This is a genomic window from Nonomuraea sp. NPDC049624 (assembly GCF_040675255.1).
Classification (GTDB): Bacteria; Actinomycetota; Actinomycetes; order Streptosporangiales; family Streptosporangiaceae; genus Nonomuraea.
In genome coordinates this window covers 609,832-667,137 of the sequence record NZ_JBFAOR010000004.1, presented here as the reverse complement: position 1 = coordinate 667,137, position 57,306 = coordinate 609,832, and the positions used below count along the sequence as shown (strand labels likewise).

Annotated in this window: 50 protein-coding genes (2 of these 50 cut by a window edge); 22 read left to right on the top strand and 28 right to left on the bottom strand. The window is 73.0% G+C overall.

Going from position 1 to position 57,306, the window contains the following annotated elements; translation table 11 throughout:
* From AB0J76_RS19435 to AB0J76_RS19420, 4 genes are all read right to left on the bottom strand, one after another.
* Positions 1-888 carry the 5' portion of a hypothetical protein gene (locus AB0J76_RS19435; RefSeq protein ID WP_352324457.1) on the bottom strand. 504 nt of this gene lie to the left of the window's left edge, so 888 of the gene's 1,392 nt are visible here — the first part of the coding sequence; it begins with the start codon at positions 886-888; its stop codon lies beyond the left edge, outside the window.
* Positions 889-1,126: 238 nt separating this feature from the next.
* Positions 1,127-2,746: a cation acetate symporter gene (locus AB0J76_RS19430; protein ID WP_352324470.1), complete on the bottom strand. Its 1,620-nt coding sequence runs from the start codon at positions 2,744-2,746 to the stop codon at positions 1,127-1,129.
* A gap of 17 nt (positions 2,747-2,763) precedes the next feature.
* Positions 2,764-3,093, bottom strand: a complete 330-nt coding sequence (locus AB0J76_RS19425) for a DUF485 domain-containing protein (protein ID WP_352324458.1) — start codon at positions 3,091-3,093, stop codon at positions 2,764-2,766.
* Between the two features lie 165 nt (positions 3,094-3,258).
* Positions 3,259-4,437: an aminotransferase class I/II-fold pyridoxal phosphate-dependent enzyme gene (locus AB0J76_RS19420; RefSeq protein ID WP_352324459.1), complete on the bottom strand. Its 1,179-nt coding sequence runs from the start codon at positions 4,435-4,437 to the stop codon at positions 3,259-3,261.
* 11 nt (positions 4,438-4,448) lie between these two features.
* Between AB0J76_RS19420 and AB0J76_RS19415 the strand changes: the two genes are divergently transcribed.
* Positions 4,449-5,444 carry a LacI family DNA-binding transcriptional regulator gene (locus AB0J76_RS19415; RefSeq protein WP_352324460.1) on the top strand — a complete coding sequence of 332 codons (996 nt, stop codon included), beginning with the start codon at positions 4,449-4,451 and terminating at the stop codon, positions 5,442-5,444.
* 73 nt (positions 5,445-5,517) lie between these two features.
* Positions 5,518-6,987, top strand: a complete 1,470-nt coding sequence (locus AB0J76_RS19410; RefSeq protein ID WP_352324461.1) for a hypothetical protein — start codon at positions 5,518-5,520, stop codon at positions 6,985-6,987.
* Positions 6,988-7,156: 169 nt separating this feature from the next.
* Here AB0J76_RS19410 and AB0J76_RS19405 read toward each other — a convergent pair whose 3' ends face one another.
* From AB0J76_RS19405 to AB0J76_RS19380, 6 genes are all read right to left on the bottom strand, one after another.
* Entirely contained in the window at positions 7,157-8,644 is a 1,488-nt protein-coding gene (locus AB0J76_RS19405) for a cation acetate symporter (protein WP_352324462.1), read from the bottom strand.
* A 19-nt stretch (positions 8,645-8,663) separates the two neighbouring features.
* A complete protein-coding gene (locus AB0J76_RS19400) occupies positions 8,664-9,170 on the bottom strand; it encodes a hypothetical protein (protein ID WP_352324463.1) in 507 nt (168 codons plus the stop codon).
* Positions 9,167-9,916: a LytTR family DNA-binding domain-containing protein gene (locus tag AB0J76_RS19395; protein ID WP_352324464.1), complete on the bottom strand. Its 750-nt coding sequence runs from the start codon at positions 9,914-9,916 to the stop codon at positions 9,167-9,169. Before AB0J76_RS19395 ends, AB0J76_RS19400 begins: the two co-directional genes overlap by 4 nt.
* Positions 9,917-10,031: 115 nt before the next feature.
* The gene (locus AB0J76_RS19390) at positions 10,032-11,210 is read right to left on the bottom strand and encodes a histidine kinase (RefSeq protein ID WP_352324465.1); all 1,179 of its coding nucleotides are present in this window, start codon (positions 11,208-11,210) and stop codon (positions 10,032-10,034) included.
* A 76-nt stretch (positions 11,211-11,286) separates the two neighbouring features.
* Positions 11,287-11,700, bottom strand: coding sequence for an HIT domain-containing protein (locus tag AB0J76_RS19385; RefSeq protein WP_352324466.1), 414 nt, complete (start codon positions 11,698-11,700; stop codon positions 11,287-11,289).
* Positions 11,697-12,404 carry a DUF1838 family protein gene (locus tag AB0J76_RS19380; protein WP_352324467.1) on the bottom strand — a complete coding sequence of 236 codons (708 nt, stop codon included), beginning with the start codon at positions 12,402-12,404 and terminating at the stop codon, positions 11,697-11,699. Before AB0J76_RS19380 ends, AB0J76_RS19385 begins: the two co-directional genes overlap by 4 nt.
* Before the next feature lie 52 nt (positions 12,405-12,456).
* Here AB0J76_RS19380 and AB0J76_RS19375 point away from each other — a divergent pair, with 52 nt between their 5' ends.
* Positions 12,457-14,013 (top strand): MFS transporter, encoded by a 1,557-nt coding sequence (locus AB0J76_RS19375; RefSeq protein ID WP_364390024.1) that lies wholly within the window; start codon positions 12,457-12,459, stop codon positions 14,011-14,013.
* Positions 14,014-14,018: 5 nt separating this feature from the next.
* Complete coding sequence (locus tag AB0J76_RS19370) at positions 14,019-14,615, top strand: helix-turn-helix domain-containing protein (protein WP_352328836.1); 597 nt, start codon at positions 14,019-14,021, stop codon at positions 14,613-14,615.
* Here the strand turns inward: AB0J76_RS19370 and AB0J76_RS19365 are convergent.
* From AB0J76_RS19365 to AB0J76_RS19350, 4 genes are read right to left on the bottom strand one after another with little or no spacing between them, the layout of a single operon-like run.
* Positions 14,602-15,039 carry a protease inhibitor I42 family protein gene (locus AB0J76_RS19365; RefSeq protein WP_352328834.1) on the bottom strand — a complete coding sequence of 146 codons (438 nt, stop codon included), beginning with the start codon at positions 15,037-15,039 and terminating at the stop codon, positions 14,602-14,604. The genes AB0J76_RS19370 and AB0J76_RS19365 overlap by 14 nt on opposite strands.
* Positions 15,036-15,923 carry a YihY/virulence factor BrkB family protein gene (locus tag AB0J76_RS19360; protein ID WP_352328832.1) on the bottom strand — a complete coding sequence of 296 codons (888 nt, stop codon included), beginning with the start codon at positions 15,921-15,923 and terminating at the stop codon, positions 15,036-15,038. Before AB0J76_RS19360 ends, AB0J76_RS19365 begins: the two co-directional genes overlap by 4 nt.
* 53 nt (positions 15,924-15,976) lie before the next feature.
* Entirely contained in the window at positions 15,977-16,615 is a 639-nt protein-coding gene (locus AB0J76_RS19355; RefSeq protein WP_352328831.1) for a DUF3618 domain-containing protein, read from the bottom strand.
* Positions 16,612-16,992 (bottom strand): phage holin family protein, encoded by a 381-nt coding sequence (locus tag AB0J76_RS19350; protein ID WP_352328829.1) that lies wholly within the window; start codon positions 16,990-16,992, stop codon positions 16,612-16,614. Before AB0J76_RS19350 ends, AB0J76_RS19355 begins: the two co-directional genes overlap by 4 nt.
* A 295-nt stretch (positions 16,993-17,287) precedes the next feature.
* On the opposite strand from AB0J76_RS19350, the gene AB0J76_RS19345 reads away from it, so the two are divergent.
* On the top strand, positions 17,288-20,233 hold the full coding sequence (locus AB0J76_RS19345) for a DEAD/DEAH box helicase (RefSeq protein WP_352328827.1): 2,946 nt from the start codon (positions 17,288-17,290) through the stop codon (positions 20,231-20,233).
* 2 nt (positions 20,234-20,235) lie between these two features.
* Positions 20,236-21,009 carry an SWIM zinc finger family protein gene (locus AB0J76_RS19340; RefSeq protein WP_352328826.1) on the top strand — a complete coding sequence of 258 codons (774 nt, stop codon included), beginning with the start codon at positions 20,236-20,238 and terminating at the stop codon, positions 21,007-21,009.
* Between the two features lie 2 nt (positions 21,010-21,011).
* Here the strand turns inward: AB0J76_RS19340 and AB0J76_RS19335 are convergent, their stop codons facing one another.
* From AB0J76_RS19335 to ctaD, 3 genes are all read right to left on the bottom strand, one after another.
* Positions 21,012-21,950: a diacylglycerol kinase family protein gene (locus AB0J76_RS19335; RefSeq protein ID WP_358285242.1), complete on the bottom strand. Its 939-nt coding sequence runs from the start codon at positions 21,948-21,950 to the stop codon at positions 21,012-21,014.
* A gap of 79 nt (positions 21,951-22,029) precedes the next feature.
* Positions 22,030-24,780, bottom strand: coding sequence for an immune inhibitor A domain-containing protein (locus AB0J76_RS19330; RefSeq protein WP_352320230.1), 2,751 nt, complete (start codon positions 24,778-24,780; stop codon positions 22,030-22,032).
* 213 nt (positions 24,781-24,993) lie between these two features.
* Positions 24,994-26,691, bottom strand: coding sequence for a cytochrome c oxidase subunit I (gene ctaD / locus AB0J76_RS19325; RefSeq protein WP_352320232.1), 1,698 nt, complete (start codon positions 26,689-26,691; stop codon positions 24,994-24,996).
* A gap of 184 nt (positions 26,692-26,875) precedes the next feature.
* Between ctaD and AB0J76_RS19320 the strand changes: the two genes are divergently transcribed.
* The gene (locus tag AB0J76_RS19320; protein ID WP_352320234.1) at positions 26,876-28,081 is read left to right on the top strand and encodes an aminotransferase class I/II-fold pyridoxal phosphate-dependent enzyme; all 1,206 of its coding nucleotides are present in this window, start codon (positions 26,876-26,878) and stop codon (positions 28,079-28,081) included.
* On the opposite strand, the gene AB0J76_RS19315 is transcribed toward AB0J76_RS19320, so the two are convergent.
* Entirely contained in the window at positions 28,078-28,650 is a 573-nt protein-coding gene (locus AB0J76_RS19315; RefSeq protein WP_352320236.1) for a hypothetical protein, read from the bottom strand. The two genes, AB0J76_RS19320 and AB0J76_RS19315, sit on opposite strands and share 4 nt — an antisense overlap.
* A gap of 52 nt (positions 28,651-28,702) precedes the next feature.
* On the opposite strand from AB0J76_RS19315, the gene AB0J76_RS19310 reads away from it, so the two are divergent.
* From AB0J76_RS19310 to AB0J76_RS19280, 7 genes are all read left to right on the top strand, one after another.
* Entirely contained in the window at positions 28,703-30,064 is a 1,362-nt protein-coding gene (locus tag AB0J76_RS19310; RefSeq protein WP_352320238.1) for an FAD-linked oxidase C-terminal domain-containing protein, read from the top strand.
* 162 nt (positions 30,065-30,226) lie between these two features.
* Positions 30,227-32,632, top strand: coding sequence for a protein kinase (locus AB0J76_RS19305; protein WP_352320240.1), 2,406 nt, complete (start codon positions 30,227-30,229; stop codon positions 32,630-32,632).
* Positions 32,633-32,693: 61 nt separating this feature from the next.
* Positions 32,694-33,323, top strand: coding sequence for a TetR/AcrR family transcriptional regulator (locus AB0J76_RS19300; protein ID WP_352320242.1), 630 nt, complete (start codon positions 32,694-32,696; stop codon positions 33,321-33,323).
* A gap of 53 nt (positions 33,324-33,376) precedes the next feature.
* Positions 33,377-34,909: an acyl-CoA carboxylase subunit beta gene (locus tag AB0J76_RS19295; protein WP_352320329.1), complete on the top strand. Its 1,533-nt coding sequence runs from the start codon at positions 33,377-33,379 to the stop codon at positions 34,907-34,909.
* Complete coding sequence (locus AB0J76_RS19290; protein WP_352320244.1) at positions 34,906-36,786, top strand: biotin carboxylase N-terminal domain-containing protein; 1,881 nt, start codon at positions 34,906-34,908, stop codon at positions 36,784-36,786. The genes AB0J76_RS19295 and AB0J76_RS19290 overlap by 4 nt, the downstream gene beginning before the upstream one ends.
* On the top strand, positions 36,783-37,544 hold the full coding sequence (locus tag AB0J76_RS19285) for an enoyl-CoA hydratase-related protein (RefSeq protein WP_352320246.1): 762 nt from the start codon (positions 36,783-36,785) through the stop codon (positions 37,542-37,544). The genes AB0J76_RS19290 and AB0J76_RS19285 overlap by 4 nt, the downstream gene beginning before the upstream one ends.
* Positions 37,544-39,289, top strand: coding sequence for an acyclic terpene utilization AtuA family protein (locus AB0J76_RS19280; RefSeq protein WP_352320331.1), 1,746 nt, complete (start codon positions 37,544-37,546; stop codon positions 39,287-39,289). The genes AB0J76_RS19285 and AB0J76_RS19280 overlap by 1 nt, the downstream gene beginning before the upstream one ends.
* Here AB0J76_RS19280 and AB0J76_RS19275 read toward each other — a convergent pair.
* Positions 39,215-40,081: an ROK family protein gene (locus AB0J76_RS19275; RefSeq protein WP_352320248.1), complete on the bottom strand. Its 867-nt coding sequence runs from the start codon at positions 40,079-40,081 to the stop codon at positions 39,215-39,217. The two genes, AB0J76_RS19280 and AB0J76_RS19275, sit on opposite strands and share 75 nt — an antisense overlap.
* A gap of 216 nt (positions 40,082-40,297) precedes the next feature.
* On the opposite strand from AB0J76_RS19275, the gene AB0J76_RS19270 reads away from it, so the two are divergent.
* The 4 genes from AB0J76_RS19270 (at position 40,298) to AB0J76_RS19255 (ending at position 42,905) form a co-directional block, all read left to right on the top strand.
* Positions 40,298-41,311 carry a phosphotransferase family protein gene (locus AB0J76_RS19270; protein ID WP_352320250.1) on the top strand — a complete coding sequence of 338 codons (1,014 nt, stop codon included), beginning with the start codon at positions 40,298-40,300 and terminating at the stop codon, positions 41,309-41,311.
* Positions 41,312-41,397: 86 nt separating this feature from the next.
* Positions 41,398-41,658, top strand: coding sequence for a hypothetical protein (locus tag AB0J76_RS19265; protein ID WP_352320252.1), 261 nt, complete (start codon positions 41,398-41,400; stop codon positions 41,656-41,658).
* Between the two features lie 59 nt (positions 41,659-41,717).
* Positions 41,718-42,569: a helix-turn-helix transcriptional regulator gene (locus tag AB0J76_RS19260; protein ID WP_352320254.1), complete on the top strand. Its 852-nt coding sequence runs from the start codon at positions 41,718-41,720 to the stop codon at positions 42,567-42,569.
* A 69-nt stretch (positions 42,570-42,638) separates the two neighbouring features.
* Positions 42,639-42,905, top strand: coding sequence for a hypothetical protein (locus tag AB0J76_RS19255; RefSeq protein WP_352320256.1), 267 nt, complete (start codon positions 42,639-42,641; stop codon positions 42,903-42,905).
* A gap of 50 nt (positions 42,906-42,955) precedes the next feature.
* Here the strand turns inward: AB0J76_RS19255 and AB0J76_RS19250 are convergent, their stop codons facing one another.
* The 8 genes from AB0J76_RS19250 to AB0J76_RS19215 all read right to left on the bottom strand — a co-directional run bounded on the left by AB0J76_RS19250 (position 42,956) and on the right by AB0J76_RS19215 (position 51,905).
* A complete protein-coding gene (locus AB0J76_RS19250; protein WP_352320258.1) occupies positions 42,956-43,573 on the bottom strand; it encodes a TetR family transcriptional regulator C-terminal domain-containing protein in 618 nt (205 codons plus the stop codon).
* 58 nt (positions 43,574-43,631) lie between these two features.
* Positions 43,632-45,647 carry a glycosyltransferase family 39 protein gene (locus tag AB0J76_RS19245; RefSeq protein ID WP_352320260.1) on the bottom strand — a complete coding sequence of 672 codons (2,016 nt, stop codon included), beginning with the start codon at positions 45,645-45,647 and terminating at the stop codon, positions 43,632-43,634.
* Positions 45,644-46,819, bottom strand: coding sequence for a bifunctional glycosyltransferase family 2/GtrA family protein (locus tag AB0J76_RS19240; protein WP_352320262.1), 1,176 nt, complete (start codon positions 46,817-46,819; stop codon positions 45,644-45,646). Before AB0J76_RS19240 ends, AB0J76_RS19245 begins: the two co-directional genes overlap by 4 nt.
* A gap of 24 nt (positions 46,820-46,843) precedes the next feature.
* Positions 46,844-48,193: a HAMP domain-containing sensor histidine kinase gene (locus tag AB0J76_RS19235; RefSeq protein ID WP_352320264.1), complete on the bottom strand. Its 1,350-nt coding sequence runs from the start codon at positions 48,191-48,193 to the stop codon at positions 46,844-46,846.
* Entirely contained in the window at positions 48,190-48,888 is a 699-nt protein-coding gene (locus tag AB0J76_RS19230) for a response regulator transcription factor (protein ID WP_352320266.1), read from the bottom strand. Before AB0J76_RS19230 ends, AB0J76_RS19235 begins: the two co-directional genes overlap by 4 nt.
* 93 nt (positions 48,889-48,981) lie before the next feature.
* Positions 48,982-50,487 (bottom strand): NAD(P)/FAD-dependent oxidoreductase, encoded by a 1,506-nt coding sequence (locus AB0J76_RS19225; RefSeq protein WP_352320268.1) that lies wholly within the window; start codon positions 50,485-50,487, stop codon positions 48,982-48,984.
* 112 nt (positions 50,488-50,599) lie between these two features.
* Positions 50,600-50,902, bottom strand: a complete 303-nt coding sequence (locus AB0J76_RS19220) for a hypothetical protein (RefSeq protein ID WP_352320270.1) — start codon at positions 50,900-50,902, stop codon at positions 50,600-50,602.
* A 112-nt stretch (positions 50,903-51,014) separates the two neighbouring features.
* Positions 51,015-51,905, bottom strand: a complete 891-nt coding sequence (locus tag AB0J76_RS19215) for a LysR substrate-binding domain-containing protein (protein WP_352320272.1) — start codon at positions 51,903-51,905, stop codon at positions 51,015-51,017.
* 70 nt (positions 51,906-51,975) lie between these two features.
* Between AB0J76_RS19215 and AB0J76_RS19210 the strand changes: the two genes are divergently transcribed.
* From AB0J76_RS19210 to AB0J76_RS19195, 4 genes are all read left to right on the top strand, one after another.
* Entirely contained in the window at positions 51,976-53,085 is a 1,110-nt protein-coding gene (locus AB0J76_RS19210; protein WP_352320274.1) for a putative sulfate exporter family transporter, read from the top strand.
* A gap of 120 nt (positions 53,086-53,205) precedes the next feature.
* Positions 53,206-54,132, top strand: coding sequence for a pseudouridine-5'-phosphate glycosidase (locus AB0J76_RS19205; protein ID WP_352320276.1), 927 nt, complete (start codon positions 53,206-53,208; stop codon positions 54,130-54,132).
* Positions 54,129-55,058 carry a PfkB family carbohydrate kinase gene (locus tag AB0J76_RS19200; protein WP_352320278.1) on the top strand — a complete coding sequence of 310 codons (930 nt, stop codon included), beginning with the start codon at positions 54,129-54,131 and terminating at the stop codon, positions 55,056-55,058. Before AB0J76_RS19205 ends, AB0J76_RS19200 begins: the two co-directional genes overlap by 4 nt.
* A gap of 82 nt (positions 55,059-55,140) precedes the next feature.
* Complete coding sequence (locus AB0J76_RS19195) at positions 55,141-57,231, top strand: hypothetical protein (RefSeq protein ID WP_352320280.1); 2,091 nt, start codon at positions 55,141-55,143, stop codon at positions 57,229-57,231.
* Positions 57,232-57,244: 13 nt separating this feature from the next.
* Here AB0J76_RS19195 and AB0J76_RS19190 read toward each other — a convergent pair whose 3' ends face one another.
* Positions 57,245-57,306: the 3' end of an AAA family ATPase gene (locus AB0J76_RS19190; protein ID WP_352320282.1), read on the bottom strand. Its footprint extends 2,851 nt past the window's final position; 62 of the gene's 2,913 nt are visible here — the last part of the coding sequence; its start codon lies beyond the right edge, outside the window; its stop codon occupies positions 57,245-57,247.

Below are 57,306 nucleotides of genomic sequence, written 5' to 3'. Positions count from 1 at the left end.
GTCGTTGAGCACGTTGACGTACCACTGCTCCATGGGCATCGCCCCGAGCCCGTGCTCGGCGAACTGGTTGCCCTTGCCGAAGAAGTCGGCCGCGTCGCGCACCGCCTTGACCTTGGCGAAGCCGCCCTGCGCGGCGTAGATCCCGACGGCGAACTCCAGCGCCTGGACCACCTGCGGGCTGTTGAGCCGCGCGGTGCGCCCGTCGGGCGACAGCAGGTCGGCGCCGTTGGCCTTGGCCCACAAGGGCAGGAACTCGGGCAGCTTGCTGTCGAAGCCGATCACCCGGAGTTTGCCGCCCGGCGCCTTGACCAGCTTCTTCGTCGCCTCGGTGATCTTCTTCCAGTCGGAGCCGTTGACGTCGGCGACGGTGAGCCCCGCCTCCTTGAGCAGGCCGGCGTCGGCCATGACGATCTGGACCTGGTTGAACTCCGGGACGGCCCAGACCTCGCCGCCGAACGTCACCTGGGCCAGGGCGTTCCTGTCGTACATCGAGGTGTCGATCCGCTCGCCCTTGACGCAGGCGGTGAGCGGGACGATCGCACCGCGGGAGGCGAAGGTGCCGATCTGGTCGCGATTGGCGTAGACGAGGTCGGGCGGGTCGCCGGCCGCCACCGAGGACAGGAACTGCTGGATGTCGAGGTCGCCCTCGACGAGCTTGACGTCCGCCCCGCCGAGCGCGGCCTTGGCCTTGTCCAAGCGGGTGGCGCCGATCTCGTCGCCGGCGCCGAACCCCATGACGGTCAGGGTGCCCGTGAACGTGGCGGCCGGGTCGTACCGGCTCGGTTGCTGGGCGGCGGCCGTCCCGCCCCCGGTCCCCCTGGCGCACCCGGCGAGGGCCAGAGCCAGGGAGAGGGTGAGCGCCGGCCAGCGGACGACGGGGGATCTCATGGGGGATCTCATGGGTTTCGCCCTCCACACTGTCAAGGCGGCGCGGGGCGGTGTGGCCGCGTTCGTCTGCCTGAGAACGCACCGGTGTCGCCGAGATCGCGTCGACCACTCATGTCACTGGGTTCTCGCTGCCGGTCAGGGGTGACAGCGGAGCCCGGGACCGCTTCCCCTGCCGGGCACCCGTAAACGGGGCCCGGCCTGTGGCAGGCCGGGCCCCGTCACGCAGGGAGAGCGAGGGTCAGTGCTCGGCGGCCTTCTCGGCGCCCACGCCGGTCAGCGAGCGCACCTCGATCTCGGCGTACTTGGCGGCGTTGTACTCCTTGCTGAGGATCGTGCCCAGCCAGCCGAACAGGAAGCCGAGCGGGATGGAGACGATGCCGGGGTTGCTCAGCGGGAACCAGTGGAAGTCCACGCCGTGGATCAGCGCGGTCACCGCGGCGCCGGGGGGCGGCGGCGGGGCCGAGACCACCGGCGAGAAGATCACCAGGATCAGCGCCGAGCCGAGGCCGCCGTAGATGGCCGCGACCGCGCCCGCCGTGTTGAACCTCTTCCAGAACAGGCTGTAGAGGATCGCCGGCAGGTTGCCCGAGGCCGCGATGGCGAAGGCCAGGGCGACCAGGAACGCGACGTTCTGGCCCTGGGCGAGGATGCCGAGGCCGATCGCGATGGCGCCGATCACCAGGGCCGAGACGCGGGCCACCACGACCTCCTGCCGCTCGCTGGCGCCGCCGCGCTTGAAGACGTGCGCGTACAGGTCGTGGGCGAAGCTGGAGGAGGAGGCGAGGGTCAGGCCGGCGACGACGGCCAGGATCGTGGCGAAGGCCACGGCGCCGATGAGCGCGAGCAGGATCGTGCCGCCGACGTCGCCGAAGATCTGCGCGCCGATCCGCTCGGCGAGCAGCGGGGCGGCGGTGTTGGCCGCCTTGTCGGCCTTGAGGATGTCGGTCTTGCCGACGATGGCCGCCGCGCCGAAGCCGAGCACCAGGGTCAGCAGGTAGAACACGCCGATGATGCCGATGCCCCACAGGACCGACTTGCGGGCGTCCTTGGCGGTGGGGACGGTGTAGAAGCGGATGAGGATGTGCGGCAGGCCCGCCGTGCCGAGCACCAGCGCGAGACCGAGGCTGATCAGGTCGATCTTGCCCGCGAGCCCCTGGGCGTCGGTGCCGTACTTCAGGCCGGGGATGAGGAAGTTGCCGGGATTGGCCTTCGGGCCGCTGGTGGCGGCGGCCTGGCCGAGCAGGGACGACAGGTTGAAGCCGTACTTGCCCAGCACCAGTAGCGTCACCAGCGCGGCGCCGGTCATCAGCAGCACGGCCTTGACGATCTGGACCCAGGTGGTGCCCTTCATGCCGCCGAACACCACGTAGACGATCATCAGCGCGCCGACGCCGATGATCGTCCAGACCTTGCCGGCCTCGCTGGTGATGCCGAGCAGCAGGCCGACCAGCGCACCCGCGCCGACCATCTGGGCCAGCAGGTAGAAGATGCTGACCACGATCGTGGACACGCCCGCCGCCGTGCGCACCGGGCGCGGGCTCATCCGGAACGCCAGCACGTCGGCCATGGTGAACTTGCCGGAGTTCCGCATCAGCTCGGCCACCAGCAGCAACGCCACCAGCCAGGCGACCAGGAACCCGATGGAGTACAGGAACCCGTCGTAGCCGGAGACGGCGATGATGCCGGCGATGCCGAGGAAGGAGGCGGCCGACATGTAGTCGCCGCCGATCGCCAGGCCGTTCTGGACGCCGCTGAAGGACCGGCCGCCCGCGTAGTAGTCGGCGGCGGTCTTGGTCTGGCGGCTGGCCCAGAACGTGATGGCCAGGGTGCCGGCGACGAAGGTGAGGAAGAGGATCATCCCCAGCGTCGTGGAACTCACTGCGTCTTCTCCTCGACCTCGTGACGGAGCTTGTCGGCGATCGGGTCGAGCTTCTTCTCGGCGTGCCGCGCGTACGCCCACGCGATGAGGAACGTCGAGACGAACTGCAGCAACCCGAAGATCAGCCCGACGTTGATGTCGCCGAACAACTTGATGCCCATGAAGCCGCGGGCCCAGCCGGACAGCACCACGTACAGCAGGTACCACACCAGGAAGGCCACCGTCATGGGGAAGGTCCAGCGGCGGAAACGCCGCTTCAACTCCTGGAACTCACTGCTCTCCTGCACCTGTTCATAGACGGACGCGTCATGTTCTCTGGTCGTCACGAGACCTCCACTGTGATGCGGATCACGCTCAACGTAAGAGCGCAACCTACCCGTCGTGGAGAGCCGTGGGGGTGCTGTTCGGCGAGCCGCTCGCGTACCGCGATTAGTTGGGGATGGCCTGCGGTGAAAGGTCTGTTCGGCGCGATGAGCGGTCGGGTATTCCGTTCACCCCGATATCGGACGAGGCGGGCCGGGCAGGGCGCCCAGCGCCTGGTCCAGGTCCTCGATGAGGGTCGCGGCGGGCTCCAGGCCGATCGACAGGCGGGCCAGGCCGACGGGGATGCCCATGGTGGCCCGTACGCTCTCCTCGACGGTCAGGGCGGGGGCGTTGACCAGGCTCTCGAAGCCACCCCAGGACACCCCGATCCTGAAATGTCGCAATTTATCGAGGAAAAGTGCGGCCTGTTGGCGATCGTCCGTGGCGAGCTCGATGCTGAACAGGCTGGAGAAGCCGGACATCTGCCGCAACGCGGTCGCATGGCCCGGATGCGAGGGCAACCCCGGGTGGTTCACCGCCCGTACGGCGGGATGCCCCTCCAGGAACGCCGCCACCGCGAGCCCCCGCTCCTGGTGGGCGGCCATGCGCACGGGCAGCGTGCGCAGCCCCTTGATCACCTTGGCCGCGTCGTGCGGCGACATGGCCGCGCCGTAGAGCTGGTACTCCGTCAGCGCCAGCGGCCGGATCAGCCGCGCCGGGCCGACCACCACGCCGCCGACCAGGTCGCTGTGCCCGCCGACGTATTTGGAGAGCGAGTGCACGACCAGGTCCACGCCCAGCGTCAGCGGTTTCTGGAACAGCGGCGTGGACCAGGTGTTGTCCATCACCGTGACGAGCCCGCGCCCGCGCGCCCAGGCCGCCACCTCGGCGATGTCCACGATCGCGTACGCCATGTAGGAGGGCGACTCGAAGTAGAGTAGGCGGGTACTCGCCCTGATAGCGCTGTCACATCCCGCGAGGTCGTCGACGTGCGTATGCGTGACGCCGTACTTCTCCAGGTAGCGCAGGAACTGCGTGGTCGGCCCGTACACCGCGCCGAGCACCAGCACGTGGTCGCCGGCCGAGACGAGCGAGGAGATCGTCGCCGAGATGGCGCCCATCCCCGAGCCGAAGCACTTGGCCCGCTCACCGCGCTCCAGCGCGGCCAGCTTGCGCTGCGCCACGTCGACGGTCGGGTTGGTGCCGCGGCCGTAGACGTACCGCTCGTCCTCGTCCCGGATCGCGGCGCCGAGCTCGGCCGCCGTCCCGAAGGTGAACAACGAGTTCTCGAACACCGGCGGGTTCACCGCGCCCAGCGTCCACGGCTCGTCCTCGCCCATCCGGCCGCAGATCCATTCATCCTCCATGGGGGCAGACTATGACAACGCGTAAGCCCACCATGGCGGACGTGGCCCGGCACGCGGGCGTCAGCCTGAAGACGGTGTCCCGCGTGGTCAACCAGGAGCCGCACGTCCGGGCCTCGCTGCAGCAGCGGGTGCACGACTCGATCAGCGCGCTCGGCTTCCGCCGCAACGAGGCCGCCGCCCGGCTGGCCCGCGGCGCGACCATGCTCACGCTCGGCCTGGTGATGGAGAACATCTCCAACGAGTTCTACGCCCGCCTGGCCGCCGCGGTGGAGGCGGCGGCGGCCGAGCACGAGGCGCTGGTGGTGTTCGGCTCGTACGAGGAGCGTCCGGACAAGGAGCGCATGCTGATCGAGTCGATGCACGCGCGGGGCGTGGACGCGCTGATCGTCGTGCCCTCGGCGGCCGACCACTCCTGGCTGGCCGAGCACGGCGGCCCGCGCACGGTCTTCGTCGACCGGGTGCCGCGCGGGCTCGACCGCGCCGACGTGGTCATGCTCGACGACGAGCACGGCGGCCGGACGGCGACCGCGCACCTGCTCGCCCACGGGCACCGCCGCATCGCGCTGATCTCCGACGACGACGGGCTGAGCTCGGTGCACCACCGGGCCCGCGGCTACCGGGCGGCGCTGCGCGAGGCGGGCGCGGCGGCCGACGAGGCGCTGGTGGTGCGGGGGGTGTTCGATCCAGGGCGGGTGTCGTACGAGGTGGGGCGGCTGCTCGACCTGCCCGGCCCGCCGACGGCGTTCTTCGCGACGAACAACCGGGCGGCGATCGGGGTGCTGCAGGCGTTGCGGGGGCGTCCCGAGCGGCCGGCGTACGTGGGGTTCGACGACTTCGCGCTGGCCGGCCTGTTCAGCCCGGGGGTGACGGTGGTGCGGTACGACATCGACCGGCTGGCGCGCGGCGCGGTGGAACTGCTGCTGGATCCCGTACGCGAGCCGCGCCGGATCACGGTTCCCGTGGAGCTGGTCGCCCGGGGGTCCGGCGAGTTGCCGCCTGTTGTCTGACCTTCCGGTCAAACCTCCCCCAAGTCCCCTTATTTCGGAGCCTGATGGGATACGGCAGGGGTAATCGCAGGTCATGGCCGAGAGCAGCCCGTACCGCCACGACCGTACGCCCGAGGAGCAGGCGCCCGGCTCCGGCGCGCCCGCCCGTCCGAGCCCTGAGGTGTGCCTGGAGATCTCCGGGCTGCGGGTGGAGGAGGCCGGGCCGGAGGGCCGGCGCGACGGCCCGCGGGCGCGGGCGACGCTGCGGGTGCGGCTGGACGACGTGGCGCACCTCATCGGCCATCTCCTGACCGCCGCCCCCCACCTCCTGGACCACCTGACCCCGGCCACCGCCGCTCCCCCACCCCGCACCCCGCGACACGCCTTCCCCGCCACCCCGGACTCCCCGGCCGCGGAGTCGTCCTTCTTCGAACCGGCCACCGCAGCCCCCCGCACCCCGGGCACACCCGGTCCGGGCACACCCGCTGCCGGGACGACCGCCTCGGCCGCGCGGGGAGGCGGGGTTCGGGGAGTCCCGCCGGAAGAGGGCCGCGGGATGCGGGGAAGCCGGCCGGAAGAGGGCGGCGGGGTGTGGCGGGGGTGGCCGAGGGGCGGCGCGCCCTCCTGGCGGCCGGAGCGGAAGCACGCGGGCGACCTGGGCGCGGCCACCGGACGGACCATCCGCCACGCGGCCCCGGGCGAGCAGGCCCCGCACACCGTCCCGGGACACGAGGTGCTCGACGTCGAGACCCACGCCGGCACGGCCGCCAGACCCATGACCGAACAGGCCGCCCGGCACGGCGACGCCTCCCCGCCCACGCCCCCGACCAGACCGTACTTCGCCCCCGACGAGGGAACCGTCCCTGACGAGCCCGCCCGGCAGGCCCGGGACGTCATGCCGCCGCCTGCGGACAGGCGTTCCCGCGCGGCCGGGCCCGACGTCCGTGACCCGGGGCCCGGACGTTCCAGGACCCCGCACGCCGGCGTCGGCCCCCGCCCGGGTCTGGACCCTCCGCCGCAGGAGCCGTCCCACCCCGGCCTGGCCCACCGGATACCGTCCCAACCCGGCCCTCGGGCGCAGGCGCCGGTCCAGCCCGCCCACGCGCCGCAGGCGTCAGCGCAGCAACAGCAGCCCGGCCGCCCCGCGTCCCACCCCGGCGGCACGTCACAGGAATGGACCCGTCCGCACGTCCCGCCGCAGGGGACCGCCCAGCCGCGCCCGGGCCGGTCCCCGGCCCCACCCGACACCGAGCCGGCGGGGCCGGCCCGGCCGGAAGTGGCGGATCAGCCCTGGCCCGGCCGGAGCACGTCCCCGCGCCCCGCCGGCCCCTACCGGCCCGGCCTGGACCCGCCGCCCCAGAGCGAACAGCCCCACGACCGGGGCGACATCCCGCGTCCCACGCGAGGCGACCGTACGCCCCGAGCCGCGAGCGACCGCACGAGCCCGGCCGCGTCAAGGGCAGCGGGCGGCGCGGGGGCCGCAGGTGTGGCGCGGAACGAGGGCGCCGCCGGGAACGGGGTGGCGTCGGAGCGCCTGGGAGGCGTCGCCGCCGGCTGGTCGTGAGAGGGAAGGTCCCAGCGCCTGGGAGGCGTCGCCGCGGGCTGGTCGTGAGAGGGAAGGTCCCAGCGCCTGGGAGGCGTCGCCGCGGGCTGGTCGTGAGAGGGAAGGTCCCGGCGCCTGGGCAAGGCGGCAGGCGGCCGGACGCCCACCGGCACGCCGGCCGGGCGCGGGGTCATGGGGAGCGGGGGTGCCAGTCGCCGCGGTCCAGGTCGAGGTTCTCCGGGGTGTGGAGGCGGACCATCGTGCGGGCCACCCCGGGCGGCACGCGGTGCGGCGTCAGGAACGACACCGACACCATCACCGTGAACGCGATCGGCACCGTCCAGGCCGCCGGCTGGGCCAGCAGCGCCCCCGCGAGCCCCTCGTACGGCCCCCCGGTGATCGTGGCGAGCACGGCCGAGCAGGCGAGCCCGCCCCCCACGAACAGCCCGGCCAGCGCCCCGGTGGTGGTGAGCCGCCGCCACCAGATGCCCAGCACCAGCAGCGGGCAGAACGACGAGGCGGCCACCGCGAACGCCAGCCCCACGACGTCCGCGACCGGCAGCGCCCGCGCCCACAACGCCAGCGCCAGCGGCACGGCGACGGCCATCAGCGTGGCGATCCGGAACGAGCGCACCCCGCCCTTCAGCAGGTCCTGCGCGATCACCCCGGCGACGGACACGGTCAGCCCCGAGGAGGTGGACAGGAAGGCCGCGAACGCCCCGGCCGTCACCAGGGCGGTGAGCAGGTCGCCGAGCGTGCCGCCGATCATGCGGCTGGGCAGGGTGAGCACGACCGCGTCGGTGCGCACGAGGTCGGGGGCGTAGAGGCGGCCGAGCCAGCCGTACAGGGCGGGCAGCAGGTAGAACGCGCCGAGCAGGGTCAGCACGACCAGCGTCGTACGGCGGGCGGCCCGGCCGTCGGGGTTGGTGTAGAAGCGCACGAGCACGTGCGGCAGGCCCATCGTGCCGAGGAACGTGGCCAGGATCAGCGAGTACGTCGAGTAGAGCCCGTACTCCTTGGCCCCGGCCAGCGGCATCTGCCAGGTGGCGGCGTCCTGGACGCTGAGGGCGGGCGCGCCGTCGCCCTTCCAGGCCAGCAGCAGGAACACCAGCGGCACGGCCAGCGCGGTCAGCTTGAGCCAGTACTGGAACGCCTGCACGAACGTGATCGACCGCATGCCGCCGGACAACACGTTCACCGCCACCACCCCGGCGACCAGCAGCCCGCCCGCCCACACCGGCGCGCCGGTGATCGTGCGCAGCACCAGCCCGGCGCTCTGGAACTGCGGCATCAGGTACAGCCATCCGATCAGGACGACGAGCACGCTGGCGGTCCTGCGCACGGTCATCGACTCCAGCCGGGCCTCGGCGAAGTCGGGCAGCGTGTACGCCCCCGAGCGCCGCAGCGGCGCCGACACCAGCACCAGCAGCACCAGGTAGCCGCCGGTCCAGCCGACGGGCAGCCACAACATGTCCACGCCGTAGGACAGGATGAGCCCGGCGACGCCGAGGAAGGAGGCCGCCGACAGGTACTCGCCGCCGATGGCGGAGGCGTTCCACAGGGGGCTGACGGTCCGGGAGGCGACGTAGAAGTCGGAGGTGGTGCGGGAGAACCTGATGCCGTACGCGCCGATGAGCACGGCGGCCGCCATCACGACGACCACCGCGGTGAGGCTCACGAGGGGCCCTTCGCGCCGGTCACCGGCGTTCCACCAGCTCGGCGAAGTGGCGTTCGTTGCGCTCGGCCTGGCGGACGTACAGCCAGGCGCCGATGACGAAGGCGGGGTAGATGAGCCCGGCCAGCACCGCCCAGGGCAGGGAGACGCCGAGGACGTCCACCTCGCGCAGTTCGGGGATGAGCAGGAACAGCAGCGGCAGGCCGCCGACCACGCAGGCCAGCACGGTGCAGACGAACAGGGCGAGCCGGAACTGGGTGCGCAGCAGCGAGCGCATGTAGACCTCGCCGAGGCGGGTCTGCTCGTCGATCTCCCTGGTGGCCGGGTAGCGGGGGCGGCGGGCGGCGGCGGTGCGCGGGCTGGTGACGCTGACCCGGCGCGGCGTCTCGGAGCGGCGGAAGGCGTCCATGCGGCGGGCGGCGTCGGTGCGGCGGGCGGCGTCGGTGCGGCGGGCGGCGTCGGTGCGGCGGGCGGCGGGGTCGGTGCGCGGCGAGCCCGCCGGACGCCCCGGCCGGGGATCGGGGGTCATTCCGTCCTGCCCTTCCTGGCGCGGCGGACCAGCAGGTCGCGCAGCTCGCGGGTGTGCCGGCGGCTCACCGGGAGCTCGGTGTCGCCGACCCGCACGCTGCACCGGCCCGAGTCGATGTGCAGTTCCTCGATGTGCTTGACGGCCACCAGATGGCTGCGGTGCACCCGGACGAACCCGGCCGGGGCCCAGCGTTCCTCCAGCGTGGCGAGGGGGATGCGGACGAGGTGGCTGCCGTTCGCGGTGTGCAGCCGGGCGTAGTCGCCCTGGGCCTCCACGTAGAGGACGTCGGCGCTGGAGACGAACCGGGTCACGCCGCCCAGCTCGACGGGGATGGTGTCGCTCTCGCCGGTCTCGGCGGGCACGTCGGCCGAGACCGCCACGCGCCTGATGGCCTCGGCGAGCCGTTCGGGACGTACCGGTTTGAGCAGGTAGTCCTCGGCCTTGATCTCGAAGGCGTCCACCGCGTGCTCCTCGTAGGCGGTGACGAATACGACCCGCGGCGGGTTGGCGAACTGCGACAGCAGCCGTCCGAGCACGACGCCGTCCAGCCCGCGCATGCGGATGTCGAGGAAGACGGCGTCGATCGGGCGGCCCTCGGCGATGCCGCGGTCCAGCAGGCGCAGCGCGGCCGCCCCGTCGCGGGCCGTCACCACCTCGCCGATGCGGGCGTCGGCGCGGAGCAGGTAGGACAGGTCCTCCAGCGCGGGTAGCTCGTCGTCCACCGCCAGGACGCGCAGCCCGGTCACACGTCACTCCTCACACCTCGAATGCATTAGACAGTGATGAAACCGGCACCAAACGTCAAGGCCGTCACGGCGGGGTCACAGGTGGGGGCAGGTATGAGGGCGGCCTGGTTGAAGGTCAGCGGGCCGAGACGCCGGGGTGGTACTTCGGCAGGCGCACGTTGACCTTGGTGCCCGCGCCCGGGCCGGTCTCGACGACCAGGCCGTACTCGTCGCCGTAGACCTGGCGGAGCCGTTCGTCGACGTTGGCCAGGCCGACGCCGCCGGTGGGGGCGATCTCGCCGGCCAGGATGCGGCGCAGCCGCTCGGGGTCCATGCCGAGGCCGTCGTCCTCGACGGTGATGCGGCACTCGGCGCCGGCGTCCTCGGCGATGATCGTGATGCGGCCGACGCCGTTGCGGCTCTCCAGGCCGTGCCGGACGGCGTTCTCGACCAGCGGCTGCAGGCACAGGAACGGCACCGCCACCGGCAGCACCTCGGGGGCGATGCGCAGGGTGACCTGCAACTGGTCGCCGAACCTGGCGTGTTCGAGGGTGAGGTAGCGCTCGATCGAGTGCAGCTCCTCGGCCAGCGTGGTGAACTCGCCGTGCCGGCGGAAGGAGTAGCGGGTGAAGTCGGCGAACTCCAGCAGCAGCTCGCGGGCGCGTTCGGGGTCCGTACGGACGAAGGAGGCGATCGTGGTGAGCGAGTTGTAGATGAAGTGCGGCGAGATCTGCGCGCGCAGGGCCCGGACCTCGGCCTCCATGAGCAGCGTGCGCGAGCGGTCGAGCTCGGCCAGCTCCAGCTGCGAGTTCACCCAGCCGGCCACCTCCTGCGCCGCCCTGACCAGGCCGGCCGAGGCGTTCTGCCCGTAGGCGGCCAGCGCGCCGACCAGCCGGTCGTCGGTGGTGAGCGGGACGACGACGGCGTGCCGGATCGGGCATTCGAGCAGCTCGCAGTCGATGGTGAGCACCTGGGTGCGGCCGTCCCGCAGGGTGGCGGCGGCGTGCTCGAACGCCTGGGCGGCGTGGTGGTCGCCGGCGCCGTCGTAGACGAGCAGGCGCTCGCGGTCGGTGATCGCGAGCGCGGCCGAGCCGAGCAGCGCGCGCAGGTGGCGGGAGGCGCGCTCGGCGCCCTCGGGGGTCAGCCCGGCCCGCAGCGGCGGCCCGGCCATGGAGGCGGTGTGCAGGGTCTCGAACGTGGCCCGCTCGGCCGGGCTGGTGCCCAGCTCGCGGCGGCCCCGCATGACGCGCCAGAGCACGATCGCGGGCACGCCCACCAGCACGGCCACGACGGCGACGCCGACCAGGTACTCCACGCGCCCCGAGCCTAGCGCCCGCCGCCGCCCATGCCGTCCGCGGCACCTGCACCTGCACCGGCACCACGTGCGAGCCTCACTCGGCCGCCAGCGCCTTGGCGACGGCCGCCGCGTAGGTCTCGGCCTCCTGCGCGGACTCGTAGGTGGTGCGCGGCCAGAAGAAGCCGCGCAGCCCGTCCTTGCGGTTGCGCGGCACGACGTGCACGTGCAGGTGGGGCACGCTCTGACTGATCCGGTTGTTCATCGCCACGAACGTGCCGGCCGCCTCCAGCCCCTCCTCCACGGCCCTGGCCACGGCCTGCACCCGGGAGAAGAACGGCCCGACGTCGGCGAGGTCGGCCAGCGTCTCGACGTGCAGCCGCGGCACGACGAGCACGTGCCCCTTGAAGACCGGACGGGTGTCGAGGAAGGAGACGGCCACCTCGTCGGCGCTCACCACGTGGGCGGGACGCGCGCCGGCGATGATCTCGCAGAACAGGTCGGTGCTCACCGACCGACCTTATCGGCGAAGGCCGTCCAGCTCGTCATGTTGGGCGCGCTCCACTCGGCGGGGGCGTGCAGGAAGTGCTCGCCGACGCGCTCGCGCAGCCGCCCGGGGACGTCGGCGACCTTGGCGCCCCGGCAGTGGTAGACCAGCCCGCCCGGCCGCTGTCCCATGGCCATCCAGGGCAGCCAGGGCGAGACCCGGCACCAGGAGAAGACCGCCGGCACGTCGGGCATGCCGGACTCGACGTCGGCGGCCGAGGCGAAGAACTGGAACAGCTCCAGCGCCCGGTACGTGTCCCGAGCCGAGTTCTCCGGATATTTCGCGACAGGTAGTGGCGAGGGGTAGGAAAGGCGGATGTCGGCGTTGAAGACGACCTGCTCCCCCAACCGCGTCACCGGCACCGGATAGGCCCCGAGCCGCTGGTTGACCGGGTCGTTGAAGACGTGCTGCACCTCGACGGACCGTCCGGTGAGCGGGTTGTCCCACACGTCGATCGGTTCCCTGGTCCTCGGGTCGAGGTAGAGCGCCGCCTCCCTGGTCAGCAGCTCCCAGCCGCCGTCGGCCGGGCGGGCCCGCGCCACGTTCAGCCCCTCGAAGCCGAACAGGTGATGGGGGCCGTCGTCGTCCTGCCAGCCGTAGACGTCGCCGGTCCAGTAGGAGATCGTCTCGGCGCCGTCGGCCGAGGCACGCACCCGGATGAAGTCCATGATCCGGAGCTTACCCCTTGTTTCGAGACAGCATGTTGCTATCTTTAGGGACATGGTGTCGCTAAATGCGCGGACCCGGCAGAGCTGGCTCCCGCTGATCGTGCTCGGCGTCGGGATGTCGATGATCATCATCGACGCGACGATCGTGAACGTCGCCGTCCCCGCGATCATGGGCGATCTGGGCCTGTCGGCCACGGACGTCGAATGGGTCAACTCCATCTACTCCCTGGCCTTCGCCGCCCTGCTCATCCCCCTCGGCCGGACCGGCGACGTGCACGGCAGGCGCCGGATGTTCGCCGTCGGCCTGGTGGTGTTCCTGGCCGCGAGCATGCTGGCCGCCTCCGCGCCGAGCGGCGCGCTGCTCATCGCCGCCCGCGTCGTCCAGGGGGTCGGGGCGTCCATGGTGGTCCCGATGACGCTGGCGATCATCAACTCCCTCTACACGGGCTCGCGCCGGACGATCGCCTTCGCCGTCTGGGGCTCGATCATCGGCGGCATGGCCGCGCTCGGCCCGCTGCTCGGCGGCTGGGTGGTGACCGACTTCGGCTGGCGCTGGGCATTCTGGGTGAACCTGCCCATCGGCCTGCTCGTGCTGCTCGGCACGGCCAGGGTGCCCGAGTCGAAGGACCCGGCGGCGGGCGGCTCGGACGTCCCCGGCGTGCTGCTGTCGGTGGCCGGCCCGGCCGCGCTGGTGTTCGGCCTGATCGAGGGCCAGCGCTACGGCTGGTTCACGCCGACCGGCGAGGCCACGCTGTTCGGGTGGGACTGGCCGCTCGGCGGCGTCTCGCCGATCCCCTTCGCCTTCGGGCTCGCCGCGCTCGCGCTGACCGCGCTGCTGCTGGTCGAGCGGTCGCGGGCACGATCGGGCCGCCCGGTCGTGCTGGACCTGTCGCTGTTCGCCATCCCCTCCTTCAGGTACGGCGGCGCCGCCGCGATGATCATCAGTCTCGGCGAGTTCGGCCTGATCCTGGTGCTGCCGCTGTTCCTGCAGGCGGCCATGGGGTTCACCGCGTTCGCCACCGGCCTGATCATCGCCTCGCTGGCCGGGGGCACGTTCCTGGCGGGCGGCGTCGTGCCGCGGCTGGGCCTGGCGCCCAGGGTCGTCGTGCGGCTGGGGCTCGTCCTGGAGGCCGTGGGCGCGATCGCGATCGGCCTGGCCGTCTCCCCCTCGCTCGGCCCGTGGACGCTGGTGCCGTGGCTCGTCGTGTACGGCGTCGGCGTCGGCTTCGCCTCGGCCCAGCTCCCGAACGTGATGCTGGCCGACGTGCCCGCCCGCCGCTCCGGCGTGGCCTCCGGGCTCCAGAGCACGATCCGGCAGCTCGGCGCCGCCGTCGGCATCGCGGTGCTGGGCGCCGTCCTGGTCACCGGCCTGGACGCGGCGATGGCCGCACGCCTGCCCGGCAAGCCCGCGCTCGGGCAGGCCGTACGGGAGAGCGCCGGCGCGGCCGTCGCGGCGATCAGGGAGCCGGCCGACCACGCCGCCGCGGTGGCGGCGGCGGCCGACGCCACCCGCCGGGTCACGATCGTGACCGGCATCGTGCTGTTCGGCGGCGTCGGGGCGACGTTCCTGCTGCCCGATACTGGGAGGAGACGACGCGAGGAGGAGTGAGTCCGGTGCCGAGGATCAGCGCCGCCACGGTGGCCGACCATCGGGCCAGCCAGCACGCGGCCCTGCTGGCGGCCGCCATGGAGGTCCTGGCGGCCGAGGGCCCGGCCGGGCTCACCCCCGCGGCCGTGGGCGCGCGGGTCGGGCTGGCCCGCTCCAGCGTCTACCGCTACTTCTCCTCCACCGCCGACATCCTGGCCCAGCTCGTGGAGGACGCGATCCCCCGCTGGGCCGACCGGCTCGTCACGGCCACCCGCGACGGCGGCCTCGAGGAGCGGGTGCGCGCCTTCGGCGCCGTGTCGCTGGCGTTCGTCACCAGCCCCGACCACGCGCTGCTGCGCGCGGTGGCCGCGGCCGACCTGCCCGCCGAGTGCCGCCACCGGCTCGACCAGCTGCACGAGACGATGATCGAGCCGCTGCGCGGCCTGCTCGCCGAGGCCGGGGAGCCGCATCCGGACCTGGTGGCCCACCTGGGGTGGAGCATCCTGGGCGAGGGCCGGCGCCGCCTGGCCGCGTGCGCCGAATCCGGCGCCGACGCCGGCGCCGAGGTGATCACCGCGACCACCCTCGACGTGTTGTGCCGGGCCGTGCTCAGCGCACGGTGATCTCGAAGACCGCCTCGCCCGACTGCCGCCTGCTCTCCTCGTCGGGCGGCGTCGAGCTCTGGCCGCAGCGCCAGCAGTCGCGCAGCGTGATCTCGGCGGTGCCCGGGCTCTTGCTGTTGAAGACGAAGTAGGCCGTGCCGCCGCTGCCGGGGCCCTGGCCCGCGCTCCTGCGCTCCTCGCTGATGTAGGAGGCCACCCTGGCGTCGGGCACCGCCGCGAGGCGCCAGTCGTCGCCCACCGACGGGTTGTCCGGGACGGCCAGCGAGAACCGCTGCCCGGGGCGCAGCTCGGCGCGCACGGTCGTGCCCTTGGCGCCCTTGACGACGGTGCCGAAGTCGCTGACCGCCGAGCCGTCGCTGCAGCCGGCCACCAACCCCGAGGTCAGCAGGGTCAGTGCGGCGACGACGGCCTTTCCACGCTTCACTCGGGAAGGCTATCCTCCTTCGGCGGGTCCCTGGGCTCCACGTACGGCTCCTGCCCGACGGGCTCGCCTTCGGCGATCTGGCGTTCCCTGATCAGCTCGGCGTCCAGCTCGGCCCCCAGCAGCAGGGCCATGTTCGACAACCACAGCCAGATCAGGAACACCACGACGCCGGCCAGCGTGCCGTAGGTCTTGCCGTAGGACCCGAAGTGGCCCACGTACAGGGCGAAGCCGCCGGAGACCACGACCCAGAGCACCACCGCGAGCAGCCCGCCGGGGGTGATCCAGCGCACGCCGGGCTGGCGCACGTTCGGCGCGGCCCAGTAGAGCACCATGATCAGCCCGGCCGCGACGAGCGCCAGCACCGGCCATTTCAGGATGTCCCAGGCGGTCACCAGCGCGCTGCCCAGGCCGAGCGCCTTTCCGACGCTCCTGGCCAGGTCGCCGGTCAGCGCGACGGAGATCGCGCCGAGCGCCAGCAGCACGGTGGCCAGCACGGTGAGCCCGATCCGGAGCGGCGTCACCTTCCAGAACGGACGCCCCTCGTCGATGTCGTAGATGGTGTTGCCGGCCCGGATGAACGCGCCGATGTAGCCCGACGCCGACCAGAGCGCGACCAGCAGGCCGACGATCGCGACCAGGCCGGCCGAGGCCGCGTTCTCCTGGACCGAGCGCACGCCCGTGACGATCAGGGAACGCACCTCGTCGGGCGCCAGCACCACGAGGTTGCCGACCAGGGTGGCGGTGTCGCGCCTGCCGAGCAGGCCGAACACCGACACCAGCACGATCAGCGCGGGGAAGATGGACAGGACGGCGTAGTAGGTGAGCGCTGCCGCGAGGTCCTGGACGCCGTCGTTGCGGAACTCGACGACGGTGCGTTTGAGCACGCTCCACCAGGCCCTGCGGGGCAGTTCCGCAGGTCTTTCGGGGGAACGCACGCCTACTTCGCCCTGTTGCGCTTCCTGAGCCGCCGCACGACGAGGGCCGTCACCGCCGCCGCCGCGGCCAGCAGCAGCACCGGACGCTTGCGCGCCCCGGTGGCGGCGTCCTTGACCTGGTGGGGGGTGGCCTCGCGGACCTTGCCCGCGACCTCGCCGGCCATGCCCTTGGCGGTGCCGGTCACCTCGGCGGCCTTGCCCTTGGCCACGCCGGTGATCTCGGCGACCTTGCCCTTGGCCGTGCCGGCCGCCTCGGCGGCCCGGCCCTTCAGGTCGGCCTTGTGGGCCAGGGCGCTGACCGTGTCGCCCAGTTCGTTCCTGGTCTCCTTGATGCTTTTTCGCACGTCGTCCTCTTCCTCGTCGTCCTCGCCACGGCCCCCGCCCCCGCCGCCGCCCAGCGACTCCTCCTCGACCGCGCGGCTCTCCACCGCCTCGGTCCGGTCGTCGGGCACGGGGGTCTCGGGGATGAAGGTCTCGTGTTCCTGGCGGGCCAGTTCGGCCCGTTTCGCGTTCTCCGCAGCCCCCGGTCTCGTCGGAGGCACGTTGATCGACTCGCGTTCGGTCGGCGTGCCGACGGTCGCCCTGCGGGCGCCCACGTCACCGGCGTGCTGCTCGCTGTATCCGGGGTCCGTCTCGCTCATCGGCGTGCCCTCTCCTTGACCATGTCGATATCGGCCTTGACGCTCGCGATGGTCTCCTCGGGGACCGGCGGCGTGGCCTGTTTCACCTGGTTCTTTCCGGTCAGGCCGAGCAGGGCGGCGGCGATGAGCAGGACCGCCCCCACGATCGCGGCGGCCGCCCACGCGGGCATGACCAGAGCGAGGAGCAGGACGACGGCGGTCACCAGCGCGGCACCGCCGAAGAACGCGGCCATCCCGGCCGCGCCGAACAGCCCCGCGCCGAACCCCGCGCGCCTGCCCTTCTCCGCGAGCTCCAGCCTGGCCAGGCGCAGTTCGTCCTTGACGAGCCTGGAGACCTGGTCGGAGAGATCACTGACCAGCTTGTGGGTATCGTTCACGACGTCGCCTCCTCCGCTGAGCAAGGCGACTACCCAGCTGACCGCCTGTTATTACCTCTTGGCGGCCTTCAGCAGGAACCGCAGGACGGATTCCACCGGCGACTTGGGCGCCTCGCACCAGTTGTCAGGCTGCTTCGGCCTGCTCCACGGAGAGGGGAGCTCGCACGAGGGAGCCTGCGGCTCAGGCCGCTCACACCACGATCCGGGAGTGTTCATACTTCGATGGTACGACTTCCGGCCCGGCCCGCAGAAGACTCGCGGACCGGTCGCTCCGGGCCGGCGGTAACCTGCCGGGGTGCTGGTACACGGGGTGTGGGCGGGTGACGGGCTCGCCTTCTGGGGAGAGGTTCCCGGCCGGGCCGCCGCCGTGTCCCGTGGGGCGGGCGCGCGGCCCCATCCGTTCGCCGCGTCCCCTGACGAGCTGGCCGGCGCGCCGGGGCTCGGGGTGGGCGGGACGCCGTCCAGGGTGCTGGAGCTGCTGCTGCCGGGGTCGGCCAAAGGGCCGCTGCCCTCGCCGGAGACGGGGCTGCTGACGGAGGTGGTCAGGCCGCGGCTGCTGCCGTGGCGGGTGCCCGCGGTCGTGCTGCCGCCCGGCGAGGCCCTTGACGCGCTGGACGGCTCTCCGGGCGAGGCCACCGCCACCGTCCGCCACTGGGCCGCCGTCGCCGCGCTCGCCCGCGACCTGGTGGCCCGCGGCCGGGTCGTCCCCCAGCTCGTCCCCCGACCCGCGCCCGGCCCTCAGCCCGACCCCGAGCTCGGTCCCGGGCCCGACGGCGGCGGCGACGGCGGCGCGCTGGCCCTGTGGCGGCCCGTGCTGACCGGGGCCGACGCCGCCTACTTCCGCGACCTGGCCCTGGCCATGCCGCCGGCCTGCCGCACCTGGGCCGCCGAGCGCCCGGCCGCCGAGGTGCAGCTCCAGGCTTTGGAGGCGTTCACCGACGCGCTCGTCCGGCGGGCCGTCACCACTCCCCTGGCCACCGCGCCCACGACGCCGCGGGAGCGGTGGCTGGCCGCGCTGACCGGCGACCCGGCCTGCCCCGACGACCCCGGGCTGCGCGAGGAACTGGACCGCTGGCGGGCGGCCGTCACGGCGGCCGAGGGCGCCACCCGCGTCTGCTTCCGCCTGCTCGAACCGGCCGCCGGCGACGACTGGCGGGTCGAGCTGGCGTTGCAGGCCGCCGACGACCCCAGCCTGTACGTCCCGGCCGCCCGCGTCTGGGGCGGCGAGAAGGGCCTGCCCGGTCGGCCGGAGCGCGAGCTGCTGGCCGGGCTCGGCCGGGCCGTGCGGCTCTACCCGGAGCTGGACCGGGCCCTGCGCGTGCCGGAGCCGAGCGAGCTGGCCCTCGACACGGCGGGCGCGTTCGGCTTCCTGCGCCAGGCCGCGCCGCTGCTCCAGGCGGCCGGGTTCGGGGTGCAGCTGCCGCGCTGGGCGGGCCGTACGAAACTCGGGCTCAAGCTCACCACCAGGACCAAGCCGCAGACGGCGGCCGTCAGCCAGGGCTTCGGGCTGCGCGAGCTGGTCGACTTCCGCGTCGACCTGGCGGTGGGCGAGGAGACGATCAGCGAGGCGGAGCTGGCCGAGCTGGCCAGGCTCAAGGTGCCGCTGGTCCGGGTCCGCGGCCAGTGGGTGGAGCTGGACGACCGGCAGCTCAAGGCGGCGCTGCGGGCCGTGGAGGGGGTGCGCGCGGGCGAGGCGGCGGCGGCCGACCTGCTGCGCCACGTGATCCAGGGCGACGACGAGCTGCCGTTGCTGGCGGTCGACGCCGACGGCGTGCTCGGCGACCTGCTGTCGGGCCAGGCCGAGCGGCGGCTCACCCCGCTCGCCACCCCGCCGGGCCTGGACGCCGTGCTGCGGCCCTACCAGGAGCGCGGGCTGGCGTGGCTGAGCTTCCTGTCGGAGCTGGGCCTCGGCGGCGTGCTCGCCGACGACATGGGCCTGGGCAAGACGGTCACCACGCTGGCGCTGCTCGTGCACGAGCGGGCCGCCGCGCCGACGCTGCTGGTCTGCCCGATGTCGCTGGTGGGCAACTGGCAGCGGGAGGCGGCCAGGTTCGCCCCGGGGCTGCGCGTGTACGTCCACCACGGCCCCGGCCGGGACGCCGCCCGCATCGCGACGGCCGACCTGGTGATCACCACGTACGGCACCGCCCACCGCGACCTGGAGGCCCTGCGGGAACACGAGTGGCGCCGGGTGGTGTGCGACGAGGCCCAGGCGATCAAGAACAGCGGCACCCTGCAGGCCCGTGCCGTACGGTCGATCCCCACCGGCACCCGGCTGGCGCTGACCGGCACGCCGGTCGAGAACCACCTCGCCGAGCTCTGGTCGATCATGGAGTTCGCCAACCCCGGTCTGCTCGGGCCGCGGGCCCGCTTCCGCACCCGGTTCCAGGAGCCCATCGAGGCCCGCCAGGACGAGCAGGCCGCCGCGGCGCTGAAGCGGGCGACGGGCCCGTTCATCCTGCGCCGCCTCAAGACCGACCGGTCCGTCATCTCCGACCTGCCGGAGAAGATCGAGATCAAGGAGTGGTGCCCGCTCACCCCCGAGCAGGCCACGCTCTACCAGGCGGTCGTGGACGACATGCTGGCCCGGATCGACGACAGCGAGGGCGTCGAGCGGCGCGGCCTGGTGCTGTCGGCCATGGCCAGGCTCAAGCAGGTCTGCAACCACCCGGCCCACCTGCTGAAGGACGGCTCCCGCCTGGCCGGCCGCTCGGGCAAGCTGGCCCGGCTGGAGCAGCTGGCCGAGGAGGTCCTGGCCGAGGGCGAGAAGGCGCTGCTGTTCACCCAGTACGCCGAGTTCGGCACGATGCTCCAGCCCTACCTCGCCCAGCGGCTCGGCCGCCCGGTCCTGTGGCTGCACGGCGGCCTGCCCAAGAAGACCCGCGACCGGCTGGTCGAGCGGTTCCAGAACGACCAGGAGCCGATGTTGTTCCTGCTGTCGCTCAAGGCGGCCGGCGTCGGGCTCAACCTGACGGCGGCGAGCCACGTCATCCACGTCGACCGCTGGTGGAACCCGGCCGTGGAGGACCAGGCCACCGACCGGGCCTTCCGCATCGGCCAGCGCAGGAACGTCCAGGTGCGCAAGCTGATCTGCGCGGGCACCCTCGAAGAGCGCGTCGACCAGATGATCGAGCGCAAGAAGGCGCTGGCCGAGCGGGTGGTCGGCGCCGGCGAGGAGTGGCTGACCGACCTGTCCACCGACGAGCTGCGCGAGGTGTTCCGCCTCACGGGAGGGTCCTGACCATGCCCGACTGGTACGACGGCAGCGGCCCCATCGAGGTCGAGGGCGGCCTGCGGGCCCGGTCGCGGCGCGGCAGCATCGGCTCGGCCTGGTGGTCCAGGCGCTTCGTCGACATCCTGGAACGCGTCTGCGACAAGGGCCGCCTGTCCCGCGGCCGCGCCTACGCCCGCAAGGGCCAGGTGCTCTCGATCGAGCTGTCGGCGGGGCTGGTCCGGGCGTCCGTGCAGGGGTCGCGGCCGAAGCCGTACGACGTCGTGGTCAGGATCGACGTCTACGGCGAGGACGTGTGGGCGCGGCTGGAGGAGGCCGTCGCGGCGCAGGCCGTCCACCGGGCCAGGCTGCTGGCCGGGGAGATGCCGGTCGAGATCGAGGAGCTGTTCGCCGCCCATGGCGTCGACCTGTTCCCGCGCGACCTGGACATGGACTGCTCGTGCCCCGACTGGGGGTTCCCGTGCAAGCACCTGTCGGCCGTGCTCTACCTGCTGGCCGAGTCGTTCGACGACGACCCGTTCCTGGTGCTGGCCTGGCGCGGGCGCACCCGCGAGCAGCTGCTCGGCTCGCTGGCCGACGACCCGCCCGCGCCGGACCCGCTGGAGGTGGCCGACGTGCCGTTCGCCGACCGGCTGGCCGACTTCTACGCGCCCGGCGCCACCGCGCACCGCCCAGAACGCCGCTCCGCCGCGGCCGCCTCCGACCTGCTGCCGCGGGTCTTCCCGCCGCCCGCGGGCCTGGCGGACGCGCTCGCCCCCGCCTACCGGGCGCTGGGCGAGGGCTGAGGTCAGTTGTCCTCGAAGGAGTCGGGGACCATCACCCGCACGCCGTTGGGCACCACGCGCAGCGTGATCGGGGTGCGCAGGCGCACCTCGCCGTCGACGTCGGCGGCCATCGGCGGGTCGGTCTCCAGCAACATCTCCCGGCCGACCACGAACGGGCCGCCCGCCAGGCTGCGCCAGCGGCCGGTGGTCGCGCGCAGCAGCGTCTCGCCGAGCAGGCGCAGCTTCTTGCCCGAGCCGAGCTGGTAGGCCACCAGCATGCCGTTGTCGATGCTGATGTCCTTGGCCACCTGCCAGCCGCCGTGGAAACGCCCGTTGGCGATGTTGAGCTGGTGGGTGAGCAGCTCGTGGCGCTGGCCCTCGACGGTGATGTAGGCCCGGAAGGGCCGGTGGCCCGGCAGGACGGTGAGCGCGGTCATCGGGTAGGCCGGGCGGCCCACGATGCGCTTGAGCCACGGCTTGACCCGGCCGGCCACCTCGACCGAGACGCCGAAGCTGGCCAGGTTGGCGAAGGGCCGGTCGCCGGCCATGCCGAGGTCGATGTCGGCGACCTTGCCGGTGGAGAACACCCGGATGGCGCCGGCCAGGTCGAGCGGCAGGCCGAGGCTCCTGGCGAAGTTGTTGGTGGTGCCGAGCGGCAACACGCCGAGCGCCACGTCGCGGTGGGCGACGTGGCGCACGGCCGAGGAGAGGGTGCCGTCGCCGCCGCCCACGATCAGCAGGTCGGGGTCGGTGGCGAGGGCGGTGTCGAGCAGGTCGCGCAGCCGCTTGGGGTTGTAGACCGACAGCTCGGCCAGCGGCTCGAACCCCAGGTTGTGCAGCTGCTCGATGACCTCGAAGTAGTGGCGGCGGCCGCGGCGCGAGCGAGTGTTCACCACCACCGCCACCCGGCGATCCCGCCGGATCGCCTCAGTGTGCTCGATCTTGGTGCGCAGTTCGCTCATGGTCATCAATCGTAGGCGCTGTGTCCGCCGCTCCGTGCTGGATCGGGGGGCCGCCGGAGACCCGGCGGCCCCCCTCACGCTACTTCTTCGGCGGGACGACCTGGACGATGGCGCCCAGGTTGCCCGGCAGCGGGCTGATCAGCTTGAACTGCACGCCCAGCGCCTTGCCCTCGTCGCCGGGGTTGCCCGAGCCGGCGACGTGGCCGTTGCCGAGGTCGGTGCCGTACAGCTCGGTGGCGGGGGTGCCGTCCAGGTGCACCACGCGGGTGCTGTACGGCTGGTCGCCCTTGCTCGGCACCACCGTGGAGGCGTCGAAGTCACGGTAGTAGAGCGAGCCGTTCTGCAGCTCGAAGCCCGGAACCCAGGTCTTCGCGTCGGTGAAGTTCGGCACGCCCTTGAGCGCGGGGACGTTGGTGCAGTACTCGCTGAACGGCTCGTCCGGCGCCTCCAGGCACTCCTTCAGCGGGTAGGTCTTGTTGAAGGAGAACGCCGCGTTCGAGGACTGCGTACGGCCCTCCAGGTTCTTGTGCCTGGACGGGTCCTTCTCGGCGGCGGTGCCGGTGCGGCGCAGCGGGTCGTAGTGCGAGTCCACGACCAGCAGGCTGCCCTTGGAGCCGATGCTCGGCGGCAGGGTCAGGTTGTTGACCACCGAGTTGTTGGTGAAGGTCGAGTCGCGGTACCAGACCAGCAGGCCGGGCGCGTTGTACTTGACCTTCTCGACCTTCCACGCCCCGTCGCGGGAGTAGTTGGTGTCGTAGGCGTACTGCAGGCCCTTGTCGAAGCCGTCGAAGTTGCGCCACTCGGCGAGGTAGAAGCGGGAGATCTCGCGCGAGCCGTTGTTGATGGTCCAGCCCTGGCCGCTGGTGTTGGTGAACGTGCCGCCGGTGGCCTTCCAGCCGTTCTCGCCGTTCTCGACGTCGTCGCTCCAGACGGCGGTGCCGCCGTTGGTGAGCGAGAAGTCGTCGGCGTGCCAGCCGCGCGGCTCGAAGGCGGCGTCGGTGTTGTAGGTCAGGCGCAGCTTGATCGACTGCCCGGCGTACGGCGTCAGGTTGACGTAGTCGTGCCGCCACTGGCCGCCGGTGTCACCGGTGAGCCCGTACTTCTTGTTGCCGAACGTCTTGAGGTTCTTGTTCGGGTCGGGGTAGCCGTCGGGGGTGGTGACCTCGGCGCCGGCCTCGTCGTAGACCTTGAGCTGGGTCCAGGTCTGGCCGCCGTCGGTGGAGACCTCCACGAAGCCGAAGTCCCAGTCCTGCTCGATCTCGTAGTTGTTCCACATCCAGAACCGCACGTCGGAGCCCGCGGGCACCGGGACGTCGCGGGTCAGGGTCTGGTTGGCCCAGTCCTGGTCCAGGTTGGACCACCAGGCCTTCGTGCCGCTGTGCGTGTCGATCATCTTCAGCGGCGTGGAGGCCAGGTTCACCCGGACGCCGTCCTCGGTGAGCTTGGGGGTGCGCGAGGACTGCCCGACCGTGACGAGCCTGGAGGCGTCACCCGGGTTGAACGTCTTCGGGTTGGCCCAGCCGAGCACCCACTTGTCCCACAGGCCCATGTGCGTGGGCATGGACTGGAAGATGGGGCCGGAGTGGGAGCCGCTGGACATCAGGTCCCAGAAGTCCACCGCGGAGCTGGCCTGGCCGCTGGTGTCGTACAGGTCGGGCAGGCCCAGGTCATGGCCGTACTCGTGGGCGAAGACGCCGACGCCGGAGTCCTCGGGCTGCACGATGTAGTTGGAGATCTTCTTGTCGCTGCCGGGGATCTTGTAGCCGCCCGCGACCGCGCTGGAGTGCGCCCAGATGGCGTAGGTGCCCTCGGCGCCGCCGTCAGAGGACTTGTCCTTGCCGGCGTGCACCATCACCAGGTGGTCGATGACGCCGTCGGGCTCGTCGAAGTTGCCGTCGCCGTCGGAGTCGGCCACGTCCTCCTGGTCGTAGTCGGCCCACGGGAAGTTGGGCTGGGCCGCGGCCAGGGCGTTGACCGTGTCGATGGCGAGCTGGCCCGCGCCGGTCGGGTTGCTGGGGTGACCCGACATGTCCTGCGGCTGGCCGCCACAGGCCGCGGCGCCGTAGTACGCCTCGGAGTGGGGGGCCTTGATCCAGCCGACCGCCGAGCCGGTGACGGAGTAGGCGCCCTTGGACAGCTCCTCGTACATCTTCTTCATCGTGAAGCCGGAGATGTCGATGCCGGGCTTGCCGTCGCGCGGGTCCTTGAGGTCCTTGCGCACGCGCTCGGTGATGCCCTTGTCGCTGTAGAGCATCTTGTTGAAGTGGTCGGTGCTGAAGTCCTTGAGCCAGAAGGAGTTGTTGTCCTTCTGCGGCAGCGTCGCCGGGTCGGGAATCTTGTTGTGCAGCGGGCCGTTCTTGAGCGTGCCCGGCGGCTCGACCACGCAGTCGTCCGGCGGGCTGTCGGTCGTGCGCAGCCGGTTGAAGCCGGAGAAGTCGTCGTTCGCCTGCTCGTTGAACTCGACCAGGACGGTGAGGAGCTTGGCGGTCTTGACCTGCTTGGAGTTCTTGAAGATCCACTCAGCCGGGTTGCGGCCGGTCCTGATCGCCTGGTTCTCGCGGGCGGCGAGGACGCGGGCCGCGGCGGGGTTCCCGCTGACGAACTTCCTGTCGAACTTCTCCGCCGGTGAGAGCGAACGGGCCTTGCCCTTGTTCAGGCCGGGTTCCTGCGGCTCCTTCTCGACCCGCGGGGGAGCGTAGTTGATGTAGTAGTCCGCCGCCGTGGGCTGGTAGCTGGCCACTGACGTGGCCTGGGCCGCCGGGACGGTCAGCGCGGCGCCGAGGAGGGCGACCGCCGGGAACGCGACTAACAGGCGCTTTGAGCTTGGCACCAGGTACCCTCTCTGCCCGGGGTCGCCGGGCGCATGGCCATAGGGTGTGCAATGCCGGACGCTAGAGGGTGGATAAACGGGTCGTAAAGTACGTTGTTGAAACGTGATCAAACCACGACATTTTGACCAACAGAATTGCCGCGGCGACGTCGCCCGCAATGGTCCCGCATAAACCGAACAACGCGATCTTGAAACGCCGGACCGGCCGGCAGGTCAGTCGGCGGCGAGCACCGGCGGCGGCTGCTCGGGGCCGGGGTCCGGCTCCACGGCGGGCGTCGCGTCCTCGTGCGGGTAGTGCAGGTCGAACGCGGGCCGCTCGGAGCGGATCGGCGGCATGCTGGTGAAGTTGTGCCGCGGCGGCGGGCACGAGGTCGCCCACTCCAGCGAGTTGCCGTACCCCCAGGGGTCGTCGAGCGTGACCCTGGGCGCGTGCCTGGCCGTCCGGTACACGTTGTAGAGGAACGGCAGCGTCGAGGCGCCGAGCAGGAACGCCCCGGCCGAGGAGATCTCGTTGAGCGCGGTGAAGCCGTCGGCCGCGCTGTAGTCGGCGTACCGGCGCGGCATGCCGAGCTGGCCCAGCCAGTGCTGGACGAGGAACGTGGTGTGGAAGCCGATGAACAAGGTCCAGAAGTGCACCTTGCCGAGCCGGTCGTCCAGCATCTTGCCGGTCATCTTCGGCCACCAGAAGTAGAAGCCGGCGAACATGGCGAACACGACCGTGCCGAAGACCACGTAGTGGAAGTGCGCGACGACGAAGTAGGTGTCGCTGATCTGGAAGTCCAGCGGCGGCGAAGCCAGGATGACGCCGGTCAGCCCGCCGATCAGGAACGTGACCAGGAACCCCACCGCGAACAACATCGGCGTCTCGAACGACAGATGGCCGCGCCACATCGTGCCGATCCAGTTGAAGAACTTCACTCCCGTCGGCACCGCGATGAGGAACGTCATGAACGAGAAGAACGGCAGCAGCACCTGCCCGGTCGCGAACATGTGGTGCGCCCACACGGTCATCGACAGCCCGGCGATGGCGATGGTGGCCCCGATCAGGCTCATGTAGCCGAAGATCGGCTTGCGGCTGAACACCGGGATCACCTCGGTGACGATCCCGAAGAACGGCAGCGCGATGATGTAGACCTCGGGATGGCCGAAGAACCAGAACAGGTGCTGCCACAGCAGCGGCCCGCCGTTCGCGCCGTCGAAGACGTGCGTGCCGAGCTTGCGGTCCGACTCCAGCACCAGCAGCGCGGCGGCCAGCACGGGGAAGGCCATCAGCACGAGCATGCTGGTCAGCAGCACGTTCCAGGTGAAGATGGGCAGGCGGAACATGGTCATGCCCGGGGCCCGCATGCCGATGATCGTGGAGATGAAGTTGACCGCGCCGAGGATCGTGCCGAGGCCGGACATCACCAGGCCCATGATCCACAGGTCGCCGCCGACCTGCGGCGAGTGGACGGCCGACGACAGCGGCGTGTAGGCGAACCAGCCGAAGTCGGCGGCCCCGCCCGGGGTGAGGAAGCCCGCCAGCACCATCAGGCCGCCGAACAGGAACAGCCAGTACGCCACCGCGTTCAGCCGGGGGAAGGCCACGTCGGGCGCGCCGATCTGCAGCGGCATGACCACGTTGGCGAACCCGGCGAACAGCGGCGTGGCGAACAGCAGCAGCATCACCGTGCCGTGGATGGTGAACAGCTGGTTGTACTGCTGCTGGCTGACCACCTGCATGCCGGGCTGCGCCAGCTCCGCCCTGATCAGCATGGCCATGACGCCCGCGACGAGGAAGAAGCCGAAGGAGGTGATCAGGTAGAGGTACCCGATGACCTTGTGGTCGGTCGTCGAGAGCCAGGAGGCGATGACGGTCCCGGTACGGCGGCGCCTGACCTGCTCGATCGAGGTGTCCCGAACAGTCGTCACGGCTGCTCCCTCCTTCGCGGAGTTGTGCCTGCCCCGATGTCCTCCATTCCACTCCGGCGATCGCCGGACGGGAAGCGCTTCTTTAGAACGTCTTTGAACCGGTGTCCCACATGCCGGGCGATTACCGGACCCCTGGGGGACTTCTTCTATCCTTTGGACCGAACCGACTCGGAGGAGAGATCTCGTGACCGCACAGAGTGACTACGCCGCCCTCGTCCAGCGGGGGCTCTCGCTCGACCTCACCCGGGGCAAGCCGTCACCGCGCCAGCTCGATCTCTCCGACGACATGCTCAAGCTGCCCACCTCCGTCAAGGCCGCCGACGGCACCGACGGCCGCAACTACGGCAACCTCCAGGGCCTGCCCGAGCTGCGCGAGATCTTCGCGCCGCTGGTGCAGGTGCCCGCCGGGCAGCTCGTCGTGGGCGGCAACTCCAGCCTGACGCTGATGCACGACACGATCGTGCACGCGCTGCTGTCGAAGGTGCCGGGGGCCGAGCGCCGCTGGGTCGAGGAGCCGGAGATCACGTTCCTGTGCCCGGTGCCCGGCTACGACCGGCACTTCACCATCTGCGAGCGGCTCGGCATCAAGATGACCGCCGTCGCGATGAACGCCGACGGCCCCGACATGGACGTCGTGGAGCGCCTGGTCGCCGCGGACCCGGCGGTCAAGGGCATCTGGTGCGTGCCCAAGTACAGCAACCCGTCCGGCGTCACCTACAGCGACGAGACCGTGCGCAGGCTGGCCGCCATGCCGACGGCGGCCCCCGACTTCCGGATCATGTGGGACAACGCCTACGCCGTCCACCACCTCACCGACACGCCGGACGAGCTGGCCGACCTGCTCGCGCTGGCGGCCGAGCACGGCAACCCCGACCGCGTGTTCGTCTACGCCTCCACCTCGAAGGTGACGTACGCGGGCTCGGGCGTGTCGTTCTTCGGCTCCTCGCCGGCGAACGTGGAGTGGTTCCTCGCCAACACCGCCAAGCAGTCCATCGGCCCCGACAAGCTCAACCAGCTCCGGCACGTGGAGTTCCTGCGCGACGCCGCGGGCGTGGCCGCGCACATGCGGCGGCACGCCGAGCTGATCGGCCCGAAGTTCGAACTGGTCGACAAGGTGCTGACCGAGCGGCTCGGCGACCTGGCCACCTGGACCAGCCCGCGCGGCGGCTACTTCATCAGCCTGGAGGTGCCGCACGCCGCCGAGGTGGTGGCCAGGGCCAAGGCCGCGGGCATCGCGCTCACCCCGGCCGGCGCCACCCACCCCTACGGCCAGGACCCGGCCGACCGCACGATCCGCATCGCCCCCACCTTCCCCGAGCTGGAGGAGCTGGAGCAGGCCATCGACGGCCTGGCCGTGTGCGTCCGCCTGGTGGCGGAGGAGCGCGGCTAGATCGCCCGGCCCCGGAAGCCGAAGATGTACTCGCGCGTCTCGCCCGGATGGAACGAGACGCCGACCCCCGGCTCGAACGCGACGTTGTCGCGGGCGCAGTAGTACAGCCGTTCCCACACGGCCAGCGCCTTCTCCCGGGCCGGGGCCTCGGCGTGGTCGCGCCTGCGGGCGCCGCGCGCGCCGAGCACGAACAGCAGCCCGAGCCCCCAGAACAGCCCCGTGAGGCAGAACGGCGCGAGCAGCACCTCGCTCCACTGCGAGTCCTTGCCCATCGCGATCACCAGCGACACGACGAGGTGCACCAGGGCCGCCACGCCGAGCATGATCCACCCCTGGTTCCTGGCCCAGGGCGTGTAGTGGCGGCTGGGGAACGACATCCACACCGCGAGCTGCGTACGGCTCATGACGTGCTTCGACGCGCCCATCGACGGCGCGGTCGGCAGGTCGGCGACCTCGCGCTGGCTGGGCAGTCTGACCCTTCCGATCCGGTATGTCGTCCCCGCGGCGACCGCGCCCGGAACCGAGACGAGCTGGTCAGCCTGCGTACATACCGGGCACCTGACTTCCACCCAGGGCAGTCTGGCCTTAAGGAACGGTCCGCGCAAACCGTAGGGTTCAGGTGTGAGACCGATTGATGCCCTGGTGAACTCGCTGTCCGAAGCTCGCGTGCTGACCGACCCGGACGTGATCGACTCCTACGCCCGCGACCGCACGTTCGTCGAGCCGGGCAAGCCGCTCGGCGTGGTGCTGGCCGCCTCCCGCGAGGACGTGGTGACGACCCTGCAGTGGGCCACCGAGCACCGGGTGCCGGTCGTGCCGCGCGGCGCCGGCACGGGCCTGGCGGGCGCGGCCACGGCCGGCGACGGGACGATCGTGTTGTCGCTGGCCAGGATGACGGCCATCAGGGAGCTCTCGCCCGCCGACGAGATCGCCGTGGTGGAGCCGGGGGTCATCACCGCCGACCTCGACCGCGCCGCCCGCGAGCACGGGCTCATGTACGCGCCGGACCCCTCGTCGTACGAGATCTCCACGATCGGCGGGAACCTGGCCACCAACGCCGGCGGCCTGCGCTGCGTGAAGTACGGCGTCACCAGGGACGCCACGCTCGGCCTGGAGGTCGTGCTGGCCGACGGGCGGATCCTGAACACCGGCCGGCGCACGATGAAGGGCGTCACCGGCTACGACCTGACCGGGCTGTTCGTCGGCTCGGAGGGCACGCTGGGCGTGATCACCGCGGCCACCGTGCGGCTGCGGCGGGCGCCGGCCGCGCCGCCGGCCACGTTCGCCGCCGAGTTCGGCTCGCTGCGCGAGGCGGGCGCGGCCGTGTCGGCGATCATGGCCGCGGGCTGCCAGCCCTCGCTGATGGAGCTGCTGGACCGCGCCACGCTGGAGGCCATCGACGACTGGCGCAACATCGGGCTCGAACCGGCCACGCAGGCCATGCTGATCGGCCAGTCCGACGCCGCCGACGGCCAGGCGGTGGCCGCCCGCATGGAACGGCTCTGCCTGGACAACGGCGCCTCGTTCGTGGCCGTCTCCACCAGCCCCCAGGAGACCGAGGAGCTGGTCGGGCTGCGCAGGATGGCCTACCAGGCCAAGGAGCGGCTGGGGGCGTGCCTGGTCGAGGACGTGTGCGTGCCGCGCTCGGCGCTGCCCGAGATGATCACCGCGATCGAGGCGGCGGCGGCCCGGCACGGCGTGCGGATCTGCACGGTGGCCCACGCCGGCGACGGCAACCTGCACCCGGTCTTCATCTTCGAGCACGGCACGGCCGAGCCGCCCGCGCAGGTGTGGGCCGCGGCCGACGAGGTGTTCCGGCACGCGCTCTCCCTCGGCGGCACGCTGACCGGCGAGCACGGCGTGGGCGTGCTCAAGCGGCGCTGGCTGGGGCTGGAGTCCGGGCCGGTGGCGGCCGAGATGCAGCAGGGCATCAAGGCGGTCTTCGACCCGCTGGGCATCATGAACCCGGGCAAGGCCATCTGAATTTGCCAAGCCGTGACCTTGGGCTCCGGCGCGGACACGACCTGCGACGAAACACTGACATGTCCCGTCAAAAGGCGAAACTTACTTACAGGTCCGGCAGACGTCCCACATGTCACGCTGGTAGCGTTTTGCCCCATCTATTGGTTGTCATGGGGGTCCGACGTGAATCAGTTCCAGCCGTTGGCGGCGGACGACCCGCGGCGGCTGGGGGCGTACGACATCGTCGCCCGGCTCGGCGAGGGTGGTCAAGGCGTCGTCTATCTGGGCAAGAGCGACTCAGGTGACCAGGTCGCCGTCAAGCTGCTGCACAACGCCCTCGTGGCCGACGCCGACGCGCGGACCAGGTTCCTGCGCGAGGTGGCGGTGGCGCAGCGGGTCGCCCGGTTCTGCACCGCGCCCGTCCTCCACGCCGACCTCGACGGGAGCCGCCCGTACATCGTGAGCGAGTACGTGCCCGGCCCCTCGCTGCGCGAGCTCGTCATCAACGAGGGCCCGCGGCGGGGCGCGGCGCTGGAACGGCTCGCGATCAGCACGGCCACCGCGCTGGCGGCCATCCACCGGGCCGGGATCCTGCACCGCGACTTCAAGCCCGCGAACGTGCTCATGGGCCCCGAGGGGCCGGTCGTGATCGACTTCGGCATCGCCCGCGCGCTGGACTCCCCCGGCGCGACGGCCACGGGGATGGCGATGGGGACGCCGTCCTACCTGGCGCCGGAGCAGCTCAGCGGGGCCGCCGTGTCGGAGGCCGCCGACGTCTTCGCGTGGGGCGTCACGATGGTGTACGCGGCCACCGGCAAGCCCGCGTTCGGGGCCGACTCGATCCCCGTGGTGATGAACCGCATCCTGAACGAGGAGCCGCAGCTCGGCGGGATGGAGGGCGAGCTCGCCGCGCTGGTGGGCCTGTGCCTGTCGAAGGACCCGGCGCAGCGGCCGAGCGCCGACGAGCTGATCGTCCGGCTCACGGGGCAGCCCGCGCCCAAGGCCGCCGTCGAGCCGGTCACCGGCGCGACCGCCACCCCGGCCGTGCCCCACCAGGCCGGGCCGGTGAACGGCCCCTCCGGGGCGGCGCAGGACGCCTACCCCGGTCCCTGGACCCAGCCGACCGGCGCCAACGCCGTGCCCCGACAGCCCGGCCCCGACAACCGTCCCGCCCCCGGCGTCCCCCAGGGACCGGCGGGCGGCCACCAGGGCGCGGCGGGCCCTCAGGGTGCGGCGGGCGGCCCTCAGGGCCTCCCGACCGGCCAGGGCGCGCCGGGCGGCCCCCACGCGGCCGCCATGCCCGGCGCCGCCCAGGGCGGCCCCCACCCGGGCGTCCCGCAGGCCGGCGTTCCCGGCGGCCCGCACACGCCGGGCGGGCCCCAGACGGGCGCTCCCCATGGCGGCGCCCCCGCCGGCACGCCCGGCGGCCTCCAGAGCGGCGTTCCCGGTGGGCCTCAGGGCGGGGTTCCCGGCGGTCCCCAGGCCAGTGGCATGGGTGCCCCGGGCGCGCAGGGCGCGGGGCCGCACGGGCACCCGCACGGCGGCATGCCGGGCACTGCTCAGGCAGGACATCCCGCCGGCCCCCAGGCGGGGCACCCTGGCACCCCTCAGGCGGGGCACGCCGGTGGACCTCAGGCGGGGCACGCCGGCGGCCCCCAGGCGGCGAACGCGGGGGCGACCAGGGTCGGCGGTCCCGGTGGTCCCGGCGGTCCGCAGGGCGGGTCCCCCGGCGCGTCGTCCGGTGAGGCGTCCGGCAAGGCGCCGGACAAGCAGCGCCGGACGCTGACGCTCGCGCTCTCCGGCGCGGCCGCCGCCGCGCTGCTGGTGGTGGCCGGCGCCGTCGTGGTGCAGGCCAACAGCGACAAGGTCGCCGTGAACACCACCGGCAACTCCTCCCAGAACCCCGCGGGCGACGGACAGGGCGCCGGGCAGCCCGAGCCGCCGGTCGCCGAGGTGACCCCGGACCCGATCCTCACGGCGGAGACCGGCGAGCCCGTCCCCACGCTGGACGTCGGCCAGGCCGAGCCGCCCAAGAAGGTCAAGCACACCAAGGAACCGGTCATCACGGTGCCGCACCCGGTGACGACCGTGCCGACGACCCGTCCGGCCACCAAGAGCCCCACGCCCAAGGCCACCCCCACCAAGAAGAAGAAGCCGACCGGGCTGATCAACGGCGAGGAGCAGCCGACGGCGCCCCCGACCGCCGGCCCCACGACGACGGTCCCGGCCAAGAGGCCGGCGGCGAGCAGGCCCTCCCCCAAGCCGAACACCTACAACGTGGTGACCGTCTGCGGCTCCGGCTACAAGGTGATCGACAAGCACGCGCTGGGCGCCTCGGCCACGATCTACCTGCTCTACAACACCGGCGCGGGCAAGAACTGCGTGGTCACGATGTCGAAGCTGGTCTATCCCGGCAAGGTCTCCATGAACGCCACCCTCCAGGTGCAGGGCGGCGCGAGCGGCGGCAACCCGGGCAAGTTCACCGCGTACGCGGGCCCGGTCCGGCTGGCGGCCGTGAAGAAGTGCGTGATCTGGGGCGGTTCGTGGAACTCGCTGAGCTGGAAGTCCGGCTGGAGCCACTGCACCTGACGTGACGGCGCGTGGCGGGAACCCCTTCCTTCCGCGCGCCCCGCTCGCTACGGTGACTGACGTGATCGTCAGATCCTTGAGCCTGCGCGGCAAGCGCACGCGGGCCACGTTGCTCGCGGCCGGGCGTGAGGCGTTCGAGGAGCACGGGTATGACGCCGTGCGGATCGACGACGTGTGCGCGCGGGCCGGGGTCTCCCACGGCACCTTCTACACGTACTTCGACTCCAAGGAGTCGCTGTTCGGGGAGGTGGCGCAGACGGTGGTCGGCGAGATGTTCGCGGCGAGCGCGGTCGGCGACGCCGCCTCCGGCGACCCGTACGCCCGCATCGAGGCCGCCAACCGCCTCTACCTGCGGGCCTGGACGGCCAACTCGCGCCTGGTCCGCATGGTGGAGCACGCCGCCGACGCCGATCCCCGCTTCGGGCGGCTGGTGCTGGAGCTGCGCGAGGCGTTCGTCCGGCGCGGCGCCGACGGGCTGCGCCGGCTGCAGGAGCAGGGCCTGGCCGACCCCTCGCTCGACCCGCGGCTGACGGCCGTCATGCTGGGCGGCATGGTCGAGCACTTCGCCCACGTGTGGCTGGACCTCGGGGAGCGGGCCGGCGAGCAGGACGCCGTCGACCACCTGACCCGGCTGTGGGCGCGGGCCATCGGGCTGACGTCCACGTCGACTTCGCGACAGGAGGCCCCGTGATCAGGAGCCGGCTCGATCCGCGCGACGCCGAGCACCTGGCCCGGCGCGCGGCCATGCTCGCCAAGCTGGCCGAGCTCGACGCCGAGCACGCCAAGGCGGTGGCCGGCGGCGGCGAGAAGTACGTCGAGCGCCACCGCCGGCGCGGCAAGCTGCTCGCCAGGGAGCGCGTCGAGCTGCTGATCGACCCCGATTCGCCGTTCCTGGAGCTGTCGCCGCTGGCCGCGTGGGGCAGCGAGTTCCAGGTGGGCGCGGGCATGGTGACCGGCATCGGGGTGATCGAGGGCGTCGAGTGCGTGATCACCGCGAACGACCCCACGGTCAGGGGCGGCGCGTCCAACCCGTGGACGCTGCGCAAGTCGCTGCGCGCGGCCGACATCGCGCTGGCCAACCGGCTGCCGTACGTCAACCTGGTGGAGAGCGGCGGCGCCGACCTGCCGACGCAGAAGGAGATCTTCATCCCGGGCGGCCGGATCTTCCGCGACCTGACGCGGCTGTCAGCGGCGGGCGTCCCGACGGTGGCGCTGGTCTTCGGCAACTCCACGGCCGGCGGCGCGTACGTGCCGGGCATGAGCGACTACGTGGTGATGGTCCGCGACCGCGCCAAGGTGTTCCTGGGCGGGCCGCCGCTGGTGCGGATGGCCACCGGCGAGGAGTCCGACGACGAGTCGCTGGGCGGCGCCGAGATGCACGCCAGGACCAGCGGGCTGGCCGACTACCTGGCCGAGGACGAGCACGACGCGCTGCGCATCGGCCGCGCCGTCGTGCGCTCGCTCAACTGGCGCAAGCAGGGCGTGGCGCCGCTGCCCGCCCGCGAGCCCGCCTACCCGGCCGACGAGCTGCTGGGGATCGTCCCGGAGGACCTGAAGATCCCCTTCGACCCGCGCGAGGTGCTCGCCCGCGTGGTCGACGGCAGCGAGTTCGAGGAGTTCAAGCCCCTGTACGGCCCCTCGCTGGTCACCGGCTGGGCGCGCGTCCACGGTTACCCGGTGGGCGTGCTGGCCAACGCGCGCGGGGTGCTGTTCAGCCAGGAGTCGCAGAAGGCCACCCAGTTCATCCAGCTCGCGAACCAGTCGCGCACGCCGCTGCTGTTCCTGCAGAACACCACCGGCTACATGGTGGGCAAGGACTACGAGCAGGGCGGCATCATCAAGCACGGCGCCATGATGATCAACGCCGTGTCGAACTCGACCGTGCCGCACCTGACCGTCGTCATGGGCGCCTCCTACGGCGCCGGCAACTACGGCATGTGCGGGCGCGCCTACGACCCCCGCTTCCTGTTCAGCTGGCCCAGCGCCAAGTCGGCGGTGATGGGCCCGGCCCAGCTCGCCGGGGTGCTGTCGATCGTCGGCCGGGCCGCGGCGCAGGCCAGGGGGCAGGTCTACGACGAGGAGGCGGACGCGGCGATGCGTGCCATGGTGGAGTCCCAGATCGAGGCGGAGTCGTTGCCGTTCTTCCTGTCGGGGCGGCTCTACGACGACGGGGTGATCGACCCGCGCGACACCCGTACGGTGCTGGGCATGTGCCTGTCGGCGATCAACAGCGCGCCGGTGCCGCCCGCGGCGGGGTTCGGGGTGTTCCGCCCGTGATCACTCGTCTGCTGGTGGCCAACCGGGGCGAGATCGCCCGCCGGGTCTTCCGCACCTGCCGCTCGCTGGGCGTCTCGACGGTCGCCGTCTTCTCCGACGCCGACTCCGGCGCGCCGCACGCCCGCGAGGCCGACCTCGCCGTCCGCCTGCCGGGGTCCCATCCGGCCGAGACCTACCTGGCGGCCGACCGGATCATCGAGGCGTGCCGGGCCTCCGGCGCCGACGCGGTGCACCCGGGCTACGGGTTCCTGTCGGAGAACGCCGCGTTCGCGCGGGCCGTGCTGGACGCCGGGCTCACGTGGGTGGGGCCGCCGCCGGAGGCGATCGAGGCGATGGGCTCGAAGATCGCGGCGAAGCGGCTGATGACCGAGGCCGGGGTGCCGGTGCTGCCCTCGCTCGACCTGGCCGCGCCGGGCGAGTTCCCGCTGCTGGTGAAGGCGTCCGCGGGCGGGGGCGGGCGCGGCATGCGGATCGTCCGGCACGCCGGTGAGCTGGCGGCCGAGGTGGAGTCGGCGCGGCGGGAGGCCGAGGCGGCCTTCGGCGACGGCGCCGTGTTCGCCGAGCCGCTGCTGGAGGCCGCCCGGCACGTCGAGGTGCAGGTGCTGGCCGACGGGCACGGCACGGTGTGGGCGTTGGGCGAGCGGGAGTGCAGCGTCCAGCGCAGGCACCAGAAGGTCGTCGAGGAGTGCCCGTCGCCGGGGATCTCGGAGCGCACCCGCGAGCTGTTGTGCGCGGCGGCCGTGCGCGCGGCCCGCCGGATCGGCTACGTCGGGGCCGGCACGGTGGAGTTCCTGGTCAAGGGCGAGCGGGTGGCGTTCCTGGAGATGAACACCCGGCTCCAGGTCGAGCATCCGGTCACCGAGCTGGTGTTCGGCGTCGACCTCGTCCGGCTGCAGCTGGAGGTGGCCGAGGGCGCGGCGCTGCCGCCTGAGCCGCCCGCGCCGCGCGGCCACGCGATCGAGGCGCGGCTGTACGCCGAGGACGCCGCCTACGTGCCCCAGACGGGCGTGCTGCGCCGGTTCGAGGTGCCGGGTGACGTCCGGGTCGACTCGGGCGTCGAGTCCGGGTCGCAGGTGTCGCCGCACTACGACGCGATGCTGGCCAAGATCGTCGCGTACGGCGCGACGCGGGCGGAGGCGGCGCGGAAGCTGGCCGCGTCCCTGCGCGGGGCCCGGCTGCACGGCCTGACCACCAACCGCGACCTGCTGCTGGACGTCGTGACCAGCCCGGCATTCCTCGCAGGCGAGACGAACACCGCCTTTCTTTCCCCCGGCGGCCCGCTGTCGCCGCCGTCGTCCCCGTCGTCCGGGGACGACGCCCTGCCGGCGCTGGCCGCCGCGCTCGCCATGGCCGCCGCGCACCGGCGGGACGCGCCCGTCCTGGCCGGGCTGCCCGGCGGCTGGCGCAACGTGCGCTCGCAGCCCGCCCGCGCCCGGTTCGAGGAGGCCGACGTCGTCTACGACCCGATGCCGGCGGGCGTCACGGTGGTCTCCGCGCGGCCGGAGGAGGTGGTCCTGGAACGCGACGGGCTGCGACGCACGTTCCAGGTCGCCCGGTACGACGGCGACGAGCGCGTCTACGTCGACTCCCCCATGGGCGCGGCCGTGCTGACGCCGGTGCCGCGCCTGCCCGAGCCGGTCGAGCACGTCGCCCCGGGCTCGCTGCTCGCGCCCATGCCGGGCAGCGTGCTGCGGGTCGAGGTGGCCGAGGGCGACACGGTGGCCCGAGGCCAGCCGGTCCTGGTGCTGGAGGCGATGAAGATGGAGCATCGCATCGCCGCCCCGGCGGGCGGCGTGGTGTCGGACGTACGCGTCGAGAAGGGACAGCAGGTCGAAGCCGGGGCCGTGCTGGCGATCATCCAGGAGGAGACCACATGACGAGCCTGGTGCACAGGGAGCTGGCGGACGGCGTGGCCACCGTCACGCTCGACTCGCCGGCCAACCGCAACGCGTTGTCCAGGCGGCTGCTGGCCGAGCTGGCCGAGCACCTGCGCTGGGCGCTGGCCGAGCCGGGGGCCCGGGTGATCGTGCTGACCGGCACGGGCCGGGTGTTCTGCTCGGGCGCCGACCTGAAGGAGCAGCGCGGCGACGCGGACGCGCCGGTGACGGCGTCCTTCCCGGAGATCATGACGCTGCTCTGGGAGAGCCCGAAGCCGGTGATCTGCCGCCTGAACGGCACGGCCCGCGCGGGCGGCCTCGGCCTGGTCGCCGCGTGCGACTTCGCCATCGCGCCGGACACGGCGTCGTTCGCGTTCACCGAGGTGCGGCTCGGGGTGGTGCCCGCGATGATCTCGGTGCCCGTGCTGCGCAGGCTCGACCCGCGGGCGGCGGCCGAGTACTTCCTGACCGGCGAGGTGTTCGACGCCGCCACGGCGGCCCGCATCGGCCTGCTGACCAGGGCCGTCCCGGAGGACGAGCTCGACGCGACCGTGCGGCACTACGCGGGGATGCTGGCCAGGGGCGGCCCCGAGGCGCTGGCCATCACCAAGCGGCTGGTGCGGGAGGTGCCGGCGGTCTCGTTCGAGGAGGGGCTGCGGCGGATGAGCGAGCTGTCGGCCGAGCGGTTCACCTCGGCGGAGGGTCAGGAGGGCATCGCGGCGTTCATGGACAAGCGTCCGCCCAAGTGGGTGCCGTGATGGCGCTGCGCGTCGCGAACTGCAGCGGGTTCTACGGCGACCGGCTCTCGGCGGCCAGGGAGATGGTCGAAGGCGGCCCGATCGACGTGCTCACCGGCGACTGGCTGGCCGAGCTGACCATGCTCATCCTGGCCGGCAACCGGCTCAAGGGCCGTCCCGGCTACGCACCGACGTTCCTGCGCCAGCTGGAGGACGTGCTCGGCCCGTGCCTTGACCGCGGCATCAGGATCGTGACGAACGCGGGCGGCCTCGATCCGGCCGGGTGCGCCGAGGCCGTGCACGAGCTGGCCGCCCGGCTGGGCCTGTCCCCCAAGGTCGCCCACGTGACCGGCGACGACCTCATGGGCCGCCCGCTCGACCTGGTCCACGCCGACACCGGCGAGCGCGCGCCGGCCGCGCCGCTGACCGCGAACGCCTACCTCGGCGGCCGTCCCATCGCCGCCGCGCTGTCGGCCGGCGCGGACGTCGTGGTGACCGGCCGCGTGACGGACGCCGCCCTGGTCACCGGCCCCGGCATCTGGCGGTACGGGTGGGGCCCCGGCGACCTCGACCCGCTGGCCGGCTCGGTCGTGGCGGGCCACGTCATCGAGTGCGGATGCCAGGCCACGGGCGGCAACTACGCCTTCTTCCAGGACGTGCCCGACCTGGCCCACTGCGGCTTCCCCATCGCCGACCTGCGCGCCGACGGCTCGGCGGTGATCACCAAGCATCCGGGCACGGGCGGCCTGGTCTCGGTCGGCACGGTCACCGCGCAGCTCGTCTACGAGCTGGGCGGCCCGCGCTACCTGGGCCCCGACGTGGTGGCCAGGTTCGACACGATCACGCTCTCCGACGACGGCCCCGACCGGGTGCTGATCTCCGGCACGCGGGGCGAGCCGCCGCCGGACACGCTCAAGGTCGCCGTCAACTACCCGGCCGGCTACCGCAACACGATGACGCTCGTCCTGACCGGCCTGGACGTCGAGGCCAAGGCGCGGGTGGCCGAGGAGGCCGTCTGGGCGCGGGTGCCGCGCGAGACCTTCGACCAGGTGGACGTGACGCTGACGGACGCGGGCCTGCTGCGGATCACCGTCATGGACGCCGACCGGCGCACGGCGGGCCGGGTCTTCTCCTCGGCCGTCGTGGAGACCGGCCTGTCCAGCTACCCGGGCTTCCACGGCCTCACCCCGCCCGGCGACGCCTCCCCGTACGGGGTGTACTGGCCGGTCCTGGTGCCGGCCTCGCAGGTAAGCCCGCGGGTCTTCCTGGACGGCGTGGAGCTGCCCGCCCAGGAGGAGCCTCCCGTCCCCCGGGGCGGGCCGGTCCCGGAGCCGCTCGCGCCGCCGGTCCCGGAGCCGCCCGAGCCGTCCGCGCCGCCGGTTCCGGCGCCGCCCGGCGGGCCTGCCGTGCGCGTGCCCCTGGGCCGGGTCGCGGGGGCGCGCTCCGGCGACAAGGGCGGCGACGCCAACCTCGGCGTCTGGGTCGCGACCGACGAGCAGTACGCCTGGCTGGCGGCCACCCTCACCGCCGACCGGCTCACGTCCCTGCTGCCGGAGCTGGCCGCCCACCGCGTCGAGCGGCACGAGCTGCCCAACATCAGGGCGCTCAACTTCGTCGTGCACGGGCTGCTGGGCAGGGGCGTGGCGGCCAGCCCGCGCCTGGATCCGCAGGCCAAGGCCCTGGGCGAGGAGCTACGCGCCCAGGTGGTCGACGTGCCCGCCGCCCTGCTCCCCCAGCGCCCGCAGGCCGAGCAGCCCGGCGCCTAGCAGGCCCGCGTCCACGCCGAGCGCCGACGCCCGTACCTCGGGCGCGGGGCGGAAGGCGAGCCGCGCGGCCAGCCGGGCGCGCAGCGGAGTCAGCAGGGCGTCCCCGGCCAGCGACAGGCCGCCGCCGACGACGATCACCGCGGGGTCCAGCACCAGCGTGTACGTGGCCAGCGCCAGCGCCAGCGCCTCCACGGCCTCCGCCCACACGCGCGCGGCCGGCTCGTCCCCGGCGGCGGCCCGGCGGACGACGTCCTCGGCGGAGGTCTCGCCGGCGCGGGCGGCGACGGAGGCGGCCGAGGCGTAGGCGGACAGGCAGCCGCGCTGCCCGCACGGGCACGGCAGCCCGCCGGGACGCACCGGGATGTGCCCGATCTGCCCGGCCCAGCCGGCGGCGCCGCCGTACAGGGAACCGGTCAGGACGACGGCTCCCGCTATGCCGGTGCCGATGGGCAGGTAGAGGGCGTCGGGGGCCGCCGAGCCGTACGCGAGCTCCGCCTCGCCGGCCGAGCGCACGTCATGGCCGAGGGAGAGCGGGAGCGTCCCGTCGGTGAAGGCCGCCGCGGGCACGTCCCGCCAGCCGAACGCGGCCGAGAACACCGCCCGCCCGGACGCGACCAGGCCGGGCACGGCCAGGCCCACGGCCGCCGGGCGGAGCAGGGCGCCGGCGACGGTCCGCGGCGCGCTCAGGTCGGCGACGAAGGCGGAGATGGCCGCGATCACGCGGTCCGGCCCCTCGGTGCGGGGGGTGGGGCGGCGTTCCCGGTGGAGGATGCCGCCGTCCGGGGCGATCAATCCACCCTTGAGAGTCGTTCCACCCACATCAACGGCCACAACACACTTCATCCACCCATGTTCTCCCAGCAGCGGCCGTCATCGGCCCGGTCGTGGCCCAGGACGAGCCGACCGGTCGCGGCCGTTCCCACCGTTCATGCCGGCACCGGGTTGACCGGGCGTCGGGGGCTCTCGTAGGTTGAAGCCTCCAGAATATCGTTCTGTCAAAGGGCGGCCATGACCTCCACCCACATCGACGTCAGCGCCATCGACCTCGACGACCTCGGCGCGTGGATGGACGCCGAGGGGCTGCCGGGCGGGGCGATCACGGAGGTCGCGGCGATCCCCGGCGGCACCCAGAACGTCATGGTCCGCCTCGAACGCGGCGGCCGGCCGTACGTGCTGCGCAGGCCGCCCCTGCACGCCCGGGCCAGGAGCAACGAGGTGCTGCGGCGCGAGGCGCGGCTGCTGGCGGCGCTGAGCGGCACGGCGGTGCCGGCGCCCCGGCTGGTGGCCGCGCAGACCGCCCGGGAGCCGGTGTTCTACCTGATGGAGCCGGTGGCCGGGTTCAACCCCTCGACCGGGCTGCCCGAGCCGCACGCCTCCGACGCCGCGATCCGCCACCGGATGGGCCTGGAGGCCGCCGCCGCGCTGGCCGAGCTGGGACGGGTCGATCCGGCGGTGCTGCCCGGGTTCGGCCGTCCCGAGGGCTTCCTCGACCGGCAGGTGCCGCGCTGGCTGAAGGAGCTGGACTCCTACGGCGAGCTCGACGGCTACCCCGGCCCCGACATCCCGGGCCTCGACGCCACCGCCGACTGGCTGACCCGCCACCGGCCCGCCGCGTTCGTCCCGGGGATCATGCACGGCGACTACCACTTCGCCAACCTGATGTTCGCCCTCGACGGGCCCAGGGTGGCGGCGATCGTCGACTGGGAGATGTGCACAATCGGCGACCCGCTGCTCGACCTGGGCTGGCTGCTGGCCACCTGGCCGGTGAACAACGGGCACGTGCCGGGGCTGCCGTCGGAGCGGGAGCTGGTCGCGTACTACGCGGCGCTGTCGGAGCGCGACCTGTCGGCGATCGACTGGTACGCGGTGCTGGCCTGCTTCAAGCTCGGCATCGTGCTGGAGGGCACGCACGCGCGGGCGTTCGCCGGCAAGGCGCCCCGGGACATCGGCGACGTGCTGCACGCGACCACGCTCGGTCTGTTCGCCCGCGCCCACGACATCATGGAAGGCTTGTTGCGCTGAACCCGATGCGGAAAAAGGATCACGCCGGACGCCCAGATGCGTACAATTGCGCGCAATTGCATCTGGCATTCGGGGAAAGGATCGTCATGCGCATGCGGTTCCTCGGCTCCACCTCGGAGGCGGGCGCCTGCCCCACCCTGTACGAGACCGATCGCGGCACCATCGTCGTCCAGGGACTTCAGGTCACCGACCCCGAGGCGCTCGCGGACCTCCGCGACGTGCTCGACGGCGAGGCCGCCGTCGAGGTGCCCCGCGAGCTGCTCACCGAGATCGCCCGCCGGGTCCTGCCCGACGGGTCAGCCGGCGCCCGGCCCACCAGCGACGGGACACCGTCGGCAACCGCTTGATCACGATTGCGCGGCTGGGCCTGGCCTGATCGGTGCCCGCGGAGCTAGCCTCTTGCCGCGTGACGTCCTATCAGCAGGCGCGCATCGACCTCGGCGGCCAGCTTCGCCAGCTGCGCGAGGCCGCCCACCTGTCGGGCAAGGACCTGGCCGAGCGGCTGCGCTGGCAGCCGTCCAAGGTCTCCCGCCTGGAGAACGCCAGGCAGACGGCGACCGAGGACGACGTGGTCGTGTGGGCGCAGGCCGTGGGGGCCACGCCCGACACGACCGACGAGCTCATCAGGCAGGCCATCGCGCTGCTGGAACGGCACGACGACTGGAAGCAGCGTCACCGCAGCGGCCTGGCCGCCCTCCAGGAGGACATCCGCGACCTGGAGGCGCGCACGAAGCTGTTCCGCGTCTTCGAGCCCGGCATCGTCGTCGGCCTGCTCCAGACCTCCGAGTACGCCCGGCACGTGTTCCGCAAGGTCAAGCGCCTCTACAGCGCGGCCGACCAGATCGACGCGGCCGTCCGCGTGCGCATGCAGCGCCAGGAGATCCTCTATGACCGCACGCGCACGTTCCGGTTCGTGGTGCCGGAGTCGGCGCTGCGCAGCGCGCTGGCCCCGGCCGACGTCATGCGCGGCCAGCTCGACCGGCTGCTGGCCGTCAGCACGCTGCCCAACGTGGAGTTCGGGGTGATCCCCTTCGGCACCGAGCTGCCGTCCGCGCCGATCAACGGGTTCTGGATCTACAACGAGGCCATGGTGGGCGTCGCCACGATGACCAAGGACCTCGTGCTGCGCGACCCCGACGACATCGCCTTCTACGTGCGGGCCTTCGACGACTACGCCAAGGTGGCGGAGTTCGGCGAGCCCGGGCGAGAAGTCATCATCCGTATTCTTCGCGAATACCTGCAACAAACCCCACATTAACCTCAGCAATTGCTTGCCACCCGCAGCAAGATCGTGCAATTCTGTCGCGAGACGTTGCGGAGGTGACGCATGATGCTTGATACCGCGCTCTGCCTTGAGCGGTTCGCGTGGCACGCGGGCCGTCACGCCGATCTTTCGGTGCAGAATGTCGCGCTGGCCAGCGACCCGGCGTACGTGTCGGTGCGCAACCGGTTCTCCGCCACCCTGGCCGAGACGGTGACCTGCTCCGACGACGGCGCGTACATCACGTCGTGGGGCTACCGCCTCGGCACCGCCGAGGACGTCGAGTCGGCCGCGGCCCGCCTGGCCTTCCTGCTGGCCGCCCTGCCCGCCTGACGCGGGCCCGGCTCAAGCTCGCCTCAAGCCCGGCCCAGGCCCGGCCCGGTTCAGCCGAACCGCTCCACCGCGATGCCGGCCTCCCCGGCGGCGGCCGTGCGCGCGTGGGCCAGCAGCCGTGCCCGGTCGAGCACGTTGGGATGCAGGGTGTAGCGGATGATCAGGCCGTCGAGCATGGCGTCGATGCGCTCGGCCGCGCCCGCCGGATCGGCGCACGCGAACTCCCCCGCCTCGGTGCCGGCCGCCAACACCTGGGCCAGCGCGTCGAGCCAGGCCGTCTCCAGCTCCAGCATGATCGCGTTGACCGCGGGCTCGCGCAGCGCGGTGTTCCAGGCGTCGATCCAGAGCAGCCAGCTCTGGTCGGAGCGCGACTCGGGGATGTAGTAGCGCAGCACCCGGTCGAGGCGCTCCACCGCCGTGCCGGGGCCGTCGGCCAGCTCCTTGAGCCGGGCGCTCTCGATGTCGAGCGTGGCCCGCAGCATGGCGGTGATCAGCTCGTCCTTGGTCGCGAAGTGGTAGTGGATCAGGCCGCCGCTGACGTTGATGGACTTGGCGATGTCGGCGATGCGCGTGTTGGCCAGGCCGCGTTCGAGCACCACTTTGCGGGTGGCCTCGAGAAGCTCTGCTCTGCGCTGGTCGGCCTGATCGGCCCGGGTCGTACTCGCCACCCGATCAGCCTATAGCGCGCCGCGGGGACGGGCCCCGCGGCCGCCGTCGCTTCCTTCCTCAATGTGCGCAGTCGTACAGGCCGGTGTGGCCGGCCACGGCCGCGCAGTTGGCGGTGACCCAGGCGGTCACCTCGGTCTCGCCGCCGCCGGGGCCGCCCCGGCCGCCGGGCAGCACGTACCTGAGCCGTCCGGAGGAGAGGAGTTCCCGGAGGCGGGGGACGGTCATCGCGGGGTCGGAGCCGGTGAAGCCGCCCATGGCGATCACCGGGCGGCCGGTGGCCAGGATGATCGAGGACGCCTGCTGGGCGCTGCCCACGGCCACCAGCCACGTCGCCCTGCCCTGGTTGGCGACCAGGTACTTCACCGTCGCGTCGGCCACGCCGCCGCCCATGGGACCGCGGCTCCGGACGCCCGGCTGCCCCTGCGGCGGCTCGCCGCCCTGGAGGGCGCCCGTCCGGACGCCGGGGAACTCGCCGCCCGGTGGCGGGCCGCCGAAGCCGCCGGGGCCGCCGGGGCCGCCCATGCGGCTCGTGGACGGGCCCGCCGTGGGGTTGGTCCCGTTCACCCGCGCCCCCAGCGGTGAGACGGCGTAGGCCGCCGGACCCGCCAGCCCCGCGACCAGAGCGGCCGCCAGCGCCACGACGGTCACCCGGCCCGCCCCCCGCCCCCTGCCCGCCACGAGCCCCGCCACGGCCCCTGTCACGGACCCTGTCACGGCCCCTGTCGCGGACCCTGTCGCGAGCCCGGTCACGATCACTGTCACCAGCGCCGCCACGGCCACTGTGGTCGCCCCGAGCACGACCCAGGCCAGCCACGGCAGCCACTCCGGCGTACGGCGCAGCACCACGAACGCCCACCCGCCGGTCACCGCGACCGCCACGGGCAGCGCCCACGCCCAGCCCCGCGACCCCCGGTAGGCCTGCCACATCACGGCCGCCCCCATGCCCGTCAGCGCGGCCACGGCGGGCGCCATCGCGGTCGTGTAGTAGGGGTGGAACGTGCCACTGGAGAAGCTGAACACGGCGTAGTGGACGACCAGCCAGCCGCCCCACAGCAGCCAGGCGCCCCCGTCGAAGAGGGTCCCGCGCACCCGCAGCAGCACGGCGAAGGCCAGCGCCACCGCGCAGAACGGCAACAGCCAGGAGATCTGCCCGGCCATGACGTCGTTGAACAGCCGCCCGGCCCCGGCCTGCCCGCCGAAGTTCGCGCCGCCGGGCCCGCCGCCGGCCCGGTCCTGACCGAAGATCCGGCCGAGCCCGTTGTAGCCGATCACCAGGTCCCGGACCGTGTTGTCGGTCGAGCCGCCGACGTAGGGCCGCGAGGCGGCGGGCCAGAGGTCGACGACCACCATCCACCAGGCGCTGGACACCACCAGCACGCCCCCGGCGGCCAGCAGGTGCCCCGCCCGCCTGGCCAGGCCGTGGCGGGCGCACACCAGGTACGCCACCCCGAACGCCGGCACCACCAGGTACGCCTGCAACATCTTGGCGTTGAACCCCAGCCCCACGAACAGCGCGGCGAGGAGCAGCGGCCGCAGCCGGGCGGTGCGCAGCGACTCCAGGCAGAACCAGGCCGCCAGCACCAGCAGCAGCACGAGCACGGTGTCGGGGTTGTTGTCCCGGTTGATGGCGACCGTGATCGGCGTGAGCGTCATGACCACGGCCGCGACCAGCGCCGCGACGTGCCCCTGACGGGTGCGCCCGAAGGACCGGCGGACCGCCGAGTACACCGCCCCGACGGCCGCCACACCGGCGAGGACCTGCGGCATCAGCATGCTGTACGTGCCGTAGCCGAAGATCCGCGCCGACAGCCCCATGACCCACAGCGCGAGCGGCGGCTTGTCCACCGTAATGAAGGACCCGGCGTCGATCGCGCCGAAGAAGAACGCCTTCCAGCTCCGCGTGCCGGACAGGACGGCGGCGGCGTAGTACTCGTTGGCGTCCCCGCTGAGCGCCCAGGCGTACAGGACGAAGGCGGCGGCCAGCACCGTCCACATCGCGGGCCGCGACCAGCGCGGGTCGCCCGCGGCGCCGGTCAGCGCGCGCGCCCGGGCGGGCGCGGCGACGGCGGTCACCGTCCGCTCCTGCGCCGGGGGTTGAACACCCACACGCGCAGCAGCAGGAACCGGACGAGAGTGGCCGCCGCGTTGGCCGCGATGACCGCCACCAGCTCCACCCCGTGCGAGACCCCGCCGGGCAGCAGCGCGAGGCTCCCCGACGTCAGCGCCAGCCCCACCAGGAACGCGATCAGGCCCTCGAACTGGTCGCGCAGCGCCCCGCCCGAGCCCTTGACCCCGAAGGTGAAACGGCGGTTGGCCGCCGTGTTGGCCACGGCCGTGACCAGCAGCGCGACCGCGTTGGCCGGCTGCGCGGGGACGACCTGCCGCGACATCGAGAACAGCGCCAGGTAGGCCAGCGTGCTCACCACGCCCACGATCGCGAACCTGGGCAGCTGCCTGGCCATCCCCCTCGGCAGCTCGGCCCGCCGCACCCGGGCGGGCATCGGCAGGCGCGCCGCACCGGACAGCGTCCTGCGGGCCACCCTGGCCAGCCCGCGCAGGTCGTCCAGGGCGGTCCGCAGGAGGTCCACGCGGCTGTCGGGGTCGTCCACCCAGTCGACGGGGACCTCGTGGATGCGCAGGCCGTGCCGCTCGGCCAGCAGCAGCAGCTCGGTGTCGAAGAACCACTCCTCGTCCTCGACGGCGGGCAGCAGCGCCTGCGCGATCTCCGTGCGCACGGCCTTGAACCCGCACTGGGCGTCGGAGAACCCGGCGCCCATCACCGAGCGCAGCAGCAGGTTGTACGAGCGGGAGATGAACTCCCTCTTGGGCCCGCGCTCCACCCGCGAGGCCCTGGACAGGCGGGTGCCGATGGCCAGGTCGCTGTGGCCCGACAGCAGGGGGGCGACCAGCGGGAGGAAGGCGTCCAGGTCGGTGGACAGGTCGACGTCCATGTAGCTGACGACATCGGCCTCGCTCGTGGACCAGACCTGGCGCAGGGCCCGGCCGCGGCCCTTCTCGTCGAGGTGCACGGCCCGTACCTGCGGCAGCTCACGGGCCAGCTCGGTGGCCAGCCGCCAGGTGTCGTCGGTGCTGGCGTTGTCGGCGATGGTGATGCGGAAGCCGTACGGGAACGTGGTGGCGAGGTAGGCGTGCAGCCGGGCGACGCTCTCCCGCAGCGCCCGCTGCTCGTTGTGGACCGGGACGACCACCTCTACCAGGCGCGTCCTTACCGCTGTTGTCTCCATGCAGCCAGCTCACGATTCGGGTCTTTAAGAGGACTTATCCGATTGTGAGTGACGAGTGAGAGTTCCGGGAAGATCGATGGTCGCGATCGCGCCGCCGCCGGGCGCGTTGGACAGCCGTACCTTGCCGCCGGTCTCGGACACGGCCTGCGCCACGATCGCCAGGCCCAGCCCCGAGCCGGGCAGGCCGCGGGCCGAGGGCGAGCGCCAGAAGCGCTCGAAGACGTGCGGCAGCTCCTCCTCGGGGATGCCGGGGCCGTGGTCGCGGACCGTCAGCCGGCCGTCCTTGAGCGAGACCTCGACCTGGCCCTCGGGGCTGAACTTGCGGGCGTTGTCGATGAGGTTGAGCACGGCGCGTTCGAGCGAGGCGGGGCTGCCGACGACGTACCAGGGGCTCAGGTCGGTGCGCACGTCGGCGCCGCGCAGCCGGGCGCGTTCGGCGGCGGCCGTGACGACGTCGTGCAGGGCCAGCTCGACGTGCGGCTCGTGGTCGGTGTCGCCCCTGGCGAGCTGGAGCAGGTCGCCGACCAGCGTGGACAGCTCGGCGAACTGCGCCTTGACGTTGACCAGCAGGCGTTCCTTGGCGCCCGGGTCGAGCTGCCTGCCGGTCTGTTCGCTGCGCAGCAGCAGGTCGATGTTGGTGCGCAGGGTGGTGAGCGGGGTGCGCAGCTCGTGACCGGCGTCGGCGACGAGTTGCTGCTGGCGTTCGCGGGAACCGGCCAGGGCGGCGGTCATGGCGTTGAAGGAGGAGCTGAGCCGGGCGATCTCGTCGTTGCCCTGGACGGGGATGCGCGTGTTGAGGTCCTCGGTCTCGGCGATGTGCTCGGCCGCCTTGGTCAGCCGGCCCACGGGCCGCAGGGCGGTACGGGAGATGGCCCGTCCCGCGAGTGCGGCGCCGATCACGCCGACGGCCGCGATGGCGGCGAGCGCGAGCGCGGTGTTCCGCAGGGTGATCTTGATGTGATAGAGCGGCCTGGCCTCCAGGACGGCCACGCCGGGCGCGAAGTTGACGGCCACGACCCGGACCTCGCTGCCGTCCCGCGTCACGCCGTTGCGGTAGACCGGCTCGCCCGGTCCGGGTATCGCCTTCTTGTCGTCCTCCACCGGCACGATCGGCGAGCCGAGCGAGCAGGTCCTGCCGTCGGCGAACAGCAGCGTGGCCATGTCGTGGTAGTCGGAGGAGCCCTCCGGTGTGCAGTTCTTCTGGAGGAACCGCTTGTCCCCCTCGCCCTCCGGCTCCAGGATGGTCTGGTCGAGCTGCCTGATGACCTGGTTCTGCACGATGAACCAGGACAGCCCGGCGCACACCGCGATCGCGATCGCGACGGCGGCCGTGACCAGCAGCGTCAGCCGCGTGCGCAGGCTGTTGCGGATCACGGTGTCGCCCGGAGGACGTACCCCACCCCGCGGACCGTGTGGATCACCCGGGGCTCTCCCCCGGCCTCGGTCTTGCGGCGCAGGTACATGACGTACACGTCGAGGGAGTTGGAGGTGGGCTCGAAGTCGAAGCCCCACACCTCGTTGAGGATCTGGTCGCGGGTCAGGACCTGGCGGGGGTGGGCCAGGAACAGCTCCATCAGCAGGTATTCGGTCCTGGTCAGGTCGAGCGCGCGGGCGCCGCGGGTGACCTCCCGGGTGGCCGGGTCCATGCGCAGGTCGCCGTAGGACAGCGTGCCGCCGTCGGCGGCGCCCGTGCCGAGCGCGCCGCGGCGCAGCAGCGCGCGCACCCGGGCCAGCAGCTCGTCCAGCTCGAACGGCTTGACCAGGTAGTCGTCGGCCCCCGCGTCGAGCCCGGACACGCGGTCGCCGACGGCGTCGCGGGCGGTGAGCATGAGCACGGGGATGTGGTTGCCCTGGGCCCGCAGCCGCCGGCAGGCGGTGAGCCCGTCGAGCCGCGGCATCATCACGTCGAGCAGCACCGCGTCGTACGGCTCGGCCGCCAGCGCCGCCAGCGCCGCCTGGCCGTCGTTGGCGGTGCCGACCCGGTAGCCCTCGAACTCCAGGCTCGACTGCAGCGCCTCGCGCAACGCGGGCTCGTCGTCCACCACCAGCAACCGTGCGGGCTCACTCATGTGTCACAAGATATGAGCCCACTATGAGAGCACGATGAACGGGTTCACGAGGTGTCCTGAGAAATACGGGGAAACGGGCGTCTCCGGCGCGGTTCAGGGCCGCAGCAGCGCCATGGCCGCGTTGTGGCCGCCGATCCCGCTCACGCCGCCGCCCCTGCGGGCCGCGGCGCCGCACAGCAGGATGCGTTCGTGCCCGGTCTCGACGCCCCAGCCCTTCTCCTGCGCGTACGGCCAGCTCAGGTCGGCGTGGAAGATGTGGCCGCCCGGCAGCCCCGCGTCCCGCTCCAGGTCGACGGGGGTCTTCACTTCGACGCACGGGGTGCCGTCGGGGGCGCGCAGCAGGCAGTCCTCGATGGGCTCGGCAAGCACCGCGTTCATGGAGGCGAACGTGGCCCGCAACGCATTCTCACGCGCTTTTTCTGGATTTTCCCGGAAAAGTCGGGCTGGCATGTGGAGGCCGAACAAGGTCATCGTCTCGGCCTTCCCCCGCAGTTCCGGCCCCAGAATGGACGGGTCCGTCAAGGAATGGCAGTAGACCTCCGCGGGCGGCGAATCCGGGATCTCCCCTCGCGCCGCCTGCTCGTACGCCTTCGCCAGCTGGTCGCGCCCCTCGTTGATGTGGAACGTGCCGCTGAAGGCGGCCCGGGGATCGGCCGAGGGGTCCTTGAGCCGGGGCAGCCGGGCGAGCACCATGTTGACCTTGAGCTGCGCCCCCTCCGGCACGGCCGCGGGCTCGCCGAGCACCCGGCCCAGCACCGCCGGGGGCAGGTTGACCAGCACGTGGCGGCCGTCCACGGTGTGCTCGCCGTCCTCGGCGACGTACGTCACCTCGCCCGACGGCGAGATGCCGACGATCTCCGCGCCGGTCCTGATCTCGGCCCCCGCCCGCCTGGCCGCCCGCTCCAGCGCGCCGGAGACCGCGCCCATGCCGCCCACCGGGACGTTCCACTCGCCGGTGCCGTCGCCGATCACGTGGTAGAGGAAGCACTTGTTGGCCAGCAGGTCGGCGGACGGGTCGGCGAACGTGCCGATCAGCGCGTCGGTGAGCACGACGCCGCGCACGGTGTCGTCGGCGAACCGCTCGTCCACGGTCTGGCCGACGGGCCGGGCGAACAGGTCGCGCCAGGCCTCCGGGCCGACCAGGCGCTCGATCTCGGCGGGGGTGCGCAGGGGTTCGAGCAGCGTGGGGGCCAGGGTCCTGGCCACGTCCGCCGTCATGGCGTAGAAGTCGCGCCAGGCGCGGTGGTCGTGCTCGCCGCCGGTGACGGTGCGGAAGGAGGCGGCGGTGCGGGCCTCGTCCTCGTTGTCGACGAGCAGGCCGGTGTCGCCCTTGGGGGTGTAGGAGGCGTACCGGCGGCGGCGCAGGTCGAGGTCGAGGCCCAGGTCGCGGACGATCTGGGTGGGCAGCAGGCTCACCAGGTAGGAGTAGCGGGACAGACGGACGTCCACGCCGGGGAAGGCGCGCGTGGAGATCGCCAGGCCGCCGACGTGCCCGAGGCGCTCCAGCACCAGGACCCGGCGGCCGGCTCCGGCGAGGTAGGCGGCCGCGACCAGCCCGTTGTGCCCGCCACCTGCCACGACGACGTCATACGCACCCATCCCCGCACCTTATGACCCGACCTGTGCCCTTAGTCAACGGTTTGCGAGGAGATGGTGCGGTCGCTCGCGGGTGGACCCGGCCGGGGTCCCCTCCCGGCCGGGCCCGGATCCGTCAGCCCGTCCTGTTGACCCAGACGCGCTTGACCGGCCACGGCGTGAGCCGTACCGAGGACACCCCGCCGACGGCCGTCCAGCCGCCGGTGAGGACGATGGGCCCGGCGTACGGGTGCGACTGCTCCACCCCGACGGCGTGCTGGCCGGTGCCGGAGGCGCAGCTGCTGTAGGCGTAGCCGCCGCTGACCCAGGCGGTGCAGTCGGTGGGCGCGGCCAGGGCGGGCGACGGCGCGAGGCCAGCCGCCGCCAGGCACATCACCGCCGATCCGGCCAGGGCGACGAGGGGACGACGAAGGCTCATACGGAGTCTCCTGAGGTTCGGGGGGTGAACACGCTCTTACTTTTAGGAAACTTTCCAAAGCGAAAGCTAGATCGTGCTTCGGGCGGCGTCAACGGCCCCTTTCCGGACGTCCTCAGGGACGGCTGGCGATGGCCAGCAGCGTGGCGGCCGGCGCGGTGAGCGAACGCCCGCGCCGCCACACCGCGCGCAGGTTGCGGACCAGGTTGAGCCCGGCGAGGGGCACCTCGACCAGGCGGCCGGTCGCGATGTCGGCCTCGACCGCGTAACCGCTGAGCACCGCGGGCGCGGCCCCCGCCTGCGCCGCCCCCTTGACCGCCGAGTTCGACCCCAGCTCCAGGCGGGGGCTGGCCCGGTGGAGGCTCTTGAACGCCACGTCTAGGGTCTCGCGGGTACCCGAGCCCGGCTCGCGTACCACGAGCGGCGTGGCGGCCAGCTCGGCCCCGCGCAGGGCCGTACGGCGGCGCGCCCAGGGGTGGCCGGGGGCCACCACGACGACCAGCCGGTCGGTGCCCACCACCCGGCTGTCCAGCCCCTCGGGCACGGTCGGCCCCTCGACGAACCCGAGCTCCACCTCCTCGCCCAGCACCCTGGCCGCGACGTCCGTGGAGTTGACCACGTCCAGCCCCACCTGGACCTCGGGCTCGCGGTTCTGCAGCTCGCCGAGCCAGCGCGGCACCAGGTACTCGGCCACCGTCATGCTGGAGGCCACCCGCAGGTGGGCCGCCTCGCTGTGCCGCACGGCCTCCACGGCCCGCATCAGCTCCTCGGCCGCGGCCAGCACCTGGGCCGCCCACCCGGCCACCATGCGGCCCTCGGCGGTGAGCGTGGACCCGCGCGGCGTGCGCTCCAGCAGCGGGACGCCGAGGCGGCGCTCCAGCATGGCCACCCGCTTGCTGGCCGACGGCTGGGCCATGCCCGCCGCCTTGGCCGCCTGGCCCAGGCTGCCCAGCTCGCCCACGTCGACCAGGAGCTTCAGCGAGTCGAGATCCGGCAGCGCACTCATAGCCACAGGCTATGGCCTCCCAGTCAACGCGTGTCTACCGGCCGGTACGCGGGCCCCGAAGACTGGGATCATGCCTCTCCCCGACCAGCGGATCTCCCCGCTCACCGCGCCCCGGCCGGCCCTCGACCCCCGAGGCGGCGCGGCGCCGGCCGTCCCCGCGGCGTCGGTGTGGCCGGGCATCGGGCTGGCGGTCGTCGCCGTGGTGGTGGCCGTGGTGGCGAACCGGTTCGCCCCGGCGTTCAGCCCGGCGGTGATCGCGGTGCTGTCCGGGGCGGTCCTGGCCAACCTCGCGGCCTGGGCGGCGACGTCCGCGCGGTGGGCGGGGGCGGGGGCCGTCTGGGAGCGGTTCAGGCCGGGGCTGGCGTTCGTGGCCCGGCGGGTGCTGCGGGTGGCGATCGCGCTGCTCGGGCTCCAGATCGCGCTGCCGCAGGTGCTCGCGCTCGGCTGGCAGACGCTGGTGATCGTGGTCACGGCGACCGGCGTGACGTTCACCGTGACGCCGCTGATCGGCCGCCGCCTGGGCCTGTCGTCCGGCACGTCGCTGCTGGTGGCGACCGGGGTGTCGATCTGCGGGGCGGCGGCGGTCGCGGCCATGCGCGAGAGCGCGGACGACGCCGACGACGACGACGCGGCCGCCGCGCTGAGCGTGGTCGTGCTCTACGGCAGCGCGGCCATCGTGGCCGTCCCGGCGCTGGCGGCGCTGCTCGGGCTGTCGCCGGCCCAGCTCGGCGTCTGGACCGGCGCGGCCGTGCACGAGGTGGCGCAGGTGGCCGCGATCGGCGCGGCGTCGGGCGTCCTGGCCGCCGCGGTGACGGTCAAGCTGGCCCGCGTCGTCCTGCTGGCCCCGATCGTCGCCCTGACGTCCTTCCGGGCCCGCCGCTCTGCGACCGGTGCGCCCGCGGCGAGCCGGCGGGAGGGGCGCCGCACGCCCGTCATGCCGCTGTTCGTGGCGGCCTTCCTCGTCATGGTGGCGGTCCGCAGCACCGGCTGGGTGCCGGACGTGGTCACGCGGGCGGTCCCGCAGGTCACCAACGTGCTCATGGCCGCCGCCCTGTTCGGCCTGGGCACCGGGATCGACGTGCGCAAACTCGTCAAGGGCGGGCGGGCCGTGCTGCTCGGCGCCATCGCCACCGGGCTCATCGCCGCCGTCTCGCTCACCGGGGTCGCCGTGCTGCTGTGAGGCCGCCCGAGTGGACGTCCTGGCCAGGCCACCGTACGCTGCTCTGTTCGGAACAAATTCCGTCAGGCACGCCGTTCTCCCTGAACCGGCCAGGACCACTCAAGGAGCTTGAAACCCGTCATGCGCAGCGCCACCGATCCCCTTCTCCAGCCGTCCGACGAGGTCGCCGAGGCCCTGGCGGGCGGCGCGCCCGTCGTGGCCCTGGAGTCCACGATCATCTCCCACGGCCTGCCGCAGCCGCGCAACCTGGAGGTGGCCCGCGAGCTGGAGGGAGTGGTCCGCGCGGCGGGCGCGGTCCCGGCGACGATCGCCGTCCTCGACGGCGTGGCCAGGATCGGCCTGAACGAGCTGGAGCTGGAGCGCATCGCCACCGAGTCCGGGCTGCGCAAGCTGGGCCAGCGCGACCTGCCGCTGGCCGCCGCGCTGAAGGCGAGCGGGGCGACCACCGTGTCGGCCACGTCGTTCCTGGCCGCCCGCGCCGGCGTGCGGATCTTCGCGACCGGCGGTCTGGGCGGCGTGCACCGCGGCTGGACCGAGGACCAGGACGAGTCCGCCGACCTCGACACCCTGGCCCGCACCCGCATCACGGTCGTCTGCGCGGGCGTGAAGTCGATCCTCGACGTGCCGGCCACGCTGCAGCGGCTGGAGACGCGCGGCGTGACCGTGGCGGGCTACCGCACCGACACCTTCCCCGGCTTCTACCTCAACTCCTCCGGCCAGCCGATCGAGTGGCGGATCGAGTCGCCCGAGGACGCCGCCGCCGTCATGCGCGGCCAGGACGCGCTGGCCGGCCCGGAGACCGCGTTCATCGTCGCCAACCCGGTGCCTGAGGACCGGCAGCTCGACCCGGCGCTGCACGACCGCGTGCTGGCCGAGGCGCTGGCCGCCGCCGAGCGCGAGGGCGTCAAGGGGCAGGCGATCACGCCGTTCCTGCTCAGCTACCTCGTCAACGGCACCGGCGGCGCGTCGCTGGAGGCCAACCTGGCCGCCGTGCGCGGGAACACCGCCCTGGCCGCCGAGATCGCCGTGGCCTGGTCGCGGGCGTGAGCGACACCGGGCTCCTGGTGATCGGTGACGTCGTCACCGACGTGGTGGCGCTGCACGGCTCCCCGGTCATGGCGGGCACCGACACCGCCGCGGAGATCGTGCTGCGCCCCGGCGGCTCCGGTGCGAACACCGCCGCCTGGGCCGCCCACCTGGGGGCCGACTCGCGGCTGCTGGCCAAGCTCGGCTACGACAGCAGCGAGTGGCACACGACCGAGCTGGTCAGGACCGGGGTCCGGCCCCACGTGGTGGTGGACCGGGAGCATCCCACGGCGGTCGTCATCGCCATGGTGGACAAGACCGGCGAACGGTCCATGCTCACCAACCGCGGCGCGGGCGGGCTGATCTCCGACGCCGACTGGGACCCGTCCCTGCTCGACGGGGTCGGCCGGCTGCACCTGTCGGGTTACACGCTGTTCGCGGCGCCCGGCCTCCGCCTGGCCAGGGCCGCCGTCCGGGACGCCGTGGCCGCCGGGGTGCCGGTCAGCATCGACCCGGCCTCGACGGGCCCGCTGCGGGACTTCGGCGTCGAACGTTTCATGCGGGAGACGTCCGCGGCCGATTTGATCATCCCGAACCTGGACGAGGCGCTGGTCCTGACCGGCGTCACCTCGCCGGAACGGGCCGCCGTGCTGCTGAGCGAGACGTACGGCACGGCGGTCGTGAAGCTGGGCGCCGAGGGCGCGCTGGTGGCGGTGGACGGCAAGGTCACGGCGACGTGCGCGGGCGTGTCCGCCGAGGTCGTGGACTCCACGGGCGCCGGTGACGCCTTCGCGGCCGGGTATCTCGCCGCCACCCTTCAGGGGGCGGGCGCCGCGCTCGCGCTGGAGGCGGGTTGCCGTGCCGGTGCGCAATGTGTGGCCCAGGTGGGCGGCCGTCCACGGTACGGTTTGGATCTGAACCGTCTTTACCCTATTCACACTGATTGATAGCTTGCCGCGTAGGCTGCACCATTAGCCACATGCGTACCGGGTTGCCCACGCGGCCCACTGGGGAGGTTAAGGTCCGCCGATGGAAGTCGAGTCATCGATCTGCCTGAGCGACCTCGTCCCTGCTCTGCGCTGGAGCCGCCCTCAGCAGGTGGCCGAGGTGCTGGGTGATCCGCGGCTGCCGGCGGGGTGGTGGTCCTCGCTCGCGGTGTCCAGGGCGCTCGGCACGGCGGGTCTCGACTGGGTCTGCGAACGGCTCGCCCGGCTGATCTCCTCCCGCTGGGACCATCTGCCGCTGGTGGACCTGCTTCCCGCGCTCGCCGTCCATCAGGTCGATCCGGCGCTGCCCGGCTGGCCGGAGGCCACCCGTACGGCGATCGCCGGCCTCGGCGGCTGGCAGCGGCTGCGCCGCCTGTCGCCCGGCGATCTGGGCACCCCGTCGGCCACGCCCGAGGTGGTGGTCGGCTCGGTCCTGCGCGAGGTGCTCGGGCGCATCCCGGCGCAGCGGGAGGCCGTACCCGCCCAGCAGTCCGGCTCGCCGGACGTCACCCGCCCGCTCGCGCGCGGCGCGACGGGCTCCTTCCCGGCCGTCCCCGTGGCCGAACCCGGTGCGTACGCCGTCCAGCCCGGCAGCGGCCCCCAGCGTCCGCCCGCCTTCACCCCGCACAGCGACGCCTTCCCGGCCCAGCCCCAGAGCGCCCCGCAGCAGGCCCCGGCCGGTGAGGGCGGCCTGCCGCAGCGTCCGGCCGCGGCCCAGCAGCCCGGCTCGTTCGCCCCGCCGCCGGAGAACGCCCAGGGACACCAGACCGGCTCCTTCACCGCCCAGCCCGACGCCACCCGCCAGACCGGCTCGTTCCCGGCGCAGCCCGAAGGCGGCCGCCAGACCGGCTCGTTCCCGGCGCAGCCCGACGCCACCCGCCAGACCGGGTCGTTCCCCGCCCAGCCCGCCGGCGGCCCGCAGACCGGGTCGTTCCCGGCGCAGGGTGGTGCGCGGCTGCCGCAGCGGCCCACCGCCGGGCGTCCGGACGGCGGCCCGCAGGCCGGCGCCGACGGCCCCCCGTACGCCGCCCCCGTCCCCGGCGGGACGGCCGCTCCCGGCCCGGCGCCCGCCGACCCCGACCACGCGATGGTCCGCGTCGTGGACGGCCTGTTCCGCGGCCTGGACAAGCTGGAGCTGGCCGTCGCCGTGCACCGGCTGTTCGCCGAGGACCCGGTCAGCCTGCGCACCCTGGCCCACAAGCTGCTGGTGGACCGCGACGTGCTCTCCCAGGCCCAGCGCACCGCCGAGGAACGCGTCCTGCACTGGCTGCGCTCGTCGGAGTCCGCGCCGGTCACCGGGCACATGTTCCGGCTCACCGAATGGCTCGGCGCGGCGGCCACCGAGGAACAGCTCATCGGCGCCGACCCGGCCCACCCGGCGATGGTCCCGTCGCTGCGCACGCCCCTGTGGCGGGTGCTGGTGACGCTCATGCCGGACCGCCGCCTCCAGGACGGCTGGCTGGTCGTCGGCGACATCCACGGCCTCCAGGCCCGTACGCGGCAGCTCCTGGCCGCCGCCCCGCCGGACACCGACGTCGTCGAGCTGCTGGCCGAGCTGGGCATCCGCGCCCACTCCGCCAAGGCGTGGCTCGACGCCCTGCCCTCGGAGTCGGCCCCCGGCCCGGCGGACGCCTCCCCGCAGCCCGCCCAGCCCCTCCCCCGCCGTACGCCGGGCGCCAACGGCCACCACCACCGGGGCGGCCAGCCCATCCCGACGGCGGGCGCGAACTCGATCGACCCCTCGGCGGCCCTGGCCACGTTGTCGGCGCTGTCCGGCGGCCGGTCGGGCATGCTGCCCGGCAGCCTGGCCGGAACGCCGTCCACGCCGCCTCCGCCGCTGCCCAGCCCGTCGTCCGACCCGCGTCGCTGGCAGCGCATCGAGGTCACCCCGGAACACCTCAGGGGCGGCCCGGTGCCGGTGCCGGAGGGTTACGCGGCCCAGCTCGGCATGCGTCCGGGCACCCTGCTGTCGGTGACCGGCCCCGGCGACAACGCGATCGTCCTGGTCTGGCAGGGCCACCAGCCGGTCTTCGACTCGTTGCAGCCGGTGCTCATGCGCCTGAACGCCCGCCCCGGCGACCAGGTCTACGTCACGGTGGACGGCTACCGCCTGGAGGCCCAGCTCACCGGCTGACGCTCCTGCGCGGTCACCCGAACAGGCCGAGCCGGTGGGCCGTGGCCGCCGCCTCGCCGCGGGTGGCGACGCCCA

What these genes read in the sequence shown, in the direction of transcription:
- AB0J76_RS19430 (WP_352324470.1), bottom strand. Translation starts at nt 2,746, where the DNA reads ATGATCCTCTTCCTCACCTTCGTCGCCGGCACCCTGGCCATCACGTTC.
- AB0J76_RS19420 (WP_352324459.1), bottom strand. Translation starts at nt 4,437, where the DNA reads ATGGAGGATGAATGGATCTGCGGCCGGATGGGCGAGGACGAGCCGTGG.
- AB0J76_RS19415 (WP_352324460.1), top strand. Translation starts at nt 4,449, where the DNA reads ATGACAACGCGTAAGCCCACCATGGCGGACGTGGCCCGGCACGCGGGC.
- AB0J76_RS19410 (WP_352324461.1), top strand. Translation starts at nt 5,518, where the DNA reads ATGGCCGAGAGCAGCCCGTACCGCCACGACCGTACGCCCGAGGAGCAG.
- AB0J76_RS19400 (WP_352324463.1), bottom strand. Translation starts at nt 9,170, where the DNA reads ATGACCCCCGATCCCCGGCCGGGGCGTCCGGCGGGCTCGCCGCGCACC.
- AB0J76_RS19380 (WP_352324467.1), bottom strand. Translation starts at nt 12,404, where the DNA reads ATGGACTTCATCCGGGTGCGTGCCTCGGCCGACGGCGCCGAGACGATC.
- AB0J76_RS19375 (WP_364390024.1), top strand. Translation starts at nt 12,457, where the DNA reads ATGGTGTCGCTAAATGCGCGGACCCGGCAGAGCTGGCTCCCGCTGATC.
- AB0J76_RS19355 (WP_352328831.1), bottom strand. Translation starts at nt 16,615, where the DNA reads ATGAGCGAGACGGACCCCGGATACAGCGAGCAGCACGCCGGTGACGTG.
- AB0J76_RS19340 (WP_352328826.1), top strand. Translation starts at nt 20,236, where the DNA reads ATGCCCGACTGGTACGACGGCAGCGGCCCCATCGAGGTCGAGGGCGGC.
- AB0J76_RS19335 (WP_358285242.1), bottom strand. Translation starts at nt 21,950, where the DNA reads ATGAGCGAACTGCGCACCAAGATCGAGCACACTGAGGCGATCCGGCGG.
- AB0J76_RS19295 (WP_352320329.1), top strand. Translation starts at nt 33,377, where the DNA reads ATGCTCGCCAAGCTGGCCGAGCTCGACGCCGAGCACGCCAAGGCGGTG.
- AB0J76_RS19285 (WP_352320246.1), top strand. Translation starts at nt 36,783, where the DNA reads ATGACGAGCCTGGTGCACAGGGAGCTGGCGGACGGCGTGGCCACCGTC.
- AB0J76_RS19280 (WP_352320331.1), top strand. Translation starts at nt 37,544, where the DNA reads ATGGCGCTGCGCGTCGCGAACTGCAGCGGGTTCTACGGCGACCGGCTC.
- AB0J76_RS19270 (WP_352320250.1), top strand. Translation starts at nt 40,298, where the DNA reads ATGACCTCCACCCACATCGACGTCAGCGCCATCGACCTCGACGACCTC.
- AB0J76_RS19265 (WP_352320252.1), top strand. Translation starts at nt 41,398, where the DNA reads ATGCGCATGCGGTTCCTCGGCTCCACCTCGGAGGCGGGCGCCTGCCCC.
- AB0J76_RS19255 (WP_352320256.1), top strand. Translation starts at nt 42,639, where the DNA reads ATGATGCTTGATACCGCGCTCTGCCTTGAGCGGTTCGCGTGGCACGCG.
- AB0J76_RS19240 (WP_352320262.1), bottom strand. Translation starts at nt 46,819, where the DNA reads ATGGAGACAACAGCGGTAAGGACGCGCCTGGTAGAGGTGGTCGTCCCG.
- AB0J76_RS19230 (WP_352320266.1), bottom strand. Translation starts at nt 48,888, where the DNA reads ATGAGTGAGCCCGCACGGTTGCTGGTGGTGGACGACGAGCCCGCGTTG.
- AB0J76_RS19225 (WP_352320268.1), bottom strand. Translation starts at nt 50,487, where the DNA reads ATGGGTGCGTATGACGTCGTCGTGGCAGGTGGCGGGCACAACGGGCTG.
- AB0J76_RS19220 (WP_352320270.1), bottom strand. Translation starts at nt 50,902, where the DNA reads ATGAGCCTTCGTCGTCCCCTCGTCGCCCTGGCCGGATCGGCGGTGATG.
- AB0J76_RS19215 (WP_352320272.1), bottom strand. Translation starts at nt 51,905, where the DNA reads ATGAGTGCGCTGCCGGATCTCGACTCGCTGAAGCTCCTGGTCGACGTG.
- AB0J76_RS19210 (WP_352320274.1), top strand. Translation starts at nt 51,976, where the DNA reads ATGCCTCTCCCCGACCAGCGGATCTCCCCGCTCACCGCGCCCCGGCCG.
- AB0J76_RS19205 (WP_352320276.1), top strand. Translation starts at nt 53,206, where the DNA reads ATGCGCAGCGCCACCGATCCCCTTCTCCAGCCGTCCGACGAGGTCGCC.
- AB0J76_RS19195 (WP_352320280.1), top strand. Translation starts at nt 55,141, where the DNA reads ATGGAAGTCGAGTCATCGATCTGCCTGAGCGACCTCGTCCCTGCTCTG.